Here is a 55,473-nt window from a genome sequence, read left to right as displayed (position 1 = left end):
CCAGCTTCCATGTGTCGTCCACGGCGTCGCAGGCCTGATGATAGCATTTGCCGGTATAGGCATCGATCCACGCCTGACCCGCCGCCCGGCCGCCCTCCACCATGTCGGATGCGCCGGCGAGGCCCATCATCAGCAGCACGGGCACGCCGCGCTTGGCCATGGAGAAATGGTCGGCGCGGTAGAAGAGGCCGCGTTCGGGCAGGCTTTCCTGCGTGATGACGCGGCCCTGTGCCGAGGCGAATTTGGCGAGGTCGTCCTCAAGGCTGTTCTGGCCCTTGCCAATCAGGATCACATCCTTGGCCTTGCCGGCGGTCTGGAGCACGTCGATGGTGAGGTTCGCGACCATCTTGTCGAGCGGATAGACCGGGTTCTGGGCATAATGTTCGGAACCCAGCAGGCCGCGTTCCTCTGCCGTCCAGGCGGCGAAGACGATCGAGCGGTCGGGGGCGGGGCCAGCCTTGAAGGCGCGGGCGATTTCGAACAGGCCGGCCATGCCGAGCGCGTCGTCATTGGCGCCGGCGCGGTAGATGCGGCCCTGCGCGTCGGGCTTGCCAGCGCCATAGGCGTCCCAATGGGCGCCATACATGACGGTTTCGTCCGGCCGCTTGGCGCCGGGAATGCGAGCGAGGACGTTGGCGCTCTGCACGACTTCCTGGGTTACCGGGAAGGCGGCGGAGAAGGTCGCGCCCTTGAGCTCGACCGGCTTGAATTTGGCGGAGCGGGCCTGCTTGCGCAGGGCGCCGAGGTCTTGTCCGGCGCCTGCGAAGAGGGCTTTGGCCGCGTCGCCTTCGACCCAGCCCTGCACTTGCAGGCTGGTCAGCTTGTCGGCGGGGCGGACGAGGTCGTAATTTTCGCCGCCGGGGCTGACGACGACGTTCCAGCCATAGCCGGCGCCCGGCGTGTCATGCACGATCAGCGCGCCGATCGCGCCGCGACGGGCGGCTTCCTCGAACTTGTAGGTCCAGCGGCCATAATAGGTCATGGTCTTGCCGCCGAACTTGCCGAACGGGTCTTCGCCCTTGGCCGCCTCGAAATCCGGGTCGTTGATGAGGAAGACAGCGACCTTGCCCTTCAGGTCCGCGCCCTTGAAATCGTCCCAGCCGCGTTCGGGGGCGGAGACGCCATAGCCGACGAAGACCATCGGTGCGTTGGCGACGGCGACCTTGTCCCTGGGCTGGAGGGTGGAGAGGTAGACTTGCCGGCCGAAGGTCCAGGGGGTGACGGTGCCGTTCTGGGCGACGGAGAGGGTTTCCGACTGGCCGAGGCGGGTGTGGAGCAAGGGAACTGTCTGCACCCACTGGCCGTCCGGGCCACCCGGCTCCAGCCCTAACTGCTCGAAGCGGGCGACGAGATAGCCGATGGTGCGCTCTTCACCGATGGTGCCGGGCGCGCGACCCTGAAACAGGTCGGAAGCGAGGGTGCGGACCGACTGTTCGAGGCGGGCCGGTTCGACGGTCTGGGCGTGAACGGGAAGGGCGGCAAGGCCAAGGGCCAGAGCGAGGGTGCGTGTGATCATGGACCCGCTCTAACCCCCCGGTGCGATGGGGGAAAGGCTGTTTAAAACTCGGTTTCGAGTTCGATCATTTCGTCGGGTTCGGCGCGGGCATCCTCTATCCATTCGCGCATCAGGGGCCAGCTGTTGATGGTTTCGCAATAGGCGGCGGACTTGCGCGATACCGCCACGGCATAGGTCAGGAAACGCTGCGCCACGGGGGCGAACATGGCGTCGGCCACGGTCGGTTCGTCGCCGAACAGCCAGGGGCCGCCATAGCTGTCGAGGCATTCGGCCCAGATGGTTTCGACCCGCTCAATATCCGGGCGGGCGCCGGGAAAGACCGGGAATTTGCTGTGCCGGACCTTGAGGTTCATCGGCAGGGCGGAGCGGAGGTTGGCGAAGCCGGAATGGATTTCGCCGGAGACGGACCGGCAATGGGCGCGTGCCTTCCGATCGGTGGGATACATGCCGACATTGGGGTAAAGTTCGTGCAGATATTCGGCGATCGCCAGCGTGTCCCAGACGCTTGCGCCCTCATGCGTCAGGCGCGGTACCAGCACGGAGGGGGAAAGAAGCAGCAATTCGGCGCGATTTTCCGGATCGTCCAGCGCAACCATCTGTTCCACCACCCGCAACCCCGCGAGTCGGCACAAAAGCCAGCCGCGCAGCGACCAGGAAGAGTAGTTTTTGCTGGAAAGAGTGAGCGTCGCGACGGCCATGAGAGACTCTCCTGCTTTTGTACAACCTCACATTTATGATGATGCAGTGCAACATTAAAAGCATGTATAGCGTTGCATCAAAATACTGATTCGATTTCGGGTTCACAGGATAAGGCTCAGCCACCATCATGCGCATGCTCTACAGCGGTTATCAGGCCTGGAACGACATGCTGGCGCCAGCGCGGTTCGGGGCGCAGGTCGCGCTGGGCATGCGCGACAAGATGGGGCCGATGGCCGATTGGGCGATGCCGCGCCGCATGTTCGCCCTGATGGACGTGTTCCAAGGCGCGAAGCTGACGCATAAGCGGCCGGCCTATGACATTCATACCGTCCAGAGCGGCAATGCCGAGGTGTCGGTGCGCGAGGAGATTGCGCTGGAACTGCCGTTCGGCGACCTGCTGCATTTCGTGAAGGATGAGGTGGAGGCAGAACAGCCGCGCGTATTGGTGGTGGCGCCGATGTCGGGGCATTTTTCCACCTTGTTGCGCAGCACGGTTCAGACGCTGTTGCAGGACCATGACGTCTATATCACCGACTGGAAGAATGCGCGCGACGTGCCGCTGGAGGCCGGGCGGTTCGGTTTCGACGATTATGTCGACTATATCATACAGTTCCTGCAGGAACTGGGCGAGGGCGCGCATCTGGTATCGGTGTGCCAGCCCTGCGTGCCGGCGATGGCGGCGGTGGCGCTGATGTCCGAGGACAAGGACCGGGCGACGCCCCGGTCGATGACGCTGATGGGCGGGCCGATCGACCCCAATGCGGCGCCGACCGCGGTGAACGATCTGGCCAATGAAAAGCCGATCGAATGGTTCGAGGAGAATCTGATCTCCGTCGTGCCGTTCCGCTATGCCGGACGCGGGCGGGAGGTTTATCCGGGCTTCCTGCAACTGTCGGCCTTCATGTCGATGAACATGGAGCGGCATTCTTCGCAGCATCGCGAACTCTATCAGTTGCTGGCCGACGGTAAGACGGTCGAGGCGGACAAGATCAAGACATTCTATGAGGAATATTTCGCGGTCCTCGACATGACCAAGGAATTTTACCTCGAAACCGTGGACATGGTGTTCCAGCGGACCTTGCTGGCCAAGGGCGAGATGACCGTGCGCGGGCGCAAGGTCAATCCGGGCGCGATCCGCAATACGGCGCTGCTGACGGTCGAGGGCGAGCGCGACGATGTGTGCGCGGTGGGCCAGACATCGGCCGCGCATGCGCTGTGCACCGGGCTGCGGCCGCATATGAAGCGCCACCATCTGCAACCGGGCGTCGGCCATTATGGCGTCTTTTCCGGGAGCAAATGGGAAAAGCAGGTCTATCCGCAGGTGCGGAACATGATCCTGGCGATGAACTGAGGGCGAGCCGCGCGATAGGAAAAGCGCGGCTTAACTTCGCATATTTCCCGCTAATTTCGACATTTTCGTGCGTGGTGGCGACAGGATGTTGCGCTTCGTCTTCGGGTGTGACGGGCGTTGACGATGGGAAAGAGTCGGGATGGCTTTTACCAGCGCGGCGGCGTGTAGGACAGATTTTGGTGGGGCAATGGCGCTTGCCAAAGGCTGAGTGGGTATGGCGGCCCGATGGATCCTGAAACAAGTTCAGGATGACGTCGGATATGATGAACCGGTTTCGCATAAACCGGATGGCGATGCCGGTGCGTCAGTCAGCCCTTCTTCTGCTTGTCGATCAGGACGGCCTGTTGCCAATTGCCGGGCGCCTTGTCGGTGCGGTGGATGCAGCCGGGCCAGCAGCAGGGGCGCTTCTTGCCCTCCAGCAATTCCTCACAGGTGCGGGCGATGCGGCGCTCGCGGGTCTTTGCCTGTTTGGCGTCATCGACCCAGCAGATGAATTCGTTGCGGCCGAGCGGGGTCAGGCCTTCCCAAAGCTGAAGGATATGCGGGTCCGACCCGAGTGCGGTTTGCAGGTCTTGCGCGGCTTCATGGACCGTGCCGTGGGCGAAAGCGTCTGACATAGGCTGGTTCCCGGTGGAGCGGCCCTAGTCTGGCTGCGGCGGTGGCGGATGTCCATGGCGGCGCGGTGGTCAGCGTTCCGGGCGGGTCCAGATCCAGCTACCGCCGATCAGCGCGGCGGCGACGGGGATGAGATACCAGGGCCAGGGCGAGAAGATCAGCGCCAGTATGACGCTGAAGGCGAAGGCGCCGATCGCGGCCTTCTTGCCCCGGCGACTGATCGCGCCATGTTCGCGCCAGCGGCGGATATGCGGGCCGAAATGCTTGTGATCCAATAGCTTCGCTTCAAGGCGGGGGCTGGAGCGGGCGAAGCAGAAGGCGGCGAGAATCATGAACGGAACGGTGGGCAGCAGCGGCAGGAAGGCGCCGATCGTGCCGAGGCCGATCGAGAGGAACCCTGCGATAAGATAGAGGTGCCGCCGCATGGGGTGTCCTGTGGGGGTGGGGGTAAATTGCTATTGCTTCGCAGGTGCAGGGTGGAATGGCAAGGTGGTTGTGGGGATGACGAAGAAGGGTGGGGATCGCGAAATGGCGGCTTTCAGGCCGTCATTGCGAGCGAAGCGAAGCAATCTACTGTGGCGCACCATGGATTGCTTCGCTTCGCTCGCAAAGACGAAAATGGGTGGACGGCGGACTGTCCACTTTCGAGCGGCGCGGCGTCACAAGCAGACACGGCTAAAACAAAACGCCCATCCGCTTCCGATCATAGTCCAGAAGCCACCCATCGAAGCTCGAATAGGCATCGCGCAGTCGTGCCGCGTCATCAGCCATTACGTCCATTCCCCGATCATCATAGGCATGGAGCATGATAGAATTATCAGGATCGATCAAAAAAGTCACGACGGACGCGCTTGGGTAGATCGGCATTTCATCGGCAATTGCGTGCCAAAGAATCGTGTCACGAGCAGCCTTGTTATTGCTTATTTCGTAGCTGCGAACTGTCCAGACATCCGCCTCATCGCCATGTGAGTCTGGATAAAGTGGGGTGTTCCACTCGCCGATTTGATCGGCGTTAAAGCCAGTAGACTTCAGCGCATCGAAGCCATTTTTTACTTCGGTAATGCCTATGGGGTTCGGCTCTCGTCCGTTCCAAGCGACCAGGCCAACGCAACTCTTGCAGAATAGCCTGTCGGCTATGGTTGAAGACCTATGAAGCGCTTGGATAAAGCGAGGAACTGACTGGCCGATGTTATCGAACTCTTCGCCGCCAAGCTCAAAGCGCAACCGCACATCATCCGGGCCGAAACGACGTGCCCAAAGTCTCGACCATAAAGTTTCTATGCCGGAAATTGCCATGAGGCTAGTTATCAGGATCGCCCCGGATGGCGCAATGTCCGCTTTCAGGTCCGTTAAACGCCGAGCCAGCTGGCAATTTCTGGTCGCGAGCCGCCGCTCTCTATCACGCCGCCGGCAGACGCAGCCTTACCAGCAATCCGCCCAGATCCTCGCTTTCCTCCAGCGCCACCGATCCGCCGTAGATTTCGGCGACGTCGCGGACGATGGCGAGGCCGAGGCCGGTGCCGGGTTTGCCGCTGTCGAGACGGACGCCGCGATCGAAGATGCGGACGCGGTCGGCCTCCGGTATGCCCATGCCGTCATCCTCGACCTGGATTTCCACCATGCCGCCGGTGCGGGCGACCACGGTCGCGAAGACGCTGCCGCCGCCATATTTGGCGGCATTTTCGATGAGGTTGCCGAGCATTTCGTCGAGATCCTGCCGCTCTACGCGGACGGCGGCGTCCTTGTCGCCGTCCATGTCGACGCGGGCTTCGGGGTAGAGGCGCTGCACGGCGCGCTCGACGGCGGTGAGGCTGGGCCAGACCTCCGCGCGGCTCTGCGCGGCGCCGCGACGGCCGACGGCGCGGGCGCGGGCGAGGTGATGGTCGACCTGCCGCCGCATCGTCGTCGCTTCGCGGATGACGGCGTCGCCAAGGTCGGGCGCCTGCGCGGTGGCGGCATTCATGATGACGGTGAGCGGGGTTTTCAACGCATGGGCGAGGTTGCCGGCATGGGTGCGGGCTTCCTCCGCCTGCCGCTCATTATGGGCGAGCAGGGCGTTGAGTTCCTCGACCATGGGGAGGACTTCTGCGGGCATGGGTTCGGTAACGCGGTTCTTCTGCCCGTCGCGCATGCGGATGATTTCAAGCCGTACCTTGCGCAACGGCCGCAGGCCGTAGAAGGTCTGGAGCGTCGCCAGGACGAAGAGGCCGAGCGCGAGCAGGGCGAAGCTCTTGAACAGGGTGGAGCGGAGCGTGCGGATCTGGCTGTCCAGCCCCTCGCGCGCCTGCGCCACCATGAACATCCAGCGCGTGTTCGATCCGGGCAGGATGACGGTGCGTTCCATGACGCGCAGATCCTCGCCGGGGAACTGCTTGCTGTTGTAGATGTGGAGGTGGCGGTCATTATGCTGGGCCGGCACCTTGAGCGCGCGGTCCCAGAGCGAGCGGGAGCGCCAGTCTTCATGGCCCTTCGCGCTGATCTGGTAATAGAGGCCGCTGCTGGGTTCGAGGAAGCGCTGGTCGGCCAGTTCGCGGTTGAACAGGACTTCGCCGTCCGGGCCGATTTCCGACGTCGCGATCATCGCGGTCAGCACATAGTTCATGCCGTCGTCGAAATTGCGGGTGATCGCGTCGGCCAGCACCCGGTCCAGCGCCACGCCGCCGCCGATCAGCAGCACGCTGATCCACAGCGCGGCGATGCCCATCATCCGACGGCTGATGGAGCCGGTGGAGCGGACGGGGGGAGGGGATATAGGATCGGTCATGCGGACGTCTACAATAGCCCCAAAAGCCGTTCGCCCTGAGCCTGTCGAAGGGCTCTTCTTCCTTTTGAAGAAAAGAAAAGGGCTTCGACAGGCTCAGCCCGAACGGTCGAGGGGTGAGTAGGATTCAGCGCCCCGGCTCGTCCAGGCTGTAGCCGAGGCCACGGATGGTGGTGATGACGTCGGCACCCAGTTTCTTGCGGATGCGGGTGACGAAGACTTCGATCGTGTTGGAATCGCGGTCGAAATCCTGATCGTAAATATGTTCGATCAGTTCGGTGCGGCTGACCACCTTGCCCTTGTGATGGAGCAGGTAGGAGAGCAGCTTATATTCCTGCGCGGTGAGCTTTACCGGGTCGCCCTTGAGCGTGACCTTGCCCGAGCGGGTGTCGAGGCGGACGTCGCCGGCGGTGAGTTCGCTCGACGCATTGCCCGATGCGCGGCGGATGAGCGCGCGCAGGCGGGCGATCAGTTCCTCGCTCTGGAAGGGCTTGGCGAGATAATCGTCGGCGCCCGCGTCCAGCCCGGCGACCTTGTCCGACCAGCTGTCGCGCGCGGTGAGGACCAGCACCGGGAAGGCGCGGCCTTCCTTGCGCCAGCGGTCGAGCACGGTCAGGCCGTCGATGGTGGGCAGGCCGAGGTCGAGCACGACCGCGTCATAGCTTTCGGTCGCGCCGAGGAAATGGCCGTCCTCACCATCGGTAGCGAGGTCCACGGCATAGCCGGCGCCTTCCAGCGTGTTCCTGAGCTGCTGGCCCAGATTCGGTTCATCCTCGACGATCAGCAGGCGCATGGGGCTTTTGTCCGTTTCTGTTATGCGTGAATCTTAAAGGGCGCGCGCCGGTCAGCGCGCCATGCCGATGATATCGCCTGTCCGGCCATCGGCATCAACCCATACGACCTTGCCGTCCTTCACATATTTGAGGCGATAGCGGTTGGACGAGGGGTTGAATTCGCTGCCGACATAGGAGGCACCATCGACCGCCGCATCGACGCGGCGTTTTATCATGGCGAAGGGCATGACCTGCCCCTCCAGCATCGCCCGGCGCGCGGCATCCTGCTCGTCGCGGCGGTTGCCGGCGTCGGCGGCGGGGATGGCCACCGCCAGAGCAAGGGCTGCCGTGATCGCAGCAGTAAGGCTGTTCCACTTCATATTCATGGGCATGGCATAGGTGAATGGCATTGAACAGGTGGTGAATGGCGCGAAGATGAACAGAAAAGGCGACGGCACACAAGCGCCGCCGCCTTTTGCGTCGATTACTTTTCCAGCGCGTATTGCACCGTCAGGGTGACCGACGCGCTGACCTGGCCGGGTTCGACCGGGGTGACGGGGGCCGAGTCCGCCTTGAACCGGGCGGTCATGGCCATCGGCATGGGCGGCTGGCCACCGCTGTTGCTTTCGGCGATCGAGACGAGGCGCGCGCTGCGATAGCCGGCCGCCTGGGCATAGAAGTCCGCCTGCGCCTTCGCGCTCTTGAGCGCGGTGCCGCGCGCCTGCTGGATCATCGGCGAGGGATCGTCGATCGAGAAGCTGGGGCCGTTGATATTGGTGGCGCCGGCCGCGACGAAGGCGTCGAGCGAGGCGCCGACCTTCTTGATGTCGCGCAGCTTCACGGTCAGCTGATTGGAGGCCTCATAGCCGATGAAGCGCGGCCCTTCCGGCTGGCCGTCGCGGTTGCTGTAATCATATTGGGCGTTGAGGTTGATGCCGCTGGTCTGGATGTCCTTCTTGGCGATGCCGGCTTTTGCGAGGGCGGCGATCAGCTTTTCGGTTTTGGCGGCATTATCCTGCATGGCGGCCTGCGCGGTCATGGCGCGGGACTGGACGCCGGTGCCCACGGTGGCGACATCGGGCGCGGCTTCGACGCTTTCGGTGACGTTGAGCGTCACGATCGGCGCCGTCTCTGCGATGGTGACGCTGGTCTGGGCAACAGCCGCGACCGGAAGGGCGGCGGCGCCGAGCGCCATCAGGGCGAGAGCGGATTTCATGGACGTTTCTCCTCTGTGAGTCCTTGCCCCCATATTTGGCCGGGGTGCGATGAATGGACGCTGTCCTGCGTTGAAAGCCGTCTGACAGCTTTCGGGTTCCGCTGTTCGCTACGCTCGCAATGACGAGGGAGGGGCGGATAAGGTGGTTCCACCGCCCAAGAAAATGCTCTAGCTGCACCGCCATGGCAGCTCCTATTCTCTCGTTCGAAAATCTTGGCCTCTCGCAGGGTTCGCACTGGCTTTTTCGTGGCCTCAATATCGCCGTGGGGGCGCGGGATCGGCTGGCGCTGATCGGCCGCAATGGCGTGGGCAAGACGACGCTGCTGAAGCTGATCGGCGGGCAGATCGAGCCGGACGAGGGCGTGCGGTCGGTGCAGCCGGGCGCACGGGTCATTACGCTGGAGCAGGACCCGGACGTCACGCCGTTCCAGACGCTGCATGATTTTGCGCTGGCGGGCGAGTTCGCGCCGCCCGCGCATGAGGTGGAGGCGATTGCCGACCAGCTGGGCATTGACCTGAGCCGGGAAGCGAAAACGGCGAGTGGGGGTGAGCGGCGCCGCGCCGCGATTGCGCGGGCGCTGGCGAGTGAACCGGACCTGCTGTTGCTGGACGAACCGACCAACCATCTGGACATCGCCGCGATCGACTGGATCGAGAACTGGATGGCGCGCTATAATGGCGCCTTCATCGTCATCAGCCATGACCGCGCCTTTCTGACGCGGCTGACGCGCCAGACCTTGTGGCTGGATCGGGGGCAGATGCGGCGCAACGAGATCGGCTTTGGCGGGTTCGAGCAGTGGATGGAAGCGGTCTACGCCGAAGAGGCGCGGGCGGCGGAGAAGCTGGACGCGAAGCTGAAGATCGAGGCGCACTGGCTGGAGCGCGGCGTCACGGCGCGGCGCAAGCGCAATCAGGGACGGCTGGCGAAACTGTGGGAGATGCGGGCGACGCGCGCGGCGATGCAGGGGCCGCAGGGCACGGCCAAGATCGCGGTGGCGAGCGACGACAGCAAAACCAAGAGCGTCATCAAGGTCGAGCATGTCACGAAGACTTTCGGCGACCGGACCATCATCAAGGATTTCAGCCTGCGGGTGCAGCGCGGTGACCGGATCGGCATCGTCGGCGGCAATGGTGCGGGCAAGTCCACGCTGCTGAAGCTGCTGACCGGCGAACTGGCGCCAGATAGTGGTAGCGTGACACTGGCCAAGACGCTGGACATGATCTTCATCGACCAGCAGCGCAGCCTGATGCAGGGCGACAAGAGTGTGCGCGACGTGCTGGCCGAAGGAGGCGACTGGATCGACGTGCGTGGGGTGCGCAAGCATATCCATGGCTATCTCAAGGATTTTCTGTTCGATCCGAGCCTTGCCGAGGCGAAGGTCGCGACATTGTCGGGCGGCGAGCGGTCGCGGCTTTTATTCGCGCGGGAATTTGCGCGCGAATCCAACCTGCTGGTGCTGGACGAACCGACCAACGATCTGGACCTCGAAACGCTCGACCTGTTGCAGGAAGTGATCGCGGATTATGACGGGACGGTGCTGATCGTCAGCCATGATCGCGACTTCCTCGATCGCACGGTCACGGTGACTTTGGGGCTGGACGGTACCGGAGTCGTCGATGTGATCGTGGGCGGCTATGCCGACTGGATCAACAAGCGCGACCCGCGCAAGGCGGCGAAGGTCGAGAAGAAGGACGCCGCGCCGCCACCGCCCCCCAAGCCGGTGTCGGCGAAGCTGAGCTACAAGGATCAGCGCGACCTGGACCTGCTGCCCAAGCGGATCGAGGAACTGGAAGCGGCGATTGCGCGGGATGAGGAGGCTTTGGCCGACCCGGCGCTCTATACGAAAGATCCCCAAAAATTTGCGGCGCTGACCGGAGCGATCGAGAAGGCGCGGACCGAGAAGGATGCGGCCGAGGAGCGCTGGCTGGAACTGGCGGAAAAGGCGGAAGGGTTGGCGGGGTAACGCCCCGTTTGCGTTTGGTTTGAGCGTATCGAGAACCGTTTCTCGACTTCGCTCGAAACGAACGGCAGAGTAGGTGTCAGACGCAGTGAAGGGGGATGTGATGGACACGCAAACCGGGCCGATCCCCCACCACGCCATCCACTATGTCAACCGGGTCGGCTGGCTGCGGGCGGCGGTGCTGGGGGCGAATGACGGGATCGTGTCGACCGCCAGCCTGATGGCCGGCATCGCGGCATCCGGAGCGTCTTCGCAGGCCATTTTGTTGACGGGCGTGGCGGCATTGGTCGCGGGGGCCATGTCGATGGCGGCGGGCGAATATGTGTCGGTGAGCGCGCAGTCCGATACCGAGCGCGCGGACCTGGCCAAGGAAGAAAAGGCGCTGCGCACCCAGCCCCATGCCGAATGGTTGGAATTGCGCGACATCTATGTCGAGCGTGGGCTGACACCGGAACTGGCGGGGGAGGTGGCCGAGCAGTTGATGGCGGCCGACGCGCTGGGCGCCCATGCGCGCGACGAACTGGGCATATCCGATCTGGCGACGGCGCGGCCGGTGCAGGCGGCGCTGGCGTCTGCCGCGAGTTTTGCTGCTGGGGCCGCGCCGCCGGTCGTGGCGGCGGCGATGGCGCCGGCTGGCGGCGCAATCGTGGCGATCGTTGGGGTGTGTCTGCTCTGCCTTGCGCTGCTGGGGCATGTCGGTGCAAAGCTGGGTGGGGCCAAGCCGTTGCGGTCGATCGTCCGGACATTGTTCTGGGGGGCGCTGGCAATGGGGGTGACGGCGGGTGCGGGGCATCTGTTCGGCGCGGCGATTTGATGCCAAGGTCCGCGCCGACCTGATTCCCAAGGAGACGCCCCATGACCGATATCCAGCAGATCCCGCTCAAGACCATCAAGGGGGCGGACGCCAGCCTGGCCGATTATGCGGGCAAGGTGGTGCTGGCGGTCAATGTCGCGTCCAAATGCGGCCTGACCCCGCAATATGAGGGGCTGGAAAAGCTCTATGCCGATTATAAAGACAAGGGGCTGGTGGTCGCTGGCTTCCCCGCCAATGACTTCGGGGCGCAGGAACCGGGCAGCAATGACGAGATTGCGACCTTCTGCACCACCAATTTCGGCGTGGAATTTCCGATGTTCGAAAAGATCGTCGTCACCGGGCCGGACAAGCATCCGCTCTATGCCGCGCTGACCAGCGCGCAGCCCGATGCGCAGGGCGATGGCGCGGCGTTCCGCGAGAAACTGACCGGCTATGGCATTACGCCCAATCCGGAGCCCGAGGTGTTGTGGAATTTCGAGAAGTTCGTGATTGCCAGGGATGGCAGCGTGGCGGCGCGCTTTGCGCCGACGACTGCGCCGGACGACCCGGCGCTGGTCGCGGCGATCGAGGCGGAACTGGCCCGATGAAAACAGGTAAAGTGATCGCGCGGAGTCTGATTGCAAGCGCGCTGCTGCTGGGTGGCGCGCCGATGGTGCATGCGGCGCTCAGCCCGGCCGAGCAGAAGATCGGCACGACCGTGGAAGCGGGCTATGAACCATCGGTCGCGCTGCTGGAGAAACTGGTCAACCAGAATAGCGGGTCGATGAATCTGGCCGGTGTGAAGGCGGTGGCCGACATGCTGCGGCCGGAATTCGAGGCGCTGGGCTTTACCGTGACGTGGAAGCCGATGGATGCGGCCAAGCGGGCCGGCCATCTGATCGCCGTGCACAAGGGCAAGGCGGGCAGCACGAAGATGCTGTTGATCGGGCATCTCGATACCGTGTTCGAGCCGGATTCGCCGTTCCAGACATTCGTCCGCGAGGGCGATTTTGCTCGCGGTCCGGGCGTCGCCGATGACAAGGGCGGGGTGGTGACGATGATCCTCGCGCTCAAGGCGATGCAGGCGGCCGGGACGCTGAAGGGCGCCAATATCGAAGTGGTGCTGACCGGGGATGAGGAGGATTCGGGCGATCCGGTCGAGATCGCGCGGGCCGATCTGGTCGCAGCGGGCAAGCGGGCCGATGTGGCGCTCGATTTCGAGGGGCTGAGCCAGGAAAATGGCAAGGATATGGGATCGATCGCCCGTCGCTCCTCGAACAACTGGACGCTGACCACGACGGCCAAGTCGGGCCATAGTTCGGGCATTTTCTCTGCCGAGGCGGGGGATGGTGCGGTGTATGAACTGGCGCGGATATTGGTGGCTTTCCGCAAGGAATTGCCGGAGCCGAACCTGACCTTCAACGCCGGGCTGATCGGCGGCGGGCAGAGCGCGGAGATCGACAAGGACGGCGTGCGCATCGCGGTGACGGGCAAGACCAACATCATCCCGCCGATCGCGGTGGCGAAGGGCGATTTCCGCACGCTGAGCGAGGATCAGACCAGGCGGGTGCGCGACAAGATGCAGGCGCTCGTGGATCGCGAGCATCTGAATGGGACTTCGGCGACGATTGCTTTCGATCAGGGCTATCCGTCGATGGCCCCGACCGAGGGGAACAAGGCGTTGCTGGGCAAGCTGAACGGCATCAATCGCGACCTTGGCCTGCCGGAGATGGCGGCGCTCGATCCGCTGAAGCGCGGAGCGGGCGACATCAGCTTCGTCGCGGCGGACACGGACGGGCTGGTCGGGCTGGGGCTGGCGTCCAGCGGCGACCATAGCCCGGCGGAAAAGGCGGACCTGTCGACCATGAAGCGGCAGGCCAAGCGCGCCGCGATATTGATGAGCCGGCTGGCGGGGGAGAAGGGGCGGAAGTAAAAGGATGTTGGTGCTCCTGCGAAAGCAGGAGCCCAGTGTTCCGGGCATGGGGCTTGCTGCCCTAGGCTCCTGCTTTCGCAGGAGCACGTTAAGGGTTAGACGAAACCATGCTTCCGCCCACGCCCTCGCTTGCCACCTCCATTGGTCCGGTGCTCGAAACATTGAGTATCGTCGGCACATTCGTTTTTGCCGCGTCCGGCGCGCTGGCGGCGGCGCGGTTGCGGCAGACATTGGTGACCTTCGCCTTCTTCGCGCTGGTGACGGGGGTAGGCGGCGGCACCGTGCGCGACCTGCTGATCGGGGCGCCGGTCTTCTGGGTAGTGGATGCGGTGCCGGCAATCGCTTGCATGGGCGCGGCTTTGGTGGTGTGGTTCACCCCGCGCCGCTGGTGGAGCGACCGGGCGCTGGACTGGCTTGATGCGATTGGCCTCGCCGCCTTCGCCGTTTTCGGCGCGGCCAAGGCGATGAGTTTCGGCGTGCCGCCCTTCGTCGCGGGGATGATGGGGGTGGTGACCGGCTGCGTCGGCGGCATCATGCGCGATCTGCTGGCGGGGGAGCCGTCGATCCTGTTGCGGCCGGAACTCTATGTGACGGCGGCGGCGTTTGCGTCGGGGCTGTTCGTGGCGTTGCGCTGGGTCGGGCTGGACGTGCCGGTCGCGGGGGTAGTGGCGGCGCTGCTAGGGTTTGGGCTGCGGGCCGTGGCAATCTGGCGCGGGTTGGGGTTGCCGGTTTATCGGGATGAGCAGGGTTAGCGGGCGTCCAATTGATCAATCAACAAGACTAATGGTGCGCGGTGATGCCGTGTATGCGCGGCAAATCCGTTGCCGGTAACTGACACCGTGCGACCAACATATTTTTTCAGTTGGGCGATCATATGCGCATCTCGTCCGGCGACATGCACGTCCGTAAAATGCTGGCTGGGATCGGCAAAATCGCCGCCATCGTCGATGCATATTGCCGAGGGAAGCTGAACGATGAACGCACGCTCGGTTTTGTTATAAGCGTCGTCTCGAAAGGTCGCATGGGTAAGTCTGCCTGTGACAGTTACTTTTGAGTCGACGGCCGAAACGTCAATGCATGGAGCAGCGATTTTGGACCCGAGCGGTTGTGAATGAACTGGGATAGCTGCACCCAGAAGCAACATAGTCGCCAGAATTTGCTGTTGATGCATGTCTGATCTCACCATGCGAGAGAGATGACCATATGGGCTGAGTATATATTCCTCCTCTGAAAAGAGAGCGAGTGGTGAGGGGGATTCGTGCAACGTCCCAGCGTTGCGCTATACCCCTCCGTCAGGGCTTCGCCCTGCCACCTTCCCTTCCAGGGGAGGATTTCGGTATCACCGCCACAGGCCCGCCAGCATCGCCAGCATGCCGCGTTCGTCCGCAGCGTTGCGCTGTTTCGGCGCGCCGTAGCCGCGGCATTCGAGGCAGTCGGCGCGCACGCCGGCGCCCATGACCAGCGCCTTGATGTCCGACACGGCCTGCGTTGCCCAGCCGCGTTGCATCCAGGCCTGACGGGCGAGCATGTCGCGCGGGGCGGTGGCGCTGTCCTGTTCGCGGTCGGCAAGGGACTGGACGAACTCGGCGAACTTGTCCGGTTCCTTCTCGATATAATAGGCTTTGGCCTTGGCCGGATCGAGTTTCGCGCGGCGGGCGGCTTCGGCGATGGCGTCTTCCAGGCCACCGAAGCGGTCGACCAGACCGATCTGGCGCGCGGTGCCGCCGTCCCAGACACGGCCCTGCGCGATGGCGTCGATGGCTTCGGGCGATTTCTTGCGCGACTGGGCGACGAGGCCGACGAAGCGGCGATAGATGTCCTCGACCCCCAATTGCATGATCTGGTCGAATTGCGGTGTGGTGCCGCCGGTGACGTCCGGCTGGCCCGACAGCGGCGTGGTGCGAACGCCGTCGGTGGTGATGCCCATCTTCGCCAGCGTCCCTTCAAAGCTGGGGATGATGCCGAACACGCCGATCGAGCCGGTGATGGTGTCCGGCTCGGCGAAGATGATATCGCCCGGCGTCGACACCCAATAGCCGCCGCTGGCCGCGACATTGGCCATGGAGACGACCACGGGCAGGCCGGCCGACTTGGCTTGCAGGATGGCGCCGCGAATCTTTTCCGAGGCCATGACCGAGCCGCCCGGCGAATCGACACGGACGACGAGGGCTTTCAGCTTCTTTTCGTCCAGCGCGGTCAGCAGCAGGTCGGAGATGGTATCGCCCGCCGCCGTGCCGGGACCGGCTTCGCCGTCGACGATATCGCCGGCCACGGTCAGCACGCCGATCTGGCCATCATTGGCGGGTTTACGCGCCTTTACATAGGCGGCGAGGTCGATGGTGGCGAAGCTGCCGGCCTTGTCGCTGGAGGCTTTGCCGGCGATCTGGGCGACACGTTCCCCGAAGGCGGATTCGTCGCCCAACTTGTCGACCAGACCAGCGGCGAGCGCGGCCTTGGCAATGTCGCCATTGGTGGCGCGGGCGGCGGCGGCGGGATCATTGGCATAGGCGGCGATCTTCGCCCTGGGCCGGGCCTTCGTCACGTCATCCTGCCAGCTTTGCCACAGGGCGCCGGCCAGTACCTGATTGGCCTGCTTGGCTTCGGGCGATTGTTCGGTGCGGGTGAAGGGTTCGACGAAGCTCTTGTAGGTGCCGACGCGATAGACATGGGTGTTGACGCCCAGCTTGTCGATCAAGCCCTTATAGTAAAGTTGCGAGCCGCCGCGGCCGAGGATGGCGACGCCGCCGACGGGATCGCTCCATATTTCGCTGGCATGGGCGGCGAGTTGATAGCCGTCGTCGCTGTAGAGGGTGGCATAGGTGAGTACCGGTTTCTTGGCGGCGCGCACGGCGTCCAGCGCCTTGCCCACGCGGCTCATCGCCACCTGTCCGCCGCCGACGAAGCCGTCGAGGTTGAGGACGACAGCTTTGACCTTGGCGTCACTCTTTGCCGCATCGAGTGCGGCGATGATGTCGGACAGGCGATATTCCTTCGCCTCCGGGCCGGAGCCGCTGAGCAGCGCCATGGCGCTGGTTTCGGCGGGCTGTTCGACGATGCTGCCGTCCAGATCGAGCAGCAGCGCGCCCGACGACACGGTCTTGGCCGGCTTGGGCGAGAAGGAGAGGGCGGCATAGAGCGCGCCGAAGAAAAGCAGCAGGAAGAGGAGGACGAGGCCGTCCTTGATCGCGACCAATATGCGCCAGGCGCCCTTCACAAATGCCAAGTTGCTGCTTCCTTCTTCTTGATGGCCTCTGGCTATCGCAAGCACGCCTTTGCCGCAATGTGGGGCGACATTGGCCCGCGACAAGCTTGCGCCCGCGATTTTGCCCGTTATGGGAAGCGCATCATTCGCCGTTATCGTGCAGGAGACGCGCCCTATGCCCACTCTCGTCCTTATCCGTCATGGCCAGTCGGCCTGGAATCTGGAAAACCGCTTCACCGGCTGGTGGGACGTCGATGTGACGGAAAAGGGTGTCGAGGAAGCGCGCGCCGCCGGTCGGTTGCTCAAGGAAAAGGGGCTGGATTTCGATCAATGCTATACCTCCGTCCAGAGCCGCGCGATCAAGACGCTGAATCTGGTGCTGGAGGAAATGGGTCGGCTGTGGCTGCCGGTCGAGAAGGACTGGCGCCTGAATGAACGCCATTATGGCGGCCTGACCGGCCTCAACAAGGCGGAGACGGCGGCCAAGCATGGCGACGCGCAGGTCAAGATCTGGCGCCGCAGCTTCGATATTCCGCCGCCGGTGCTGGAAGCGGGCAGCGAGTTCGACCTGTCGGCCGATCGCCGCTATGCCGGCATCTCGATCCCGTCGACCGAGTCCCTCAAGGACACGATCGCCCGCGTGCTGCCCTATTGGGAATCGACCATCGCGCCCGACCTGAAGGCCGGCAAGCGTGTCGTCATTTCCGCCCATGGCAATTCGCTGCGCGCGCTGGTGAAGCATCTGTCGAACATTCCCGACGATGAGATCACCGAACTGGAAATTCCGACCGGCCAGCCGATCGTTTATGAACTGGCCGACGATCTGAGTGCGATCGAGCGTTATTACCTCTCCGAACGTTGAAACGTCTGTTCGCTTTGAGCGTGTCGAGAAGCGGCTGGCGTAGGGCTACCCGTTTCTCAACTTCGCTCGAAACGAACGGATTTGAGGCGGAATCTACATTGCCCCCTGGCGGCCCGGCCGCTAAGGGGCTTGGCTTTCCGGGCGGGTGCACAGACCGCCCTGTTTGGGGAAGCATGATATGAGCGGGGCAGTCACAGTCGGCATCATCATGGGGTCGCGGTCCGATTGGGAGACCATGCGCCATGCAGCCGAGACGCTCGAAGCGCTGGGCGTCGCCCATGAATGCAAGGTGGTGTCCGCTCATCGCACCCCGCAACGGCTTTATGACTATGCTAGCGGCGCGGTGGATCGCGGCCTGAAGGTCATCATCGCAGGCGCTGGCGGGGCCGCGCATCTGCCGGGCATGACCGCGTCCATGACCCGCCTGCCGGTGTTGGGCGTGCCGGTCGAATCCAAGGCGTTGAAGGGCATGGATTCGCTGCTGTCGATCGTCCAGATGCCGGGCGGCATCCCCGTCGCCACGCTGGCCATCGGCAAGCCCGGCGCGATCAATGCCGGCCTGTTGGCGGCATCGATCCTGGCCACCAACGATCCTGAACTGGCGGAACGACTGGACGCCTGGCGCACGCGCCAGACTGACGCCGTCGCCGAAACCGTCGAAGACTGATAGACAAGAGAGATATGACGACCATCGCGCCCGGCTCGACCATCGGTATCCTTGGCGGCGGCCAGCTTGGCCGGATGATCGCCATGGCCGCGGCGCAACTGGGCTATCGCACCAGCATCTATGCACCTGAAGAGAGCGGTCCGGCGGCCGATGTGTCGCCGCTGTGGACGCGGGGCGCCTATGAGGATGCGCAGGCGCTGGCGGCCTTTGCCGAGGGCGTGGATGTCGTCACCTATGAGTTTGAGAATATCGACCCGGCGGCGGTCGAGGTGCTGGCGTCGCACGGGCTTGTCCGGCCCGGCGCACAGGCGCTGCGCGTGGCGCAGGATAGGCTGGCGGAAAAGCGCTTCGTCTGCGATCTGGGTGGGCTGACCGCGCCGTTCGCGCCGGTCGAGAGTCTGGACGATCTGGAGACGGCGATCGAGCAGGTGGGCAGCCGCGCGATCCTGAAGACCAACCGCATGGGCTATGACGGCAAGGGGCAGGCGCGCCTGTCGGAGCCGGGCGATGCGGTGGGCGCATGGAATGCGATCGGGCGGCAGAGTGCGATCCTGGAAGGGTTCGTGACCTTCGATCAGGAATTTTCCGTAATTCTGGTGCGCGGCCATGACGGCGAAGTCCGCTTCTGGGATTCGGCGGCCAATGTGCATGTCGACGGGATTTTGGCGACGTCGACGCTGCCCGCCGGCCCCGCGATCGAGGCGCAGGTGCCGCGGGCCCGCGCTATGGCCGCGAAGATCGCCGATGCGCTGGGCTATGTCGGCGTGCTGACCTGCGAATTCTTTGCCAGCGCCGAAGGGCCGGTGTTCAACGAAATGGCGCCGCGCGTCCATAATAGCGGGCACTGGACGATCGAGGGCGCGGTGACGAGCCAGTTCGAAAATCATGTCCGCGCCATTTGCGGCCTGCCGCTGGGCGATACCACGCTGGCCGCGAAGGGCGTGGAGATGCGCAACCTGATCGGCGACGATGCCCATGAATGGCAGGCGATCCTGAGCGATCCGGCGAACCATCTGCACCTATATGGCAAGCATGAGGCCCGGCCCGGCCGCAAGATGGGGCATGTGACGCGGCTGAGCCTGTGAGCAGCGAAATCGTCCTTGTCCTCGCCCGCGCCGATAATGGCGTGATCGGCAAGGATGGCGATTTACCTTGGCGGTTGCCGGCGGATCTGAAGCATTTCAAGGCGGTGACGCTGGGCCATCCCATGATCATGGGACGCAAGACGTTCGACAGCCTGCCGGGCCTGCTGCCCGATCGTCGCCATATCGTGCTGACCCGTGACCGGGAATGGTGCGCGAAGGGTGCTGAGGTTGCGCATGATGTGGACGGCGCGATCGCGTCGGCCGGAGCGCCGACCGTTATGGTGATTGGCGGGGCGGAGATTTATCGGCTGTTTCTGGACCGCGCGGACCGGATCGAACTGACTGAGGTACATCTGGATGCGGAGGGGGATGCCAGCATTGGCTATCCTGATCCGGCCGACTGGCAGGAAGCTGCGCGGGTAGATCATCCAGCACTGGATGGGCGGCCTGCCTACAGCTTCGTTACCTTCGCGCGGAAACGCTGAATTCTATCACTGGAGCGGTGCGCATGCCAATTGCCACGCTCGCCCCACCCCCCTATAGCCCGCGCCATGGAGCGGCTTTCTAGCAGCGCCCCGATCCCCGCGCATTTGCGTGGGAGCGTCATGGCGCTCGGCAATTTCGACGGATTTCACGCAGGCCATCAGGCGGTGGTCGGGCGCGCTATCGAGCGCGCGCGGGCGGAAGGGCGCCCTGCGATCGTGGCGACTTTCGACCCGCACCCGATGCGCCTGTTCCAGCCCGATGCGCCCAATTTCCGGCTGACCACGCTGGACCAGCGGGAGGCCTTGTTCGCCCGTGCCGGGGTGGACGCGATGCTGGTGTTCGACTTTACCGCCGCGCTGGCCGCGCTTGATCCGGCCGCCTATGTCGCCTTGCTGACAGATCAGCTGGGCGTCAGCGCGGTCGTGACGGGGGAAGATTTTACCTTCGGCCGGGCGCGCAGCGGGACGGTGGCCAGCTTTGGCGAACTGGGCCTGTCGTCCGAGGCAGTGGCGGCGGTGACGGACGGGGAGGGGGTGATTTCCTCCAGCCGCATCCGCGCCGCGTTGCAGGCTGGCGATTGCGCGACCGCGACGCGGCTTTTGACCCGGCCCTTTGCGATTAGGGGCATCGTTCAGCATGGCGACAAGCTGGGGCGGACGATCGGTTTTCCGACCGCCAATATCGACCTTGGCCCCTATTTGCGGCCGGCCTATGGCATTTATGCGGTGCGCGGGCTGTTGCCGGACGGGCGTGTGCTGGATGGCGCGGCCAATCTGGGCATCCGGCCGAGCTTCGATCCGCCCAAGGAATTGCTGGAGCCGCATTTCTTCGATTTTGCCGAAAGCCTGTACGAACTGGCTATCGAGGTGCAACTGATCCACTATCTGCGGCCAGAGGCGAAATATGAGGGGCTCGATCCGCTCATCGCGCAGATCGCGCAGGACTGCGCCGATGCGCGGCAAATCCTTGCGGGAACGTCCCGGCTCGCTTAAGGCACGGCGCTAATCTGCCCAACCTCCGTTCGGTTCGAGCAGCTTCGAGCGAAGTCGAGAAGTTTGACCGGGGCATGTGACCCGGTCAAACGTCGAGAACCGTTCTCGACAAGCTCGAACCGAACGGATCTAGCATAAGTGCACCCATGACCGACGCACCTGACTATAAGAGCACCGTTTTCCTGCCCGTCACCGACTTTCCGATGAAGGCCGGCCTTGCGCAGAAGGAACCGGCCATTGCGGCGAAGTGGGAGGCGATGGACCTCTATGGCAAGCTGCGCGAGAAGCGCGCCGGCCGCGAACGCTTCATCCTGCATGACGGCCCGCCCTACGCCAATGGCGACATCCATATGGGCCATGCGATGAACAAGGTGCTGAAGGACATCATCGTCCGCAGCCAGTCCTTGCTGGGTAAAGATGCCCCATATGTGCCCGGATGGGATTGCCACGGCCTGCCGATCGAATGGAAGATCGAAGAGGAATATCGCAAGAAGAAGCTGAACAAGGACGAGGTTCCCGCGCAGGAATTCCGCGCCCAGTGCCGCGCCTATGCCGACAAATGGGTGGGCGTGCAGAAGGATCAGTTCAAGCGTCTGGGCGTGATGGGCGACTGGTCCGACCCGTACCTCACCATGAAGTTCGACGCCGAGGCGACGATCGTGGGCGAGTTGCTGAAGTTCGCGGAAAGCGGCCAGCTCTATCGCGGCGCCAAGCCCGTCATGTGGTCCCCGGTGGAAAAGACCGCGCTGGCCGAGGCGGAAGTGGAGTATGAAGACGTCACCTCGACCCAGATCGACGTGGCGTTCGAGATCGTGGAAGCGCCGAACGCGCCGGAACTGGTCGGCGCGCATGCGGTGATCTGGACCACGACGCCCTGGACGATCCCGGTCAATCAGGCGATCGCTTATGGGGAAGAGATCGAGTACGGAATTTACAGCGTTACCATTTCCGTCGATGGCGGCTCCGGCGTGGATGTTTTTGAAAGCCCTGCGGTTAAGCAGTGGCAGGGCAAACTCGTTGTTATCGCCCGAAGCGATGCTCTCCGTTCGGAATTTGAAGAGCGATTTAGGAAATCATGGCCTGACGGCGCGTCATGCACGCTGATTGAACGTAGTGTCGTTAAAGGCACCGACCTCGCCGGTGCCATCACCCGCCACCCGATGCACGCGCTGGGCGATTTCTTCGCCAAGCCGCGTCGGCTGCTGCCGGCTGATCATGTCACCACCGACGCGGGCACCGGCCTCGTCCATATGGCGCCCGACCATGGTGAGGAAGATTTCCTCGCCTGCAAGAAGCTGGGGATCGATCCGGTCTTCGCGGTCAACGACGCCGGCTTCTATCGTGAAGATTGGGACTGGCTGGCCGGGCAGGGCAGCGTCATCAATACCAAGTTCAACGGTCCCGACGGTCCGATCTGCACCGATCTGCGCGCGGCCGGTGCGCTGCTTTCCGCCGCCGATTTCCGCCACAGCTATCCGCATAGCTGGCGGTCGAAGGCGCGGATCATCTATCGCTGCACCCCGCAGTGGTTCATCCCGATGGATAAACCACAGGAAGGCGCGGTGGTCGATGTCGAGGGCGGCGTGATGCCGACTCCGGTCATCAGCGGCAACGGCCCGACGCTGCGCGAAATCGCGCTCGACGCGATCGAGCAGACCCGCTGGGTGCCGGAGCGGTCGACCAACCGCATTCGTTCGATGGTGGAAGGCCGCCCCGACTGGGTCATCAGCCGCCAGCGCGCCTGGGGCGTGCCGATCGCCCTCTATGTCCATCGCAAGAGTGGGCAATATCTGGTTGATCCGGCGGTCAATGCCCGCATCATCGACGCGTTCAAGGGCGCCGGTGCGGACGCATGGTTCGGTGCGGATCATCAGGCGCTGCTCGGCCCGGATTATGACCTGAACGACTATGAGGTCGTAAACGACATTCTGGACGTCTGGTTCGACAGCGGATCGACCCACAGCTTCGTGGTCGAGGGCCGCTATGGCGAAGGCACCCGCGCCGACCTCTATATCGAGGGTTCGGATCAGCATCGCGGCTGGTTCCAGTCGTCGCTGCTGGAAAGCTGCGGCACGCGTGGCCAGGCGCCCTACAAGGCGGTGCTGACCCATGGCTTCGCGCTGGACGGCACGGGCAAGAAAATGTCCAAGAGCCTTGGCAATGTCGTCGATCCGCTCAAGATCATGAGCGAGAGCGGCGCGGATATCCTGCGCGTCTGGGTCGCCAGCACCGACTATTTCGATGACGTGCGCATCGGCAAGGAAGTGCTGGCCGGTTCGTCCGACGCCTATCGTAAATTGCGCAATACATTCCGCTACATGCTGGGCGCTCTTTCCGACTATGATGAAGAGACGGAAGCGGTGTCCTACGCCGAAATGCCGGAGCTGGAGCGCTATATGCTTCACCGTCTGGCCCAGCTCGACGCGGAACTGCGCGCCGTGGTGGACAAGGCGGCGAAGAGCGAGAACTGGCTGGAGTTCAGCCGCTATACCCGCGCGATCTTCGACTTCGCGAACAGCGACCTGTCGGCCTTCTTCTTCGATATCCGCAAGGATTGCCTGTATTGCGATGCGAAGAGCGATCCCAAGCGCCGCGCCTATCGCACGTTGCTCGACACCCTGTTTCATGCGCTGGTCCGCTATGTCGCGCCGATCATCCCCTTTACGGCGGAAGAGGTGTGGCAAAGCCGCTTCCCCGATGAGGCGGACAGCGTCCATTTCCTCGAATGGCCGGAAGTCGACCATCACTGGATCAACGCGCATCTGGACGACAAGTGGACCGAATTGCGCAGCCAGCGCGAGCAGGTGAACGAGGCGATCGAGCCGCTGCGCCGCGAGAAGATCGTACGGTCCAGCCTGGATGCCGACGTCACCATGGGTGAATTGCTGCCGGTGGGCGATGTCGATTTTGCCGAAGTGGCGATCGTCGCGCGCGTGACCATGGGCGAGGGCGATGGCATCGACGTCCGCCCAAGCGACTGGCACAAATGCGGCCGTTGCTGGCGCAAGCTGCCGGAGGTCGAGGAAGACGGCATGTTGTGCAATCGTTGTGACGAGGTGCTCAAGGCATGAGCGTGGTCAACCATCGCCCGCTGGGCCTGACCGTCGCGATCGTGACGCTCGCACTGGACCAGCTTGTCAAATATAGCGTCACCTATCCGTTGGCGCTGAAGAGCCGGTTGGAAGGTATTGATATCCTGCCTTTCTTCCGCCTGCGCTGGCTGGAGAATCGCGGCGTTTCCATGGGCTTCTTCCATGCCGACACGGATGTGATGCGCTGGGCGCTGGTCGGCATGACCATCCTGATCGCCGGTTTCGTCGGCGTGTGGATGTGGCGCGAAAAGGCGCGGCAGGATGTCGCCGCGCTGGGCCTCGTCCTGGGCGGGGCGATCGGCAATATCGTGGACCGGATGCGGCTGGGCTATGTCGTTGATTATGCGGACCTGCATTTCGGCGAATGGCGGCCCTTCCTCATTTTCAACCTGGCGGATGCCGCCATCACCATCGGCGTGCTGATCCTGCTTGCGCGGGCGTTGCTGCTGCGCGACAAGGGCGCAAAGACGGAGACTTTGAAGTAATGCGTAAACTGATCCTCGCCGCTGGTCTGGTGTCCACCCTGTCCGCCTGCGGCGGCGGCGGCGGGCTGTTCAATCGCCAGCGCCCCGACGAATTCGCCGTCTCGCGTCAGGCGCCGCTGGTGATCCCACCCGACTTCGCGCTGGTGCCGCCGGCACCGGGCACGCCGGCGGCCGCATCGGTCGATTCGAGCAAGGCCGCGATGGACGCGATGTTCGGTGGCCCCGCCGCGCGCAGCGCGAGCGAGAGCGCGACGCTGAACGCGGCTGGTCGTGGCAATGCCGCAGCCGGCATCCGGTCTTCGGCGGGCGATCCGGGCACAGAAGTCGTGGACAAGGGGGCGACCACCCGCGACATCATCGCCGCGCCGGAAGGCGACGGCCAGGACGCGCGGGCCGCGACCCCGCAATAATTAGGTAAAGCTGTCCTCCCATTTCGATTCGCGCTGAGTCTGGCGGCTGTCTTCGAAAGAAGAACGGGGCTTCGACAGGCTCAGCCCGAACGGGGGAGAGGCGGGAGAGGGGGTCAGTCCTCTTCCACGAACGCCTTCAGGCGGGCGAGCGTATCGTCCCATTGGGCGCTGGCCTGTTCCAGCCACAGCCGGGCCGCTTCGATCGCGTCACGGCGCAGGGCGTAATGAACTTCCCGCCCGCTTTTGCGGCGATGGACGAGGCCCGCGCCGTGCAGCACATCGAGATGCTTGGCGACGGCCTGCCGGCTGATTGCCAGCCCTTCGCCCAGTTGCACGATGGACAGGGCATGTCCGTTGCTGAGGCGGCCCACCATGCCGAGCCGGGTCGGATCGCCCAGAGCCGCGAACAATGCGGCCGGTTCAGCCTTCGACATAGCGTCTGATATTCTGCACCTGCTCCGCCCAGCCGCCGTCGTTGGAGCGCAGGACGTTGGAGCGGCGCGGTTCGGGGACAGTATCGAACCCGCTTTCGGTGACGGTCAGCCGGGTGCCGGTGGCAGTCGGTTCCAGCCGGAATTCCACCAGCGTCCATTCGGGCACGCCGTTGCGGATCGCCTCCTCATCGCCGCCGGTCGCGGGCCATTCAAAGACGAAGCGGGTCATCGGCTCGATCGCGACGGTGCGCGATTCCCAGGGGAAATGTTCATAGCCGGGATAGGTCATGTGGCCGGTCGAACGGGTGCCGACGACGAAGGGCTGGTCGAGGGCGACGAGGAACCAGGCACCGAATTTGCGATGATCGGTGAGCGCATCCCACACCTTCTCGACAGGGGCGGCGATATCGATGGTCTTGATGATGGAGTCGGTCATATAGGCAACCTCCTGATTGCCTATGATGCCCGGCTTAAGCGTAATATGCAACTATGTGGTTGCTATTTTCTCGCCTTGATCGGCTGGTAGCGGATGCGGGCTATGCCCTGTGCTTCGACCGGCAGATGCAGGCCCGCGCCATAGGCGTGAATCTGGCCGGTGGTCATGCGGTCGATGCGGCTCTGGATCAGCAGGTTGTCCAGCCGCTTTTCGGCGATGGCGTGTCTGATCTTGCCTTGCAGTTCCTGCACATCCTTGGTGAAATTCTGGGTGAGGGCGGTGGCGATCAACTGGGAGACGCCGGGGCTGTTGCCGAGCGCGAGCAGTATGTCGCCGGCGACCCCATCGGTGGCGCCGGTGACGGTCAGGTCGGTGAAATGGACTTGCGCGCTGTTGGGGGCGTTGACCGGACGGGCAGTGATCCAGATGCGGCCGTGGGTTTCATCCATCCTGCCGGAGGCGGGACGGGCGGCGAGGGTGAGGCCCACCGCGATCCGCCCTTCGCCCGTGCCATAGGCCTCCACTTTCTCGAACCGGGCGAGAACGGGGCCGATGGCGGGCAACTGGAAGGGTTGGGCGGCGCGTTTGGTGAGGGCACGCAGGATGACGGGTTCCAATAGGGCATAGTCGGCGGTGACGGGGATCGCCATGGCGAAACGGCCGTCCACTTTGGCAGGGGCGGGCGGTGGCAGCGGGGTCGGCTGGGGCGCATCCGGGCGCGGGCCGACATGGGTTTCCGTCAGCGCTTCCAGCCCCAGATCGAGCCGGAGACGGCCGTTGCGCAGGGCGTAGCCGTCATAGAGCAGTTTTTGCGGCGTGACGCGCATCCAGACGGCGGGATTGCGGGCATTGAGTTCCAGCGTGGCGAAGCCCTGACGCCAGAGTTGCTCCACCTTGGGCCGGACATGGACCTGCGCCAGTTCGCGGGGGAGTTCGCGTTCCAGCTTGCGGATGATCGGCTGCAACTTCTCATCCGCCTTGTCGGTGAAGCGGATACGCTGGCCCAGAAAGTCGATGCCGGGTGGGGTGGTCCAGTCATAGCTGAGGCGCACCGTGCCGGTCAGCGCCCATTGCGGCGTCAGCGTCAAGCGGATGCGGGCATGGGCCATGGCGGCGCCGGTCGCGGTTTCACCCTTCAGCCGGCCATGGACGTCACGGGCGCTGATCTCCGCACGGATCGGCATGTCGGCGATGATATCCTGCCCCTCGCCGCGCAGGCGGATCGGGCCGCGCGTGACGGTGCCGTGGATGGCGCAGTGGACCGGCGGTGTGACCCTGATCCGCTTGCCGAATAGTTTGACCTGCTGGGGTGGGATGCAGCGGGCTTCGGGTTCGTCGATCGACCAGAGTGTGTGAGGAACGGCATTTTCGACCGCGCGGCGGATGATCGCGGCGTCGCCGTCGATCGGGGCGGTGAGGATGGACGCTTTTTGCGGGACCGGGACGGGATCGTTGGCGCGGGGTGGCGGCTTGTCCTCCTGCCTGGGGTGGCAGGCGTTCAGCGTAAGGAGCAGAGCGGCGCTTGCAAGGAGACTTTGCCCGACATGCCGCATCCTGTCCTCTCCCCCCTTATGTCCCGGCACCGATCATCGCATGATCGGTACAGTCCGGCTAGGACGCAAGGGGCGAGATTTGGTTCCTGAACGTGCGCAGCCGCCCGTTCAGATAATGAGCGAAATTCATGAGGCTCATCGATTTAGGTATGACTTCCGGCTGCTGCTTTGTGGGTTCTGGCAACGAAAAGCGGCGGAAAAAATCAGCGACGATATCCTCCACATCTTCCGGGTCGATATTTGCATCATCCGTGAGGTCATCGTCAGGGTGAGGGAGGATGTCGCCTTCGCCATAATAGGGACCGAGGGCGTCCCAGACAAATTCTGCGACCGGCTCTGCAATAGCGTTCGCAACCATCAGATCTATAAGCGATGCAGGCGAAATGCCCTCTCGCTTAGCGACAAGCCGTTTCGCATGCCGCCAGCGGTACCAAAAACCCAAAAGTGCCAGTGCGCCGATGATTATCGGCAGCAGCAAAAGCGATTTGGTTAGCAGCGTCAGGCCCGCGCTTCCGTGCCGACGCTGTTGTGGCGCAGCGCCGTTAGCACTGTGTCGATGATGGCGTCGGCGTCGAGGCGGGCTTGCGCATATTGCACTTCGGGCTTGTCCTGATCCTGGAAGATGTCGGGCAGGCGCAGGGTACGCAGCTTGAGGCCATTGTCGATCAGGCCGAGATCGCTGGCGAGCGTCAGCACATGGGCGCCCAGGCCGCCGATCGCGCCTTCCTCAATCGTGACGGCGACCTCATGCGTGGTCAGCAGCTTGCGGATCAGCGCTTCATCCAGCGGCTTGGCGAAGCGCAGGTCGGCGACGGTGGTGCTAAGGCCCCTGGCCTCCAGCGCTTCGGCGGCCTTGAGCGCTTCTTCGAGGCGGGTGCCGAGCGAGAGGATTGCGACCTGACGCCCTTCGCGCACGATCCTGCCCTTGCCGATCGGCAGTGCTTCGGGGACGGTCGGCATGTCGACGCCTGTGCCATTGCCGCGCGGGTAGCGCACCGCGATCGGCCCGCTGTCATGCACGGCGCAGGTGTGGACCATATGGACCAGTTCGGCTTCGTCCGCCGCCGCCATCACCACCATGTTGGGCAGGGTGGCAAGGTAAGTGACGTCGAAGCTGCCGGCATGGGTGGAGCCGTCGGCGCCGACCAGACCGGCGCGGTCGATGGCGAAGCGGACGGGGAGATTCTGGATCGCGACGTCATGCACGACCTGATCGTAGGCGCGTTGCAGGAAGGTCGAGTAGATGGCGCAGAAGGGGCGCATCCCTTCCGCGGCAAGGCCGGCCGCGAAGGTGACGGCATGTTGTTCGGCGATGCCGACGTCGAACGTGCGGTCGGGGAAGGCCAGTTCGAACTTGTCGAGGCCGGTACCGGACGGCATGGCGGCGGTAATGGCGCAGACCTTGGGATCGCGCTGGGCTTCGGCGATCAGCGCCTGGGCGAAGACATTGGTGTAGCTGGGCGGGCCGGGAGGCGCCTTTGCCTGCGTGCCGGTGATGACGTCGAATTTCTGGACGCCATGATATTTGTCGGCGGCGGCTTCGGCGGGGCCATAGCCCTTGCCCTTCTGCGTGACGACATGGACGAGGCACGGCCCTTCAGCGGCATCGCGGACATTTTCGAGGACGGGGATCAGCTGGTCGAGATTATGGCCGTCGACCGGGCCGACATAATAGAAACCGAGTTCCTCGAACAAGGTGCCGCCCATGGCCATGCCGCGGGCGAATTCGTCCGTCTTGCGCGCGGCATTGTGGAGCGGGCGGGGCAGTTTGCGGGCAAGGCGCTTGGCGAGGTCGCGCAGGCCGAGAAATTCGCGGCTGGAGACTAGTCGGGCGAGATAGGCGGACAGGCCACCGACCGGCGGCGCGATCGACATGTCATTGTCGTTGAGGATGACGACGAGGCGGTTGCCGGCGGCGCGGGCGTTATTCATCGCCTCATAGGCCATGCCAGCCGACATGGCGCCATCACCGATGACGGCGATGCCCTTGCCGGGGCGGTCCTGCATCTTGTTGGCGACGGCGAAGCCCAGTGCCGCGCTGATCGAGGTGGAACTGTGCGCCGCGCCGAACGGGTCATATTCGCTTTCGGCGCGTTTGGTGAAGCCGGAGAGGCCGCCGCCCTGGCGCAGGGTGCGGATGCGGTCGCGCCGTCCGGTCAAGACCTTGTGCGGATAGCATTGATGGCCGACGTCCCAGACCAGCTTGTCGTTGGGGGTGTCGAACACATAATGGATCGCGGTGGTCAGTTCGACCACGCCCAGACCCGACCCCAGATGGCCGCCGGTAACGCCGACGGCGGAGATCACTTCCTGCCGCAGCTCATCCGCCAGCTGGCGCAACTGTTCCGGCTTGAGGGCGCGCAGGTCCGACGGCCAGACGACCTGGTCAAGAAGCGGAGTTTCGGGGCGATCATTCATGAAAGACATAGACTCCCGAGGCCGTAACGCCGTTCCGGATCAAAGCAAGGGCCGCTAGGCCGTTCCGCGCGCAAGCGCAACAGGCCATCAGGCCGCGCATTTTGCGCAGGTGCCCAGAATCTCGATGACCGGGCGTTCCGGGTTGAAGCCTTCATGCTGTGCGACGGCGCGGACCTGATTGGTCACCTTGTCGTCATCGACATGGGTGGCCTGCTTGCAGGTGCGGCACACCAGGAAGATGCAGTCATGATGGCAGCCCGGATGGGCGTTGGCGATATAGGCGTTGGCGCTTTCGACGCGCATGGCGATGTTGTTGGCCACGAACAGGTCGAGGATGCGATAGACGCTGTTGGGTGCGACCCGCTTGCCGCGCGCCTTCGACACGGTGTCGGCGATATCATAGGCCGATGCAGGACGTTCCTCCGCGGCGAGCGCATCGAAGATGGCGGCGCGCATCGGGGTCCATTGCTCATTCTGCGCCTCCAGCGTGGCGCGGGCGGCGTCGGCGAGCTTGGTGCCGGTCGGTTCGTGATGGTGATGGTGGTCGGCCATGGTCCCAATCTAGGCTTGCAGTGGTAAAGGAGCAAGGCCGCAGCTTAACGCTGCGCAAAGCTCCATGCGGCCCAGAGCCAGCCGGCGATCATCAGCGTGCCGCCGATCGGCGTGACGGCGCCCAGCCATCGGGGGCCACCCAGCGCCATGACGTAGAGGCTGATCGCGAAGATCGCGGCGCCGATGAGCAGCAGGATTGCACCGCCACGGGCCACGCCGGTGATAGCGATGGCTGCGACGGCATGGATCAACTGGTAGAGGCCGCCGGTGCGCAGCCATTCGGCCGCTTTCGGATCGGTCACGCCATGGGCGCCAAATGCGCCCGCGCCGATGGCCAGTGCCGCCGACAGGCAGGCCAGTATCGCGATCATGCCTCTTCTCCATCCCCTCTGCTGAGCAGACGCATGGCCTTGCCGGGGCGGAACATCAAGTCCTTCGCCGCGAGCAGATTGCCATGTTCGATCTGGAGCGCGAGGCGATCGGCGTCATTCTGGCGATATTGACGTTCCACTTCCTCGACTTCCTCGTCGGGAACGCCCAGCGCCTGCATCGCCTGAACACCCATGCAGATGGCCGATTCATAGACTTCGCGGACGGTGCCGGCGAGGTCCATATCCTGTAATTCCAGCAATTGCCGACGGTCGAAGACGCGGACCATGAGGGCGGCCTGCGGGAAGGCCTGCGCGATCGGCTGGAGCGCGCGCGAATCGAGCGCGGGATCGTCGATGCAGAAGGCGATCAGGCGGGCCTCTTCGGCGCCGGCGCGGTGGAGCAGGTCCATGCGGGTGCCGTCGCCATAATAGACTTTCATGTCGAAGCGGCTCGACACCTCGATCTGGGCGGGTTTCTTGTCGATCAGGGTGACGCCGAAGCCATGGCCCATCAGCATCTGCGCGACGGTCTGGCCGAAGCGGCCATAGCCCACGATGATGGCGGAGCCACGCGGTGCATCTTCCGGTCCCGGCAGATCTTCATGATCCTTTGGTTTCGCAAATTCGAAGCGGCGGGCGAAGAGCATCAGGAAAGGCGTGGTCGCCATGGAGAAGGTGACGATGGCGCTGAACAGGCTGGCGGCCTGCGGCGCGATGAGCAGGGCATTCTGTGCCTGGGCGAAGAGGACGAAGCCGAATTCGCCGCCTTGGCTGAGCAAAAGGCCAGCGCCGAGCGCCTGTTGCCAGGCCATGCCGAACAGCCGGGCAAGGCCTGCGATGATCGCCGCCTTGGTCGCGACGAGCATCGCGGCCATGGAGAGGACGAAGAAGGGGTTGGCGGCGACGGTGCGCAGGTCCAGCACCATGCCGACGGCGAGGAAGAAGAGGCCGAGGAGGATCGAACGGAAGGGTTCGACGTCCGCCTCGATCTCATGCCGGTAAGGCGAATCGGCGAGCATGACGCCCGCGACGAAGGCGCCGAGCGCGGTCGAGAGGTGCAGGGCGTGCATCAGCGCGGCGGCGGCAAGGACGGTGAAGAGGCCGACGGCAACGAACAGTTCGCGTTCGCCCATACGCCCGACCAGCGCCAACAGGGGGCGCAGGACGAAGCGACCGGCGAGAACGAGCCCGGCGATGGCGGCGACGGTATAAGCGGCCATCATCCATCCCGGCGGGCCGCCGGCATCGGCGGGGTTGCGCGACAGGGCGGCAACGATGGTGATGAGCGGGACGATCGACAGATCCTGGAACAGCAGGATCGAGAAGACTTTCTCACCAAAGGGCGAGTTGATGCGGCCGCTGGACTTGAGGCCGGGCAGCACCTGCGCAGTGGAGGAGAGGGCGAGCGGCAGGCCGAGCGCGATCGCCGCGCCCCAGGTGAAGCCGGTGGTGTAGAAGATGATGGCGGTCAGGATAGAGCCGCACAGCACGACCTGCGCCGTGCCCAGCGCGAAAATATCGCGTTTGAGGCGCCAGAGGCGGGCGGGATGCAGTTCGAGGCCGACGAGGAAGAGCAGCAGGACGATGCCGATTTCGGCGATGGCGAGCTTCGATTCCGCGCCACCGACAAGGCCGAGGCCCTGTGGCCCGACCAATGCGCCGGCGACGAGATAGCCCAGCACGGCGCCGAGGCCGAAGCGACGGAAGAGCATGACGAAGAGGACGGCGGCGCCGAGCAGGATGACGCCTTCGGAAAGAAGAACGTCGGTGGCGCTGATGGGGGCGCTTACGGCAGCATGACCCTCCATCAGGCGTCGGCCATCCGGGCAGCTTCGGCGATCGCCTCGAAGCCGAGGCGGATCGAGGCGTGGCGGGCGGGATAGCCACGCGCCGGGGCGAGGACGGCAAGGCCGGGCCAGAAGTCGAGATCGTCGCTGTCGCCCGAAAGATAGGCGGCGAGCTTGTCGCGGGCGTCGGCCAGTTCGTCGGCGGTGAGGCCGATGGCATGGCTGGCCATCAGCGCGGCGGAGGCTTGCCCCAGAGCGCAGGCCTTTACGTCGAGGCCCATGTCGGCAAGGCGGCCGTCGGTCATACGGACATCGGCCGTGACGCGCGATCCGCAGGTGGGGGAACGCTTTTCCACGGTCGCCTGCGGGTCGGACAGGCGCTGGTGATGCGGGATGCCGGCAGCGAGCCGCAATATATCTTTATTGTAGAGGGGGGCATTCATGCGCAACCATGTAGGGCAGGAATATCGCGGGGTGAAGGCGGCACATCGTTGCATATGAAATAAGGTCGTTCCGCACCCAAGGCATAGCATTCTTCCGTTCGCCCTGAGCCTGTTCAAGGGCGGGGCTTCGACAGGCTCAGCCCGAACGGGGATAATTTAAGGCGCTATGTCCTGGTGCCGAAATAGGCTGGCCTGATCCGGCCCGCCCGCCTATCGCCGGGGGCATGAAGATACTGGTCGATGCCGATGCCTGCCCGGTGAAAGAGGAAATCTACAAGGTCGCCTGGCGGCATGAAGTGCCCGTGACGATCGTGAGCAACAGTCCGATCCGAATCCCTGCGCATCCGCTGCTGGAGCGGGTGGTGGTGAGCGACGGGTTCGACGCGGCGGACGACTGGATCGCCGAACGGGCCGATGCCGGATCGATCTGCATCACCGCCGACATATTGCTGGCGGATCGCTGCCTGAAGGCCGGCGCGGTGGTGATCGCGCCCAACGGCAAGCCCTTTACACTGAGTTCGATCGGCGCGGCGGTGGCGACGCGGGCGATCATGGCGGACCTGCGCGCGGGTGCGGTGGGGGATGCGATCGGCGGGCCGCCACCCTTCAGCAAGGTGGATCGGTCGCGCTTTCTCCAGTCGCTCGATGAGGCGCTGGTGCGCCTGAAGCGGGTGCGGTGATGGCGGATTATGATGCGATCGTGCTGGGCGCTGGTGCTGCGGGCATGATGTGCGCAGCCACCGCCGGGCAGCGGGGCAAGCGCGTGCTGCTGGTCGACCATGCCGAGGCGGTGGGCAAGAAGATCCTGATTTCCGGCGGCGGGCGGTGCAATTTCACCAATATCCATACCGCCGCCGATCGTTATTTGTCGGCCAATCCGCATTTCGCCAAGTCGGCGCTGGGGCGTTACACGGCGCAGGACTTTATCGGGCTGGTCGATCGCTATGGCATCGTCTGGCATGAAAAGACGCTGGGGCAATTGTTCTGCGACGGGTCGGCGAAGCAGATCGTGGCGATGCTGTCGGAAGAATGCGCCAGGGGAGGCGTGGCGCTGGCGCTGGGGCAGGCGGTTGCCGATATCGACCATGGCGATGGTCTGTATCGGGTGACGGTGGGCGAGACGGTGCATCGTGCGCCAGCGCTGGTGCTGGCGACGGGCGGGCCGTCCATTCCCAAAATGGGCGCGACCGGCTTCGCCTATGATGTAGCACGGCATTTCGGCCTGACCATCGTGCAGCCGCGTCCGGCACTGGTGCCCTTTACCTTGGGACCGGAGGAGTCGCTGTTCCAGTCGCTGTCGGGCGTGTCGACCGACGTCGAGGTGCGGTGGAACAAGACGCGCTTTCGCGAGGCGGCGCTGTTTACCCACCGGGGGCTGTCCGGGCCGGCGATGTTGCAGATATCCTCCTACTGGCAGCATCGCACCGCCATCCAGGTGAACTTCCTGCCGGATCGCGCGGCCGACTGGCTGCTGGCGGAAAAGGCGGAGCGGCCGCGTAGCAGCCTGCGCCGGGTGCTGGCGCAGGCGTTGACCGAGCGGCTGGCCGATGCGCTGCTGGAACGGCTGGCGGTGCAGGGGGAAATGGGGGCGTTGACCGACAAGGCGCTGCGGCAGGTCGGGGCGCGGCTGAGCGACTGGGCCTTCATGCCGTCAGGGACGGAAGGCTATGCCAAGGCCGAGGTGACAGTGGGCGGGATCGCGACTGCCGGCCTGTCTTCGCGGACGATGGAGGCGAACAAGGTGCCGGGGTTGTATGCGATCGGCGAGGCGGTGGACGTTACCGGATGGCTGGGTGGCTATAATTTCCAGTGGGCATGGGCCAGTGGGGTTGCAGCGGGGCAGGCGGTTTGAAATTCAGCCCATGCGGGCCTGCAAAGCGTGCTTTTCTGCGCTCCGGTGCTCATGTACTTGAAGTACGCTGCGCTCCGGTGCTCAAAAATCACGCTTTTAGCTAATGCTGGCCGTTGGCTCGGCTCCACCTGAACTGAATTTCAAAACCGCCTGGCTTTTGTTGTTCACCGCCCCGTCATGGCCCGTGCGTTGGCGAGGAAGGTGCGGCCGATGCGGATTTCGCCGCCGTCGGCGAGCGCGGCGAACCATACGCCGCTGCCATCGTGGCGCAGGCGGGCGATATGGTCGCGGCGGACGATGTGGCTGCGGTGCAGGCGGACGAATTGCTGCGGGTCTAGCCGCTCCTCCAGGCTGCTGATCGTCTGGTGCAGCAGATAGCTGTGGGCGCCGACATGCAGGCGCATATAGTCGCGCTCCGCCTCGATCCGGTCGATCTGGTCGGTGGCGATGCGGATGAGTTCGGAGCGGTGCGGTACCCAGAACTCCTCCGCCCATTCCGGCGCCGGTTCGCTGGCGATGGCGGGGGTGTCGGTGGGGGACTGGTTGCGCAGCGCCACTTCGACCCGGTCGACCGCGCGGGTCAGCCGGTCATGGGCGACGGGCTTGAGCATATAGTCGACGGCGGCGAGATCGAACGCCTCGACCGCAAAGCCTTCGAACGCGGTGACGAAGATGACGGCGGGGCGGATGCCCATGCGGCCGACGGCGCGGGCGACGCCGATTCCATCGAGCAGGGGCATGGCGATATCGAGCAGGACGAGGTCGGGCTTCAGCCCCTCGATCAGGCGCAGTGCGGCCTCGCCATCGGTGGCGGTGCCGACCAATGCGATTCTTGGCTCGCGGGCGCAGAGCATCTGGAGCCGTTCGACGGCGAGCGGTTCGTCATCGACGATCATGGTGCGGATGGACATGGGACGTCAGCAACCCCGGCGGATGATGGGCAAGGTGAGGAGAACGGAGAAACCGTCCCCTTCGCGCGGACCATAAGCGATGCGGCCCTGTTCTCCAAAGCGGGCGGTCAGCCGGTCGCGGACATTGGCGAGGCCGATGCCGCTGCCGGCGTCGGTGTCGCTCGGCGGATTGTCGCCATCATCACTCACGGCGATATGCAACTGGTCGCCATCCTCGCGCGCGGTGATGGTGATGGTGACCGGACTGGAGGTGCGAGACACGCCATATTTGATCGCATTTTCGACCAGGGGTTGCAGGATGAGGCCGGGGACGCAGGCATTCATCAGCGCGGGCGGGATGTCGATGGCGGTGGTCAGCCGGTCGGGGAAGCGCACCGCCTCGATATCCAGATAGAGTTTCTGGAGATGCACTTCCTCTTCCAGCGGCACATCGTCCAGCGGGTCGCCGGTCAGGCAGGTGCGGTAGAAGTTGGAGAGCGACATGATCATCTGCTCCGCCTCGTCCGGTCGGTTGCGCATGACGAGCGTGGAGAGCGAGTTCAATGTGTTGAACAGGAAATGGGGATTCACCTGATAGCGCAGGGACCGCAGTTCTGCCTGCTGGGCGGCGCGTTCCAGCCGGGCGGCGCGGCGTTCGGTGCGGTGCGCTTCGCTGGCATAGGAGAGGGCGAGATAGAGGCCGGCCCAGGCGGCGAGGAAGAAGTAGCGCGTCATCGCATCTTCGACGATGGAGATCAGCACATAGCCTTCCTCGATCGCCTTCTTCTTCATGTCCGCGTCGGGAAACAGGCTGATCGGATCATAGACGTTGAAGATATAGTAATTGGCCGCCGCCATGGCGAGCGCGAAGGGCGCGGCGAGCGAGAAGGCGGCGACGAAGCGGACCGCCAGCGGCTTATAGTCGAACCTGCGCAGCGCCAGATAGAGTATCCAGGTGACGATGATGCCGATGACCGCCACCACCATACGGCGGGCGGCCATTTCCCATTGCGCGTCGAAACCGACGACCATGGCGCGCAAGGTCACGATGACGGTGTAGAAGAACCAGAAGCCCAGAATCGAATAGAGCGCGATCGACGGCGCGACGCCGCGATCGTCTTCGGGAAGATCAGTCATGTTGCCTGTCTACGCCGGGGCGCGGGGAAAGTCTGTAGGTCGCGGTGTTGCTGGTCGAACGGGTGGCGGCGTTGGTCGAACGAGGTGTGGGAACCGGTTGGGGGAACCGGGCTGGCGGGCCGTCCGTTGATCCCGTGAAACGACAGGAGAGTGTCATGACGGACAAGAGCGACCTGCGTCCGAACAGTCGCGAGGAAGCCGGCGACGATCGGGACAGCGACGCGCAGGACCATGTGCTGCATCCCGACGAGAAGCGCGACGAGAGCCTGAAGGATTCGATGGACGCGTCCGATCCGCCATCGACCGCCAAGCCCGGCGACAAGGGCGATCCGGTGCCTTCGTCCGGTTTCAGCGAAGGCGGTTCGATGCGGAGCGGGGACCGATAGCTCCCCCCGTAACGATATGCTATCCTGACGGCGGAAGAGCGAAAAGCGCCGCCCCATTGAGAGGAGTATGCCATCCATGCCGACATCCACCACCCCCGCCATCGAGCGCATCGCCCGCGTCCTTGCCGGTCGCCAGCTGAGCCTGAACGGGGGCGGCCAAAATCCGCATGCGGCCGGCGCGGTGGATGCCGCCTGGCCCGACCATGTCGATGATGCCTATGCGATCCTGCATACGCTGCGCGAGCCGGACGCCCAGATGGCGCAGGCCGGCGATGTCGGCGTGTGGCGCGCGATGATCGGCGCGGTGCTGGAGCGGCGGGCGGGCGTCTGACTATATTAGGGACGGCTGGCGCGCTGGCGTTGGCTGTCCCGAACGGTTAAGCATGGGCGACGAGCCGATGCTGAAGATCAAGATCCAGATATATTGCGGCGACCAGATCGCCATGGGGCCGGGCAAGGCCGACCTGCTGGATGCGATCGCGGCGGAAGGATCGATCTCGGCCGCCGGACGGAAGCTGGGCATGAGCTACCGCCGTTGCTGGCTGCTGGTGGATGTGATGAACCGCTGCTGGACTGAGCCGCTGGTCGCGACGTCGAGCGAAGGGGCGCGGCTGACCGGGAGCGGGGCCGACATCCTGGCGGCCTATCGGGCCTTGCAGGCCAGTGTTGACGCAAGTGGGGCGCAGGGTGCCGCAGCTCTGGAACGGCAGTTGCGCCGCGCGCCGCTGGCCGCGCAAGTCGTTCCGTCGCATAGCTAATCTTTCGGTAACGCTCGTCGGGCATGAGGGAGGCGGAGGGCGCTTTTCCATGTACCACATCAATTTCCGTCACGATATCAACCTGCTCGACATTGCCTGGCATGGCCAGTTCACCGGCGAGGGCGTGGCCGCCTATGCCCGTGAGGTGAAGGCGCGATTCGTGGCCGAGGGATTTGCGCCCGGCTATCTGCTGCGCATGGACATGAGCGGGAGCGCGGTGCAGCCGCAGGAGGCCGTCGCCGCCTTTCGCGAGCATCTGGGCGACGGGCTGTTCCCGCGGGCGTCGCGCATCGCCATCGTCACCCCCAGCATCATCGCCACGATGCAGGTGCGGCGGGAGATGACTCAGGATTATATGCGCATCTTCACGCAGGCTGGGGAGGCGCTGGCCTGGTTGCTGGAGTCGGCCGACGCGAATGTCTGAAACCGGGGGATCGGCGGGTCAATGAGACAGCGAGTCAGACAGGTCAATCGCAGGGATATATTTTATTTAGTTAGCTAACTAAATAAAATATCGGGCAGGATTCGCCTGTCTTTCAACGGCCTGTCGCAGTCATGGAAGTTTCATGTTGCGCCGCACAAAGAAATCTGGTCCGTTGTGAATAGCGGTGGAACAGGCGCTTAAGCCTTCAGTAACCATAGAGGGCGCATGTTCCATCCTACGACTTCAAGTCGGAGGGCATGAACATGGGTACGAGTGCAAGACCGGCGGATGGGGCCATCACCCTGGCGGAACTGCGTGAATTCGCCAGCTTCCCGTCTGCCACGCAACGCTATATTCGCCGATCGCTGGATATCGGGCTGCATCGCCGCGACGCGATGAAGCTATGGTCGCGTGACATGGTGGAGGAAGCGTCGATCCGCGCGCAGGCGCGCATCTACGGGCGACTGGACGAGATCAAGGCGCGCGTACCCGATGATAGCGGGCTGGAACAGGTGGAGCCGTTCATGGCGCCGCTGGTCACCGTGTCGGCCTTCGACCTGGGACAGGATCGCCTGAGCAGCTTTTCCGCCTATCGCTTCCTCTATGAGCGCCTGCTGGGTGCAGGGGCGCGGCCCTGGTTGCCCGGTGCTTTCTGCGCGGCTGCCAGCCTGCCGCATCTGCATCCCGAAAAGCGGCGCGCGCTGCTCCAGTCGATCAGCGAGGCGGCGGCGACGGCGGTAGGCTGGTCCAACCGCGAACCGACCTTCTACCCCGAATGGGTGGAAAAGGTGGATCTTTCCAAGGCGAACTGAGCCGGCTTTCGCCGCTCGTTCCCTTTAACGAAAAGGCCGCGTGGAGTGGGGGCTCCGCGCGGCCTTTTTCATGAGGCGTTTTCATGGGGCGGTGCCGGGCGGTTGCGCTATCGCTGGCGGATCGAGGGGAGAGGCGCATGATCGGGACGATGATGGTGGTGGCGGTGCTGGCCGGGGCGAGCGACATCGGCGTGGCCGATCCGCAGCGGCGGGTATTGCTGAACGCGCTGCGGCCCGCGATCGAGCGCGATCTGGCGCAGAAGGTCAAATTCGTGGTGCGGACGCTGCGGCGGCAGGATCGCTGGGCCTTTGCCCATGTCGTGCCGCAGACGCCGGCGGGCGGGGCGATCGATTTGCGCCGCACCCGCCATGCCGAACGGGTGGAGGCAGGGATATTCGACGGGCCGGACATCTATGCGCTGCTGGAACTGCGCGACGGGCGATGGACGGTGCGCGACTTCGCGGTGGGGCCGACCGATGTCAGCTATGCCGGTTGGCCCGATGATTTTGGCGCGCCGGCGGCGCTGTTCGGGCTGGAGCCGTGAAGGCGAGGCGAAACAGCCATTGGCATGTGACCGGATGGCCCGCCTTTCTATTGGCACCCATCGTTCTGCCCCTTACGGTGCTGGTGGTGATCGCGGTGCATTTGTTTGGTCTTAAAAATACCGTCGATCGTACGGTCGAAGAGGTCGAAGCCTATCTTTGCGATTTTTTGGCCGGTACCAACGGCGAATGGGATTGGGATGATTTTACCAGCATCGCCATAACCGACCCGGACCTTGAATATATCCGTGAACAAGCGAGCCTGTTAGCGCCACCGTTCGACCAGCAGGATGAAAACAGGTTGAAGGAATTGATCGCGGAAGCGCGCAGATTGGGCACATCGATATCGACTTGAGCCACATAAGGCGCATCCATGAGCAGCGCTCATGGGTGCGCCGGGCAACATGATCGGCATCTGAACGGGGAAAGGGGCCGGTCGGACATATGGGGCGGTCCGGCGTGGAATGAGGCGCGGGGCTCTTGGCAAAAGGGCGCGGCGGATGGACCATCATCGTCCAAGACCGATCATCATGGAGGCCAGTTCATGACCGTCGAAACCCGATTGCAGGCTCTGAAATCGCGCATTTCCGCGATATTGAATGACGATCTGCGCTATGCCGTGGCGGAACGCATCCGCGAGCTTGGCTATATCGACCTGCGCGATTTCTTTGCCGCGCGGCCGGTGGTGGCGCATGTCGCGGCGCTGGAACGGATGCTGCTCGTCCGCGCGTGACGATGGGCGGACGAGACGGGGGGGGGGCGCGGCCAGTGGAGGGCTGCCCTGACGGCGTCAGGCTGAAAATATGGAATGAGGTTCTGGCTGAAGCTGTCTGCCCCCTGCCATGTGGCGGGAAGGGTGGTTAGGGGACCGTCGGGTTTTTAAGCCCTCTCCCGTCTTCACGGGAGAGGGTTGGGTGAGGGTCTTTCTTCCTGCGGCCGGAAGTGCCTGTGTAGAACGAAAAAGACCCTCACCGACTGCGACTAGGCAGCAAGCTGCCAAGTCTCCGTTGCCTCTCCCGCGAAGGCGGGAGAGGGTAAAAGGAACATCCGCAAATGGTCGTTAGCCGACCCTCATCGTCATCCCAGCGGAAGCTGGGATCTCAGGCAGGGACATAGTGCGTCAACGGCTAGCGGGGGATGGCTGGCCTCCTTCTGCTGTCGCCTGAGACCCCAGCCTTCGCTGGGGTGACGCTCATGGGGCAGGCGAAAACGGGCGCCGTATTTTCGCTTCTGATCGCTAGCAGCGTGTCGGGTTTGTCCGCAGCGGCTGTGTGCCGGCCTGCCCCTCAGCCCGGCGTGCGGATGAGGGGTTGGGGGGCTTCGACGATGCTGCCGGCGGGTATGTCGCGGCGGAGCCACAGGTTGCCGCCGATGCGCGATCCCGCGCCGATCATTACCCGGCCGATGATACTGGCATTGGCGTGGATGACCACGTCGTCACCGATGATGGGGTGGCGGGGGACGTCGTGGCGGCCCTCCACGTCCGGGTCGCCGCCCAGCGTGACGCCCTGATAGAGGCGGACGCGGTCGCCGATGATCGCCGTTTCGCCGATGACGACGCCGGTGCCATGGTCGATGAAGAAGCTGCGGCCGATGGTGGCGCCGGGATGAATGTCTATGCCGGTGCGTTCATGCGCGATTTCCGCGATGACCCGCGCGACGATCGGCGCGCCGAGCCGATAGAGAAGATGGGCGATGCGATGGTGGATGACGGCGGTGAGGGACGGGTAGGCGAGCAGCACTTCATCGACGCTGCGCGCGGCGGGATCGGCGGCATAGCCGGCCTCCACATCGCTATCGAGCAGGCGGCGGATATCGGGCAGGCGCGCCGCGAACAGGCCGATCGCGCGTTCGACGTCCAGTGCGATCGCCTTCTGGTCGCTGTCGGGCGCGTCATAGCCCCGTTCCAGCCGGATCTGCGCCGCGAGTTGCGACAGGGTCGATTCGAGCGAGGCGGCGACATAATTATTTTCATTCTGCGCAGTGAGTTCGGGCGGGCCGAAGCGCAAGGGGAAGAGGGCGATCGCCAGTTCGTTGCTGATGCGCTTGAGCGACTGGCGCGAGGGGAAATGGACGCCCTGTTCCGCGTGGCGCGCATGGCCCGCGCGCCAGTCCAGCCGGGCACGATGCAGCGCATCGACCACCAGGTCGATCTGTTGCGGGAACTGGATGCCGTCGGCGGGCAGTGGAGATAGGGTCATGGGGCGTCTCTGTCGGTGATCGGTTGATCGCTATATCTATTGATTTGGTAGTGAAATGGAGCGCTTTTATCCTTCATGCCGCAAAGCTGGGGTTTCAGGCCGCCGGCTTTGGCGTGCGGTTCGAGTATGCGCGCATAAAAGCGGGGCGGGCATGGCGGAATTTGCGCCTTAGTTAGTTAAATCAAGGGCGGACGGAGATAACAGGCAGCATCCCCACCTGCCGGCCACCGACGCTTCATTCTGCCCCGAATTCAGCGAAAGATCCCCTATGCCTTCCACCCCATCACCTGCCGATCCGAAAGCTGCTGACCCGATAGTAGCCGGGCCGATAGTCGCCGGGCCGACTGGACTCGATCGCCGTGCTCTGCTGACCGGCGGCCTCGCGGGGGCGGCGCTGTCCGCCCTGCCGGCCACCGCGCTGGCGCAATCGGGGGCGCGGGCGCCCGATGCGCCGCGATCCGGCGGCGCGGTCGTCGCATCCCACCGGATCGAGGTGCCCATGCCCCATGGCGGCGTGACCGCGGGCCATCCGCTCGCCGCGATGGCCGGCACGCGCATGCTGATGCAGGGCGGGACCGCCGCCGATGCCGTAGTCGCGGCGATGGCGGTGATGAATGTGGTCGAGCCATGGGCGTCGAGCGCGGGCGGCAACGGCTTTGCCACCTGCCTCGACCGCAAGGCCGGGACGGTGCATTCGCTGGCCTTTACCGGCGGCGCGCCGCGCCTGCTGGACCCGGAGGCGGACCCCGCGGTGCTGGACCATGGCCCCAAGGCGCTGACGGTGCCGGGCGCCTTTGGCGGCTGGATCGCGCTGGCCCGGCGATTCGGGAAGCTGCCGCTGGCGACGCTGCTGGACCCGGCGATCGGCTATGCTCGCGACGGCCATCCGCTCGATCCGTCGATCGCGCTGTTCATCGGGCGGGCGCAGAAGACGCTGGCGCTTTATCCGACCAGCGCGGCGCTGTTCCTGCCCGACGGAAAGCCGCCTGCGCCCCGGTCTATCTTCCGCAATCCGGGGCTGGCGCGCACGTTGCAGGCGCTGGCCGACGCGGAGGGCGCGGCGCTGAAGGGCGGAGCGGATCGCGACCGGGCGTTGCAGGCGGCGCACGACTATTTCTACACCGGGCCGATCGCGCAGGAATTTGCGCGCTTTTCGACGGAGATGGGCGGCTGGCTGCGGCTGGACGATTTGACGGCCTATCAGCCGCGCTGGTCCGATCCGGTCACGACCAATTATCGCGGGCTGGATGTCTATGCCAGCCCGCTGACGTCGCGGACCGGGCTGGAATTGTGCGAGCAGCTGAATCTGGTCGAGGGGTTCGACCTGGCGGCGCTGCCGACCGACGGGCCGGCCTTCACCCATTTGCTGATCGAGGCGATCAAGGTCGCGAAGGCGGACGTCTATCGCTATGCCGCCGATCCCGCCTTTGCGCGCACGCCGGTGGAGGGGCTGTTGTCCAAGCGCTTTACGGCGGCGCGCCGCGCGCTGATCGATCCCGCCAGGGCCGGGCTGTATCGCGAAGGCGGCAATGCGGCGGCCTATGACCGGGCGATGCTGGAGCCGCCGCGCCTGCGGCTGGCTGCGCGCGGGGATGAGCAGACGCGCGGCGGCGACACCACCAGCCTGTCGGCGGTCGATGCCGAAGGGAATGCGATCGCCGTCACCACGACGGTGGGCGGCGGCTTCGGCACGTTCCTGGTGATGGGCGACACGGGCATATTGTTCAACAACGGCTTGCGGCTGGGGTCGACCGCGCCTTATGCCGGGCACCCGAACAAGGTCGCGCCGGGCAAGATCGCGCTGCTGGGCAATGGGCCCACCATCGTGCTGGACAAGGGGCGGTTGAAGCTGGTGTTCGGATCGCCCGGTGGCGAGACGATCGGCCAGACCCAGTTTCAGTTTCTGGTCAATGTGGTCGATCGCGGCATGCCCATTCAGGCGGCGATCGAGGCGCCGCGGTTCGCGCTGGATGCCGAGCCCAATTTCTACAAGCCGGGCGCCGCGATCACCGTGCAGGCGGAGGGGCGGTTCGCCGATCCGGTGCTGCAAGGGCTGACGGCGATGGGGCATCGGATCGAGAAGGTCGGCCCCTATGCGATCGGCAGCGTGCAGGGCATATTGGTGGATGCGTCGGGCGCGCGCATGGGCGGCGCCGACCCCCGCCGCATGGGCTATGCGATCGGTTACTGACGGGGGCAGGCGGCCGGGGGACAGGTGGCGGATCGCGGCGCCTGCCTCGTTTCCCTGATTGGCGGGATGACGGGCATCATCAGGGGGACGCTGCCGATGGTTGGGCGTTTGGCGGGGCATTTCAGGCTGGGCATGTGGCTGCTCGCGCCCTGTGTCGCGTTGCCCTGTGTCGTGTCGCCCCTGCCGGTCTGGGCAGCGCCGCCCCCGGCTGCGGCGAAGGCCCCCGACAAGAGCAGCAGCCTGTCCCAGCGGCATAATTTCAATATCGGGCCGCAGCCGCTGAACGGGGCGCTGCGCGAACTGGCGGCGCAGTCGGGCATCCGCATCTTCTTTCCCTATGACGAGGTGGCGTCGATCCGCAGCCGGCATGTCCGGGGGTGGATTTCCACCGCGGAGGCGCTGAACCGGCTGCTGGCCGGGACCGGCATCCGATATCGCGAAGCCAGCGCCGGTGTCGTCGCGCTGGCCACGCCGCAGAACCGGTCGGCGCGGCAAGGTCCGGCCGGATTGCAGATCGCCCAAGCGGGGGCGGGGGCGGGGGCGGCGGCGACCGGGGGCATGGCGCCCCAGGCCGAAGGGCAGGAGGAATCCTCCCCGATCATCGTCACCGGGACGCGCACCACGACCCGCACCGTGGCGCAAAGCATGGCGCCGATCGACGTCATCAGCCGGCAGGACATGGAGGCGAGCGGCCGGCAATCGGTGCGCGACCTGCTGGGTACGCTGATGCCCTCAATGACCGTGTCGAACAATGGTGCGGGGGCGAGCTATGCTGTGCGGACGGTCGCGCTGCGCGGGCTGGGCGCCGATCAGATGCTGGTGCTGGTCAATGGCAAGCGCCGTCATTACAGCGCGATCCTGTTCAATGCCGGGACGGTGCAGAGCGGCCAGTCGCCGCCCGACCTGGACCTGATCCCCGCCAATGCGATCCAGCGGATCGAAGTGCTGCGCGACGGCGCGTCCGCCCAATATGGATCGGACGCGATCGCCGGTGTCGTCAACATCATCCTGAAGACCGACATGGCCGGCGGGGCCGCGCTGACCATGGGCACGACCGCCGACAATGGCGGAACGCAGGGCCGTATCCAGATCGACAAGGGATTCAGGCTGGGGCGCGACGGCGGCTATATCCATATGGCGGCGGAGGGCGTGCTACAGGACAGCACGGTGCTGCAAAGCAGCCCGATCGCCGGGACATTCTATCCCAGTGGCGATGCCCGCAACGCCAGCCCCGACCGCTATCGCGGCAAGGTGGGGCAACCGCAGGTCATGGGCGGCAATGCCGGTTATGATGCCATGGTGCCGGTGGGCGACACGATCGAACTCTACAGTTTCGGCACCTATGCCAAGCGCCATGCCGCCGGCTGGATGACCTATCGCCTGCCCAGCGCCAGCAACAATGACATCAGCCAATATCCCGAAGGCTACACGCCGCGCATCCATGTTCATGACGAGGATGTCCAGGCCGTGATCGGGATGCGGGGCGAGATGGGCGGCGGCGTGCGTTATGACCTGAGCAGCAGCGTTGCGCGCGACGATGCCGGTTATCGCACGACCACATCCTATAATCCGACCCTGGGGGCGCAGAGCCCCCATGATTTCCATCTCGGCAGCCTGCGGTCGGACGAATGGGTAACGAATATCGACCTGAGCAAGGCGATCGACCTGGGGCTGGTCGAGCCGCTGGCGATGGCGGTGGGCGCCGAATATAAGAAGAACAGCTTCGCCATATCGCCCGGCGACTATGGTTCCTATCATGGGCTGGGGTCGCAGGGGACGGCCGGTTTCTCACCCGCGCAGGCGGGGCGCTGGCACCGGGACAATTGGAGCGCCTATGTCAATGTCGAGCAGAAGATAGCCGCAGGGCTGGAGATCGGCCTGGCCGGGCGGCACGAGGATTATTCGGATTTCGGCACGACCAATACCGGCAAGGCGTCCATCCGCTTCGAACCGGTCAAGGGTTTTGCCCTGCGCGGGACCGCGAGCAGCGGCTTTCGCGCACCCACATTGCAACAGCAATATTATGCCGGTTCGGGCACCAATATGGTGACGCTGGACGGCGTGCGGCAACTGGCGCCGGTGCTGACGGTGCCGGTCAATGATCCGGCGGCGCTGGCGCTGGGATCGGTGGCGTTGCGGCCGGAAAGGTCGCGGAACCTGTCGGCCGGTCTGGTGCTGACAGCCTTTCGCAATTTCAGCCTGACGATCGACGCCTATCAGATCAGCATCAGGGACCGCATCCTGCTGAGCGAAATCCTGCAGGGCGACGCGGTGATCGCGGTGTTGCGCGCAGCGGGCTATGCCAGCGCCTACGGCATCCGCTTCTTTTCCAATGCGGCGGATACGCGGACGCGCGGGCTGGACATCGTCAGCACCTATCGCGCCGACCTGGGCCATATGGGGGCGGCGACCTTCAGCCTGTCGGCGAACATCAACAGGACGCGGTTCACCCATATCGATACGGACCCGACGGGCGGCAGCTTCATCGGCCGGTCGCGGCAGGGCGACCTGAGCGAGGGGACGCCGCGCAACAAGGTGATCGCCAACATGTTGTGGATGCTGGGCGGCTTCACCATGAACCTGCGCGCGACCCGTTATGGCAAGCTGGTCGAGCGCACGGCCGCGCCGGTCTATCATGACGCAGGCTATGCGAGTTGCACCGCGGGCAGCGAGGGATGTGCCTATGGCTATGTCGACGAAGTCCTGCATCCCAAGATGATCGTCGACCTGGAGGCGGGGTACAGGCTGGCCAGCGGGGTCAGGCTGTCGGTCGGCGCGAACAATCTGTTCAACATCTATCCCGCCAGGCTGCGGCCGGTGAACCGGACCAGCGGCAGCCTGTACCAGAGCTATTCACCCTATGGGTCGAGCGGCGGCTTTTATTATGGCCGGCTGAATCTGGAGTTTTGAAGCGGGCTGAAGGCGCCGAATACAGGAGGAGTGGCTCGTGCGAAATGCCGGCCGGCGTCCTTGATGGTCGGGTCGCCGGCCGGATGGCTGGATGATCTACTTGTGGCTGGCTTTGGCAGGCGCCAGCGGGTCGATGGTCTGAATGCTGCCGTCCGGATTGTAATGGAGTTCGGTCACCTTGACGTTGCGCAGCCGGGTCTGGCCCGAAAGCTGCGTGTCGGCATAGAAGAGCCACCAGCGGCCATTCCATTCGACGATCGAATGATGGGTCGTCCAGCCTTCCACCGGTTCCAGGATGCGGCCCTTGTAGGTGAAGGGGCCATAGGGCGAATCCCCGATCGCATAAGCGAGATAATGGGTGTCGCCGGTCGAATAGCTGAAATAATATTTGCCCATATATTTGTGCATCCATGATGCTTCGAAGAAGCGGCGATCATGGTCGCCGCCCAGCAGCGGCTTGCCCTTGTCATCAAGGATCTGCACTGCTTTGGGCGTTTCGGTAAATTCCAGCATGTCGCCGGTCAGCTTCGCGACGCGCGGGGCCAGCGCCGGCTTGTCGTCCTGCTGCAAATCGGTCTTCGATCCGTTGGGATCATATGTCCCGTCGATATTGCGCTGAAGCTGGCCGCCCCAGATGCCGCCGAAATAGACATAGCTCTGTCCGTCATCATCGGTGAAGACGGCGGGATCGATCGAATAGCTGCCCTTGATCGGTTGAGGCTGGGCCTTGAACGGACCCATGGGGTTCTTCGACGTGGCGACGCCGATGCGGAAGGCGCCTTCCTTGTCCTTGGCGGGGAAATAGAGATAATAGGTGCCATTCTTGTAGGCGGCATCGGGCGCCCACATCTGCTTGTCGGCCCAGGGCACGTCCTTCACGTCCAGCGCCACCGGCCCGACCGTCACTGGCCCGCCAATCCTGTCCATCGACAGGACATGATAGTCGCGCATTTCGAAATGGCTGCCCAGATCATCCTCCGGCGTCGGGCCGTCGATATCATGGCTGGGATAGACATAGACCTTGCCGTTCCACACATGGGCGGACGGATCAGCGGTATACATGTCCGTGACGAGCGGCTGCGACAGATAGTCGGACGCGGGGCGGGCGGTCTTGGTCGCGGACGGGGCCTGCATGCTGTTGCCGGATGGCTGCTGGCAACCGCTGACGAGCAGGAAGGCCAGCGTCAGGCCGATGGGTCCAAAAGAGCGTGTGGGCATGTCGATCCTCTCATTTGTCGGAGAATAGATAGCGCTAACATTTTTGCGATGCAATCGGTGCCTGCATGTGGCGGCGGTGGATTTCTCTGCCCGCATCGCAACAAAGCGGCTGGACAGGCGCCGACTTTCTGCCATCCCCAAGAGCATCAGTGGTAATCGGGGGCAGCGATGGCGATCAACCTGAAAGTCAATGGACAGATGCGGGCAGTGGAGGCCGATCCGGCCAAGCCGTTGCTCTGGGCCTTGCGCGAGGATCTGGACATGGTCGGCACCAAGTTCGGCTGTGGCGCGGGGTTGTGCGGCGCCTGCACCGTCCATATCGACGGCAGCCCGGCGCGCGCGTGCCAGACGCCGATCGGCGAGGCGCAGGGCATGGCGATCACCACCATCGAGGCGGTGGCGCAGAGCGAGACGGGCAAGCGCATTTCCGACGCCTGGGTCAAGCTGGACGTGCCGCAATGCGGCTATTGCCAGGCGGGGCAGATCATGAGCGCGACCGCGCTGCTGGCGACTACGCCCGATCCCACGGACGAGGATATTGACGGCGCGATGATGGGCAATCTGTGCCGTTGCTCCACCTATGTCCGCATCCGCGCCGCGATCAAAGATGCGGCCAAGGCGGGAGCGAAGGCATGAACGCGCCGATCCTGTCGCGCCGCCGCTTCCTGAGCGCGTCGCTGGTCGCGGGCGGCGGGCTGCTGTTCGACCTCAATATCCCGCTGGCGGGCGCGGCCGACGGCGCGCCGCAGATATTGACCGCCTTCGTGCGCATCCTGCCCGATAATCGCGTCATCATCGGCGCGAAAAATGCCGAGATCGGGCAGGGAGCAAAAACCATGCTGCCGGTGCTGATCGCGGAGGAACTGGACGTCGACTGGGCGCAGGTGACGATCGAGCAAACCCATGCCGATCAGAAGATATTCGGCGGGCAGAGCGCGGGCGGCAGCCGCACCACGCCGCGCGAATGGGTGCCGACGCGGACGGCCGGGGCGGCGGCGCGGGCGATGCTGGTGGCAGCGGCGGCGCAGATATGGGGCGTATCGCCCGCGACGCTGAAGACCGGCAGCGGCAAGGTAAGCGATCCGGCTTCGGGCAGGCGCATGACCTATGCCGCGCTGGCCGCGGCCGCCGCGCAGCAACCGGCGCCAGATCCGGCGACGCTGGTGCTGAAAGACCCGAAGGATTTTCGCATCATCGGCCAGTCGATCGGCGGGGTGGATACGCCGGCGATCGTGGCGGGCAAGCCTTTGTTCGGGATCGATTTCAAGCTGCCCGGCATGCTTTATGCGGTGCTGGAAACCTGCCCGGCCTTTGGCGGAACGCTCAAATCGGCCAATCTGGATGCGGTGAAGGCACTGCCCGGTGTGGCCCATGTGCTGACGATCAAGGGCGACGGGACGCCGGAATCGCTGTTCGACGGCGTCGCCATCCTGTCGACAAGCTGGTGGAGCGCCAATCAGGCGCGCGAGGCGCTGAAGGTCGAATGGGACATGAGTGCGGTCAGCGGTTTTTCGACCGAGGGCTATGCGGCGCAGGCGACCGAACGGCTGAAGGGCAAGGCGGACGGAGACATCGTCCGTGCTGGTGACGTGGACGCGGCCTTTGCTGCTGCGGCGAAGACGGTCAGCGCGCGCTATGATTATCCGTTCCTGGCGCATGCGACGCTGGAGCCGCAGAACTGCACCGCCTTGTTCAAGGATGGGGGTATCGAAATCTGGGCGCCGACGCAGAATCCGGAAAGCGGGCGCGGGCTGGTGGCCAAGGCGCTGAACCTGCCACCGGAGAAAATCCGCATCAACTTCACCCGCATCGGCGGCGGGTTCGGCCGGCGGCTGATGAACGATTATATGGTGCAGGCGGCGGCGATCGCGGTGCAATTGCCGGGTGTGCCGGTCAAGCTGCTCTATAGCCGGCAGCAGGATATGCAGCGGGATTTCTATCGGCCGGCGGGCTGGCATGGGTTTCGGGCGGCGCTGGACAAGGGCGGGAAGCTGACCGCCTTCCACGATCATTTCGTGACCTTTGGTAAGGATGGCAAGCCGGTGCGATCGGCCGAGATGCCGGCGAGCGAAATTCCCGCCGGCCTGATCGATACGGTTTTGCTGGAACAGAGTTTCCTCAGCACCAACATGCCGACCGGCTGGCTGCGCGCGCCCGGCTCCAATGCGCTGGGCTTCGTGACGCAGGCTTTTCTGGACGAAGTGGCGCAGGCGGCGGGCAAGGACCTGCCAACGCTGATGCTGGAATTGCTGGGCGAACCGCGCGAATTGCCGCGCGGTCCCAACGCGCCGCCCTTCGTCACCGGCCGCGCCAAGGGGGTGATCGAGAAGGTGGTGGCGATGAGCGGCTGGGCCGATCGTGCCAAGCTGCCCAAGGGGCGGGGCAAGGGCTTTGCCTTCTACTACAGCCATATGGGCTATTTCGCCGAGGTGCTGGAGGTGGCGCTGGTCGACGGCATGCCGAAGGTGGCGACCGTGTGGGTCGCGGGCGATGTCGGCAGCCAGATCATCAACCCGATGAACGCGCTGCATCAGGCGCAGGGATCGGTGATCGAGGGGCTGGGGCAGGCGCTGGCCGGGCAGAAGATCACGCAGGTGGCCGGCGCGGTGGAGCAGGCCAATTTCGACACCCATCCGTTGCAGCGCATCCCCGATACGCCGCAGATCATCGTCGAGTTCGTGAAGACCGACTATCCGCCGACCGGCATGGGCGAACCGGCGCTGCCGCCGGTGATCCCGGCGTTGGTCAACGCGCTGCATGCGGTGACCGGCAAGCGCATCCGCACCCTGCCGATCGTGCCGGAGATGTTCGCCTGATCCCCTTTTCCTGAGCTTTTCGGCCCTGCCTGAAAAAATCTTGATGATCGTCAAGATTTTTATGGCGGATTGGCATGGCGTCCTTCGTCATGCGGATCAGAGGGGCGAAAAGCCCCGTCCAGGCTTCGGCTGCGTCCAGGGCAAAAGACCGGGCGCCAAAGGGGGACATCAGGGTGAAGCGGCTTCCGGTGCAATTCGGTCTGTTGGCGTTGCTCTCTGCGTCGGTCGTGCTGGCCCAAGGAGGTAGCGGGGCTGATAGCGGGCCTGACGGCGCGACGATGAAGGAGACGGAGGCGGGTATCCCCGTCACCGATCCGCTGGTGCAGGAAAAATGCGGCAGCTGCCATGCGCCGGACGCCAAGGGCAACCTGTCCCGCATTAGCTGGGTGCGCACCACGCCGGAGGGCTGGGCGCAGGCGATCAAGCGGATGGTGCGGCTGAATGGCCTTAGCATCACGCCCGAGGACTCGCGCGCGGTCATCAAGTCGCTTTCGGCCTCGCACGGGTTGGCACCGGAGGAGGCGCGGCCGGTCATGTATCTGCCCGAAAAGCGGATCATCGACGAGGCATTGCCCAACGAGACGATGCGCGGTGCCTGCGCCAGTTGTCATGCCTATGCCCAGCCCCTGTCCTGGCGCCGGTCGAAACTGGAATGGAAGACGTTGCAGGATTTGCACGTCGCGCTCTATTCGCAGGCGGACGCCCAATATCGCCGGCCGGCCGAGGATAGCGAGCAGCCCGCCGGGCGCGATCCCAAGGACAAGATGACGCGCGGCGAATATGCGCTGACCTACCTGCCCAAGGTGGCGGGGCTGCATACGCCCGAATGGGCGGCATGGAGTTCGCGGCTGCGCGCGCCGCGGCTGGCTGGCGACTGGCTGGTGGTGGCGTCGGTGCCGGGACAGGGCCGTTTCATCGGTACGATGACGGTGGCGCCGGGCGCAGCGGCGGATGAGTTCAAGACCAGTGCTTCGCTGACGTCGCTGGGCAATGGCGCGACCGTCAGCCGTAGCGGCACGGGGCTGGTCTATTCGGGCTATAGCTGGCGGGGGTCGTCCAAGGGTGGCGCAGCGCCAGGGAAGCCCGATGATCTGGGCAGCGCGGCGCGGGAGGCGATGTGGTTCGCACCCGACCAGCAGAGCGCGGAAGGGCGCTGGTTCTGGGGCGAATATCAGGAATTTGGCTATGATGTGAAGCTGGTCCGCGCGACCGTCGCGCCGGCCATCCTGGCGGTGACGCCGGGGGCGATGAAGGCCGGGGCGAAGGGCGTGGCCGTGACCATCTGGGGCCATAATCTGCCGACGTCTCTGGCGGCAGGCGACGTCGATCTGGGCGCGGGCGTCACCGTCAGCAAGATCGTGTCGGCAGCGCCGGGCAAGGCGGTGCTGAGCGTCGATGTCGCGGCCGGTGCGGCGGCCGGGCAGCGCGATGTCGGGATCGGCGGCGCGGTTCTGGAAAAGGCATTCCCGGTTTACAGCAAGGTCGATTATCTGAAGGTCACGCCGGAAACGAGCCTGGCCCGGCTGGGCGGCACGAAATTCCCCAAGGGCTATCAGCAGTATGAGGCGATCGGTTACGATAACGGTCTGGACGGCAAGCCGAACACGAGCGACGACGTCGCCATCGGCCCGGTCGACGCGACATGGTCGATGCAGGAGTTCATGTCGGTCTATTATGATGACGACATGAAATATGTGGGTGCTTTAAGCCCCACCGCCTTCTTCACGCCGGGGCTGGAAGGCCCCAATCCCGAACGCCGGTTCAGCCGCAACAATTATGGTGAGGTTTGGGTCGTCGCCACAGCGAAGGCGGAGAAGGACAAGTTCGGCAAGCCATTGAGCGCGCGGTCCTATCTGGTCGTGACCGTGCCCATGTACCAGCGCTTCGACCAGCCGGAGGTGTCGCGATGACCGTGATGCACATGCCTGCCTATCGCCGGGCCGAATATCATGGCTTTTCGGCCGGGGGCAGCGACTTCGTCTATCTGGTGAGTGCGGGCGCGATCTTCGAGATCGACGCGCAGGTGCAGGATGTGCTGGACCGGATCGACGGGCAGGAACTGGGGCATGCCGCGCTGGTGCGGGAACTGGCGGGCGAGGGCGGCGACCTGAGCGAGGCGGAGGCGCTGGTGCGGGAGTTGCGCGCGGCGCAACTCATCCATCTGGGCGCCGCGCCGCTATCCGTGCCCGAAGCGCCGCCGGCGGATTTCCCGTTGCAGGCGTTGGTGCTGAACGTCACCAACCAGTGCAATCTGGCCTGTACCTATTGCTATGAATTCGGCGCGGACAAGATCGCGACGCCGGCGGGCAAACCCAAATATATGACGCTGGAGACCGCGAAGGCGTCGGTCGATCTGCTGATTGCAGAGGCGGCGCATCGCCCTTCGGTGCATATCACTTTCTTCGGTGGCGAAACCTTGATGAATTTCAAGCTTTTGCGCGATGTGGTGGATTATGCCAATGGTGCGACGGCGGCCGCGGGCAAGGGCATCACCTACAGCCTGACCACCAATGCGACGCTGTTGACGCCGGAGATCGTCACCTTCCTGTCGGACAACCGGGTCGGCGTGACCGTGTCGATGGATGGCCCGCCCGAATTGCAGGACAAGCATCGCGTCTACAAAAATGGCAAGGGCAGCTATGCGGTGATCGAGCCGCGGCTGCGCACATTGATCGCCCATCATCGCACCCGCGCCGTGACCGCGCGCGTCACCCTGACCGAGGGCGTCACCGATGTCGTGCGCATCTTCCGCCATCTGAAGGACGATCTGGGCTTTCACGAGGTCGGCTTTGCGCCGGTGACCACGGGCGAGACGCGGGCCTATTCGATCGATGCCGACGGCATGGACAGCGTGCTGGCGCAGTTCAACCTGCTGGCGCGCGAATGGCTGGAGTTTGCGCTGCGCGGGGAAATGCATGGTTTCACCAATGTCAGCGAGACGATCAGTGAGCTGATTTCGGGCGTCAACAAATCCCATCCCTGCGGCGCGGGCATGGGGCTGATGGGGGTCAGTCCGTCGGGCGACCTGTCGCCGTGCCACCGTTTCACCGACGCCGACACGCATGTGATGGGCCATGTGTCGAGCGGCATCGACCGGGCCAAGCAGGGCGATTTCCTGAGCCGGGGGCATGTCGGCGCCAAATATGATTGCCAGAGTTGCTGGGCGCGGCCGCTCTGCGCCGGGGGCTGCCACCATGAGGCGTTCGTCCGCTATGGCGACACCGGCCATGCCAATCTCCATTATTGCGACTGGATACGGCAATGGACTGACACCTGCCTGCATATCTATGGCGAGCTGGCGGTGAAGAACCCCGGCTTTCTGGAGCATTTCGCTGAACGAAAGGGGCTGTCATGAAGCATCTTCGTGCCATCAACAAAAAGGCGCGGCGGATCGACGACGCCGTGACCCAGATGGAGGCGGCGATCGAGGCCGCCGCTGCGTCGGGCGCCACGCCGCCCGACATGGAGGAGGATGTCGTCGCCCTGCAACAGGCGCCGCGTCCGCATGTGCCGATGGGCTGTACCCTGTCCTTCTCGCCCGGTTGGGAAGTGGATGCAGGCGGCGGCACGGCGGGGCTGTGCCAGCCGGTCGAACGCGACATCTATGACTGCTACGTCACCTGCTTCTGGCCGGTGCAGGTGCCCGATCACGTCAATTATTCGCCGGACTGGGCCAGCAACTGCGCCACCGCGACGAAGGACTGGCGCAATCTCGACCTGGTGTTCCCATGAGGCGCGCGATGCAGAAACTCCGTTATGTCCTGGCGGCGGGTCTGGCCGCGCTGGCGACCATCCCCACCCATGCCGCGACCCTGTTCATGGGCGCCTATCCCGACGTATTGCTGGTCTTTGACGAAGGCAAGGGCGCGGTCACGCAGAAGATCAAGCTTGATACCGGCCTGCCGACCGCCATGACCTTGTCCGACGATGGCAAGCGCATCTATGTGTCGACCATCACCACCAGCGGGATCGAGGTGATCGACGCGGCGAGCCGCAAGGTCATCAGCAAGTTCAGCCTGAATGACGGGCTGAACAAGGTGCGTTTCTGGGGCGGAGTGCCGGACCCGGCAGGCCGCTATTTCTATACGATCGTCACCAGGATCGACAAGGAAATGGACCGGTACAAGGTCAGCAAGCCGCTTTATGGCGTCGTTGACCTGAAGCTCGGCAAGCTGGTGCGTACCGCCGAGATCGAGAAGGACGATGAGAAGGCGATCGGCGGATATCGCGTCGCCTTCAAGGTGTCGAGCGACGGCAAATATCTCTATGCCTTTGGCGAGAAGGTGATCGTCATCGACACCGCGACGCTGAAGGCCACCGACCGCATCGACCTGGCCCGGCCCGAAGGCACGGGGCTGGAGAATGTCGGCTTCGGCGGATCGCTGGAGACGCTGCGCACGCCGGGCCAATATGTGTCGCTGTTCAACGCGGCCGACCCCTAT

At 64.4% G+C, this 55,473-nt stretch carries 56 protein-coding genes (2 of these 56 running past the window's edge); 32 read left to right on the top strand and 24 right to left on the bottom strand.

Annotated elements, in window-relative coordinates:
* Positions 1 to 1,516: the 5' portion of a M28 family metallopeptidase gene (locus tag ACNHGR_RS08460; protein ID WP_475285379.1), read on the bottom strand. 134 nt of this gene lie to the left of the window's left edge; the window shows 1,516 of its 1,650 coding nt (coding positions 1–1,516); it begins with the start codon at positions 1,514 to 1,516; the stop codon falls past the left edge of the window.
* A gap of 41 nt (positions 1,517 to 1,557) precedes the next feature.
* Positions 1,558 to 2,214, bottom strand: coding sequence for a glutathione S-transferase (locus tag ACNHGR_RS08455; protein WP_475285377.1), 657 nt, complete (start codon positions 2,212 to 2,214; stop codon positions 1,558 to 1,560).
* Positions 2,215 to 2,342: 128 nt separating this feature from the next.
* Between ACNHGR_RS08455 and ACNHGR_RS08450 the strand changes: the two genes are divergently transcribed.
* On the top strand, positions 2,343 to 3,566 hold the full coding sequence (locus tag ACNHGR_RS08450; protein ID WP_475285376.1) for a polyhydroxyalkanoate depolymerase: 1,224 nt from the start codon (positions 2,343 to 2,345) through the stop codon (positions 3,564 to 3,566).
* Between the two features lie 308 nt (positions 3,567 to 3,874).
* Here ACNHGR_RS08450 and ACNHGR_RS08445 read toward each other — a convergent pair whose 3' ends face one another.
* From ACNHGR_RS08445 to ACNHGR_RS08415, 7 genes are all read right to left on the bottom strand, one after another.
* On the bottom strand, positions 3,875 to 4,183 hold the full coding sequence (locus ACNHGR_RS08445) for a YdeI/OmpD-associated family protein (protein ID WP_475285374.1): 309 nt from the start codon (positions 4,181 to 4,183) through the stop codon (positions 3,875 to 3,877).
* Positions 4,184 to 4,252: 69 nt separating this feature from the next.
* On the bottom strand, positions 4,253 to 4,606 hold the full coding sequence (locus tag ACNHGR_RS08440; RefSeq protein WP_475285372.1) for a YbaN family protein: 354 nt from the start codon (positions 4,604 to 4,606) through the stop codon (positions 4,253 to 4,255).
* Between the two features lie 250 nt (positions 4,607 to 4,856).
* Positions 4,857 to 5,477, bottom strand: coding sequence for a DUF3885 domain-containing protein (locus ACNHGR_RS08435; protein ID WP_475285371.1), 621 nt, complete (start codon positions 5,475 to 5,477; stop codon positions 4,857 to 4,859).
* 103 nt (positions 5,478 to 5,580) lie between these two features.
* Positions 5,581 to 6,888 (bottom strand): sensor histidine kinase, encoded by a 1,308-nt coding sequence (locus tag ACNHGR_RS08430; RefSeq protein WP_475288365.1) that lies wholly within the window; start codon positions 6,886 to 6,888, stop codon positions 5,581 to 5,583.
* 181 nt (positions 6,889 to 7,069) lie between these two features.
* Positions 7,070 to 7,735, bottom strand: coding sequence for a response regulator transcription factor (locus tag ACNHGR_RS08425; protein ID WP_066601032.1), 666 nt, complete (start codon positions 7,733 to 7,735; stop codon positions 7,070 to 7,072).
* A gap of 51 nt (positions 7,736 to 7,786) precedes the next feature.
* Positions 7,787 to 8,125 carry a hypothetical protein gene (locus ACNHGR_RS08420; protein WP_184271876.1) on the bottom strand — a complete coding sequence of 113 codons (339 nt, stop codon included), beginning with the start codon at positions 8,123 to 8,125 and terminating at the stop codon, positions 7,787 to 7,789.
* A gap of 74 nt (positions 8,126 to 8,199) precedes the next feature.
* A complete protein-coding gene (locus tag ACNHGR_RS08415; RefSeq protein WP_184266001.1) occupies positions 8,200 to 8,931 on the bottom strand; it encodes an SIMPL domain-containing protein in 732 nt (243 codons plus the stop codon).
* A gap of 182 nt (positions 8,932 to 9,113) precedes the next feature.
* Here ACNHGR_RS08415 and ACNHGR_RS08410 point away from each other — a divergent pair, with 182 nt between their 5' ends.
* The 5 genes from ACNHGR_RS08410 to ACNHGR_RS08390 all read left to right on the top strand — a co-directional run bounded on the left by ACNHGR_RS08410 (position 9,114) and on the right by ACNHGR_RS08390 (position 14,370).
* Complete coding sequence (locus tag ACNHGR_RS08410; RefSeq protein ID WP_475285368.1) at positions 9,114 to 10,895, top strand: ABC-F family ATP-binding cassette domain-containing protein; 1,782 nt, start codon at positions 9,114 to 9,116, stop codon at positions 10,893 to 10,895.
* 100 nt (positions 10,896 to 10,995) lie between these two features.
* Positions 10,996 to 11,706, top strand: coding sequence for a VIT1/CCC1 transporter family protein (locus tag ACNHGR_RS08405; protein WP_475285366.1), 711 nt, complete (start codon positions 10,996 to 10,998; stop codon positions 11,704 to 11,706).
* Between the two features lie 41 nt (positions 11,707 to 11,747).
* Positions 11,748 to 12,293 carry a glutathione peroxidase gene (locus ACNHGR_RS08400; protein WP_475285364.1) on the top strand — a complete coding sequence of 182 codons (546 nt, stop codon included), beginning with the start codon at positions 11,748 to 11,750 and terminating at the stop codon, positions 12,291 to 12,293.
* Between the two features lie 62 nt (positions 12,294 to 12,355).
* Entirely contained in the window at positions 12,356 to 13,618 is a 1,263-nt protein-coding gene (locus ACNHGR_RS08395; protein ID WP_475288364.1) for a M20/M25/M40 family metallo-hydrolase, read from the top strand.
* Positions 13,619 to 13,725: 107 nt separating this feature from the next.
* The gene (locus ACNHGR_RS08390; RefSeq protein WP_475285362.1) at positions 13,726 to 14,370 is read left to right on the top strand and encodes a trimeric intracellular cation channel family protein; all 645 of its coding nucleotides are present in this window, start codon (positions 13,726 to 13,728) and stop codon (positions 14,368 to 14,370) included.
* Here the strand turns inward: ACNHGR_RS08390 and ACNHGR_RS08385 are convergent.
* Positions 14,367 to 14,789, bottom strand: coding sequence for a DUF4431 domain-containing protein (locus tag ACNHGR_RS08385; RefSeq protein WP_475285360.1), 423 nt, complete (start codon positions 14,787 to 14,789; stop codon positions 14,367 to 14,369). The two genes, ACNHGR_RS08390 and ACNHGR_RS08385, sit on opposite strands and share 4 nt — an antisense overlap.
* Before the next feature lie 168 nt (positions 14,790 to 14,957).
* On the bottom strand, positions 14,958 to 16,841 hold the full coding sequence (gene sppA / locus ACNHGR_RS08380; RefSeq protein WP_475285358.1) for a signal peptide peptidase SppA: 1,884 nt from the start codon (positions 16,839 to 16,841) through the stop codon (positions 14,958 to 14,960).
* Positions 16,842 to 16,995: 154 nt separating this feature from the next.
* Here sppA and gpmA point away from each other — a divergent pair, with 154 nt between their 5' ends.
* The 8 genes from gpmA to ACNHGR_RS08340 all read left to right on the top strand — a co-directional run bounded on the left by gpmA (position 16,996) and on the right by ACNHGR_RS08340 (position 24,899).
* Positions 16,996 to 17,682: a 2,3-diphosphoglycerate-dependent phosphoglycerate mutase gene (gene gpmA / locus ACNHGR_RS08375; protein WP_475285356.1), complete on the top strand. Its 687-nt coding sequence runs from the start codon at positions 16,996 to 16,998 to the stop codon at positions 17,680 to 17,682.
* Positions 17,683 to 17,860: 178 nt separating this feature from the next.
* The gene (purE, locus tag ACNHGR_RS08370) at positions 17,861 to 18,349 is read left to right on the top strand and encodes a 5-(carboxyamino)imidazole ribonucleotide mutase (protein ID WP_184265976.1); all 489 of its coding nucleotides are present in this window, start codon (positions 17,861 to 17,863) and stop codon (positions 18,347 to 18,349) included.
* A 14-nt stretch (positions 18,350 to 18,363) separates the two neighbouring features.
* Complete coding sequence (locus ACNHGR_RS08365) at positions 18,364 to 19,434, top strand: 5-(carboxyamino)imidazole ribonucleotide synthase (RefSeq protein ID WP_475285354.1); 1,071 nt, start codon at positions 18,364 to 18,366, stop codon at positions 19,432 to 19,434.
* Positions 19,431 to 19,919 carry a dihydrofolate reductase gene (locus ACNHGR_RS08360; protein ID WP_475285352.1) on the top strand — a complete coding sequence of 163 codons (489 nt, stop codon included), beginning with the start codon at positions 19,431 to 19,433 and terminating at the stop codon, positions 19,917 to 19,919. Before ACNHGR_RS08365 ends, ACNHGR_RS08360 begins: the two co-directional genes overlap by 4 nt.
* A gap of 66 nt (positions 19,920 to 19,985) precedes the next feature.
* On the top strand, positions 19,986 to 20,912 hold the full coding sequence (locus ACNHGR_RS08355; RefSeq protein WP_475285350.1) for a bifunctional riboflavin kinase/FAD synthetase: 927 nt from the start codon (positions 19,986 to 19,988) through the stop codon (positions 20,910 to 20,912).
* A gap of 146 nt (positions 20,913 to 21,058) precedes the next feature.
* Positions 21,059 to 23,983: an isoleucine--tRNA ligase gene (gene ileS / locus ACNHGR_RS08350; RefSeq protein WP_475285348.1), complete on the top strand. Its 2,925-nt coding sequence runs from the start codon at positions 21,059 to 21,061 to the stop codon at positions 23,981 to 23,983.
* A complete protein-coding gene (gene lspA, locus ACNHGR_RS08345) occupies positions 23,980 to 24,489 on the top strand; it encodes a signal peptidase II (RefSeq protein ID WP_184265965.1) in 510 nt (169 codons plus the stop codon). The genes ileS and lspA overlap by 4 nt, the downstream gene beginning before the upstream one ends.
* Entirely contained in the window at positions 24,489 to 24,899 is a 411-nt protein-coding gene (locus ACNHGR_RS08340) for a DUF3035 domain-containing protein (RefSeq protein ID WP_475285345.1), read from the top strand. The genes lspA and ACNHGR_RS08340 overlap by 1 nt, the downstream gene beginning before the upstream one ends.
* A 113-nt stretch (positions 24,900 to 25,012) precedes the next feature.
* Here ACNHGR_RS08340 and ACNHGR_RS08335 read toward each other — a convergent pair whose 3' ends face one another.
* The 9 genes from ACNHGR_RS08335 to ACNHGR_RS08295 all read right to left on the bottom strand — a co-directional run bounded on the left by ACNHGR_RS08335 (position 25,013) and on the right by ACNHGR_RS08295 (position 32,893).
* Positions 25,013 to 25,333, bottom strand: a complete 321-nt coding sequence (locus ACNHGR_RS08335; protein ID WP_184265960.1) for a metalloregulator ArsR/SmtB family transcription factor — start codon at positions 25,331 to 25,333, stop codon at positions 25,013 to 25,015.
* Complete coding sequence (locus ACNHGR_RS08330) at positions 25,320 to 25,769, bottom strand: SRPBCC family protein (protein ID WP_475285343.1); 450 nt, start codon at positions 25,767 to 25,769, stop codon at positions 25,320 to 25,322. The genes ACNHGR_RS08335 and ACNHGR_RS08330 overlap by 14 nt, the downstream gene beginning before the upstream one ends.
* Positions 25,770 to 25,831: 62 nt before the next feature.
* Entirely contained in the window at positions 25,832 to 27,322 is a 1,491-nt protein-coding gene (locus tag ACNHGR_RS08325; RefSeq protein ID WP_475285341.1) for a DUF4403 family protein, read from the bottom strand.
* A gap of 58 nt (positions 27,323 to 27,380) precedes the next feature.
* Positions 27,381 to 27,800, bottom strand: coding sequence for a hypothetical protein (locus tag ACNHGR_RS08320; RefSeq protein WP_475285339.1), 420 nt, complete (start codon positions 27,798 to 27,800; stop codon positions 27,381 to 27,383).
* Positions 27,801 to 27,820: 20 nt separating this feature from the next.
* Positions 27,821 to 29,740: a 1-deoxy-D-xylulose-5-phosphate synthase gene (gene dxs / locus ACNHGR_RS08315; RefSeq protein ID WP_475285337.1), complete on the bottom strand. Its 1,920-nt coding sequence runs from the start codon at positions 29,738 to 29,740 to the stop codon at positions 27,821 to 27,823.
* A gap of 87 nt (positions 29,741 to 29,827) precedes the next feature.
* Positions 29,828 to 30,292: a transcriptional repressor gene (locus ACNHGR_RS08310; protein ID WP_184265947.1), complete on the bottom strand. Its 465-nt coding sequence runs from the start codon at positions 30,290 to 30,292 to the stop codon at positions 29,828 to 29,830.
* A gap of 44 nt (positions 30,293 to 30,336) precedes the next feature.
* A complete protein-coding gene (locus tag ACNHGR_RS08305) occupies positions 30,337 to 30,663 on the bottom strand; it encodes a DUF423 domain-containing protein (RefSeq protein ID WP_475285335.1) in 327 nt (108 codons plus the stop codon).
* Entirely contained in the window at positions 30,660 to 32,471 is a 1,812-nt protein-coding gene (locus ACNHGR_RS08300; RefSeq protein ID WP_475285333.1) for a cation:proton antiporter domain-containing protein, read from the bottom strand. Before ACNHGR_RS08300 ends, ACNHGR_RS08305 begins: the two co-directional genes overlap by 4 nt.
* Positions 32,471 to 32,893, bottom strand: coding sequence for an iron-sulfur cluster assembly scaffold protein (locus ACNHGR_RS08295; protein ID WP_475285331.1), 423 nt, complete (start codon positions 32,891 to 32,893; stop codon positions 32,471 to 32,473). Before ACNHGR_RS08295 ends, ACNHGR_RS08300 begins: the two co-directional genes overlap by 1 nt.
* 224 nt (positions 32,894 to 33,117) lie before the next feature.
* Here ACNHGR_RS08295 and ACNHGR_RS08290 point away from each other — a divergent pair, with 224 nt between their 5' ends.
* A complete protein-coding gene (locus ACNHGR_RS08290; RefSeq protein ID WP_184265935.1) occupies positions 33,118 to 33,573 on the top strand; it encodes a YaiI/YqxD family protein in 456 nt (151 codons plus the stop codon).
* On the top strand, positions 33,573 to 34,745 hold the full coding sequence (locus tag ACNHGR_RS08285; RefSeq protein ID WP_475285329.1) for a BaiN/RdsA family NAD(P)/FAD-dependent oxidoreductase: 1,173 nt from the start codon (positions 33,573 to 33,575) through the stop codon (positions 34,743 to 34,745). The genes ACNHGR_RS08290 and ACNHGR_RS08285 overlap by 1 nt, the downstream gene beginning before the upstream one ends.
* A 164-nt stretch (positions 34,746 to 34,909) precedes the next feature.
* On the opposite strand, the gene ACNHGR_RS08280 is transcribed toward ACNHGR_RS08285, so the two are convergent.
* Entirely contained in the window at positions 34,910 to 35,656 is a 747-nt protein-coding gene (locus ACNHGR_RS08280; RefSeq protein WP_475285327.1) for a LytR/AlgR family response regulator transcription factor, read from the bottom strand.
* Between the two features lie 6 nt (positions 35,657 to 35,662).
* Positions 35,663 to 36,772, bottom strand: coding sequence for a sensor histidine kinase (locus ACNHGR_RS08275; RefSeq protein WP_475285325.1), 1,110 nt, complete (start codon positions 36,770 to 36,772; stop codon positions 35,663 to 35,665).
* 155 nt (positions 36,773 to 36,927) lie between these two features.
* Here ACNHGR_RS08275 and ACNHGR_RS08270 point away from each other — a divergent pair, with 155 nt between their 5' ends.
* The 8 genes from ACNHGR_RS08270 (at position 36,928) to ACNHGR_RS08235 (ending at position 40,428) form a co-directional block, all read left to right on the top strand.
* Positions 36,928 to 37,158, top strand: coding sequence for a hypothetical protein (locus ACNHGR_RS08270; protein WP_475285323.1), 231 nt, complete (start codon positions 36,928 to 36,930; stop codon positions 37,156 to 37,158).
* Positions 37,159 to 37,234: 76 nt separating this feature from the next.
* Entirely contained in the window at positions 37,235 to 37,489 is a 255-nt protein-coding gene (locus tag ACNHGR_RS08265) for a hypothetical protein (protein ID WP_184265921.1), read from the top strand.
* 52 nt (positions 37,490 to 37,541) lie between these two features.
* Entirely contained in the window at positions 37,542 to 37,916 is a 375-nt protein-coding gene (locus ACNHGR_RS08260; protein ID WP_475285321.1) for a winged helix-turn-helix domain-containing protein, read from the top strand.
* Positions 37,917 to 37,965: 49 nt separating this feature from the next.
* A complete protein-coding gene (locus tag ACNHGR_RS08255) occupies positions 37,966 to 38,340 on the top strand; it encodes an STAS/SEC14 domain-containing protein (RefSeq protein WP_475285319.1) in 375 nt (124 codons plus the stop codon).
* A 263-nt stretch (positions 38,341 to 38,603) separates the two neighbouring features.
* The gene (locus ACNHGR_RS08250) at positions 38,604 to 39,152 is read left to right on the top strand and encodes a hypothetical protein (protein WP_184265912.1); all 549 of its coding nucleotides are present in this window, start codon (positions 38,604 to 38,606) and stop codon (positions 39,150 to 39,152) included.
* A gap of 137 nt (positions 39,153 to 39,289) precedes the next feature.
* Positions 39,290 to 39,697: a hypothetical protein gene (locus tag ACNHGR_RS08245; protein ID WP_475285317.1), complete on the top strand. Its 408-nt coding sequence runs from the start codon at positions 39,290 to 39,292 to the stop codon at positions 39,695 to 39,697.
* 26 nt (positions 39,698 to 39,723) lie between these two features.
* Positions 39,724 to 40,050 (top strand): hypothetical protein, encoded by a 327-nt coding sequence (locus tag ACNHGR_RS08240; protein WP_475285315.1) that lies wholly within the window; start codon positions 39,724 to 39,726, stop codon positions 40,048 to 40,050.
* 189 nt (positions 40,051 to 40,239) lie between these two features.
* Positions 40,240 to 40,428, top strand: a complete 189-nt coding sequence (locus ACNHGR_RS08235) for a hypothetical protein (RefSeq protein ID WP_184265906.1) — start codon at positions 40,240 to 40,242, stop codon at positions 40,426 to 40,428.
* A gap of 553 nt (positions 40,429 to 40,981) precedes the next feature.
* On the opposite strand, the gene epsC is transcribed toward ACNHGR_RS08235, so the two are convergent.
* A complete protein-coding gene (epsC, locus tag ACNHGR_RS08230; RefSeq protein ID WP_475285313.1) occupies positions 40,982 to 41,896 on the bottom strand; it encodes a serine O-acetyltransferase EpsC in 915 nt (304 codons plus the stop codon).
* A gap of 268 nt (positions 41,897 to 42,164) precedes the next feature.
* Between epsC and ACNHGR_RS08225 the strand changes: the two genes are divergently transcribed.
* Entirely contained in the window at positions 42,165 to 44,087 is a 1,923-nt protein-coding gene (locus tag ACNHGR_RS08225; RefSeq protein WP_475285311.1) for a gamma-glutamyltransferase family protein, read from the top strand.
* A gap of 96 nt (positions 44,088 to 44,183) precedes the next feature.
* Positions 44,184 to 46,997, top strand: coding sequence for a TonB-dependent receptor domain-containing protein (locus ACNHGR_RS08220; protein WP_475285310.1), 2,814 nt, complete (start codon positions 44,184 to 44,186; stop codon positions 46,995 to 46,997).
* Between the two features lie 96 nt (positions 46,998 to 47,093).
* On the opposite strand, the gene ACNHGR_RS08215 is transcribed toward ACNHGR_RS08220, so the two are convergent.
* Entirely contained in the window at positions 47,094 to 48,131 is a 1,038-nt protein-coding gene (locus ACNHGR_RS08215) for a glycoside hydrolase family 43 protein (RefSeq protein ID WP_475288363.1), read from the bottom strand.
* A 252-nt stretch (positions 48,132 to 48,383) separates the two neighbouring features.
* Here ACNHGR_RS08215 and ACNHGR_RS08210 point away from each other — a divergent pair, with 252 nt between their 5' ends.
* The 6 genes from ACNHGR_RS08210 to ACNHGR_RS08185 all read left to right on the top strand — a co-directional run.
* Complete coding sequence (locus ACNHGR_RS08210; protein WP_475285308.1) at positions 48,384 to 48,851, top strand: (2Fe-2S)-binding protein; 468 nt, start codon at positions 48,384 to 48,386, stop codon at positions 48,849 to 48,851.
* Positions 48,848 to 51,031, top strand: coding sequence for a xanthine dehydrogenase family protein molybdopterin-binding subunit (locus tag ACNHGR_RS08205; protein ID WP_475285306.1), 2,184 nt, complete (start codon positions 48,848 to 48,850; stop codon positions 51,029 to 51,031). Before ACNHGR_RS08210 ends, ACNHGR_RS08205 begins: the two co-directional genes overlap by 4 nt.
* A gap of 173 nt (positions 51,032 to 51,204) precedes the next feature.
* Positions 51,205 to 52,941 (top strand): quinohemoprotein amine dehydrogenase subunit alpha, encoded by a 1,737-nt coding sequence (gene peaA, locus ACNHGR_RS08200; RefSeq protein ID WP_475285304.1) that lies wholly within the window; start codon positions 51,205 to 51,207, stop codon positions 52,939 to 52,941.
* Complete coding sequence (gene peaB, locus ACNHGR_RS08195) at positions 52,938 to 54,386, top strand: quinohemoprotein amine dehydrogenase maturation protein (RefSeq protein ID WP_475285302.1); 1,449 nt, start codon at positions 52,938 to 52,940, stop codon at positions 54,384 to 54,386. Before peaA ends, peaB begins: the two co-directional genes overlap by 4 nt.
* Positions 54,383 to 54,763, top strand: a complete 381-nt coding sequence (gene qhpC, locus ACNHGR_RS08190; RefSeq protein ID WP_475285300.1) for a quinohemoprotein amine dehydrogenase subunit gamma — start codon at positions 54,383 to 54,385, stop codon at positions 54,761 to 54,763. The genes peaB and qhpC overlap by 4 nt, the downstream gene beginning before the upstream one ends.
* 8 nt (positions 54,764 to 54,771) lie before the next feature.
* Positions 54,772 to 55,473, top strand: partial view of a YncE family protein gene (locus ACNHGR_RS08185; protein ID WP_475285298.1) — the 5' portion only. It continues 390 nt past the right edge of the window; only the first 702 of its 1,092 coding nucleotides appear in the window; its start codon is at positions 54,772 to 54,774; its stop codon lies off the right edge, out of view.

The organism is Sphingobium sp. RS1, assembly GCF_056156825.1.
The sequence above is the reverse complement of the archived record's forward strand: the minus strand, read 5'-3'. Positions and strand labels throughout refer to the sequence as shown.

Excerpts from the sequence above, each read along its gene's own strand:
- ACNHGR_RS08455 (WP_475285377.1), bottom strand. The coding sequence starts at position 2,214 with ATGGCCGTCGCGACGCTCACTCTTTCCAGCAAAAACTACTCTTCCTGG.
- ACNHGR_RS08450 (WP_475285376.1), top strand. The coding sequence starts at position 2,343 with ATGCGCATGCTCTACAGCGGTTATCAGGCCTGGAACGACATGCTGGCG.
- ACNHGR_RS08445 (WP_475285374.1), bottom strand. The coding sequence starts at position 4,183 with ATGTCAGACGCTTTCGCCCACGGCACGGTCCATGAAGCCGCGCAAGAC.
- ACNHGR_RS08440 (WP_475285372.1), bottom strand. The coding sequence starts at position 4,606 with ATGCGGCGGCACCTCTATCTTATCGCAGGGTTCCTCTCGATCGGCCTC.
- ACNHGR_RS08435 (WP_475285371.1), bottom strand. The coding sequence starts at position 5,477 with ATGGCAATTTCCGGCATAGAAACTTTATGGTCGAGACTTTGGGCACGT.
- ACNHGR_RS08430 (WP_475288365.1), bottom strand. The coding sequence starts at position 6,888 with ATGATGGGCATCGCCGCGCTGTGGATCAGCGTGCTGCTGATCGGCGGC.
- ACNHGR_RS08425 (WP_066601032.1), bottom strand. The coding sequence starts at position 7,735 with ATGCGCCTGCTGATCGTCGAGGATGAACCGAATCTGGGCCAGCAGCTC.
- ACNHGR_RS08420 (WP_184271876.1), bottom strand. The coding sequence starts at position 8,125 with ATGCCATTCACCTATGCCATGCCCATGAATATGAAGTGGAACAGCCTT.
- ACNHGR_RS08415 (WP_184266001.1), bottom strand. The coding sequence starts at position 8,931 with ATGAAATCCGCTCTCGCCCTGATGGCGCTCGGCGCCGCCGCCCTTCCG.
- ACNHGR_RS08410 (WP_475285368.1), top strand. The coding sequence starts at position 9,114 with ATGGCAGCTCCTATTCTCTCGTTCGAAAATCTTGGCCTCTCGCAGGGT.
- ACNHGR_RS08405 (WP_475285366.1), top strand. The coding sequence starts at position 10,996 with ATGGACACGCAAACCGGGCCGATCCCCCACCACGCCATCCACTATGTC.
- ACNHGR_RS08400 (WP_475285364.1), top strand. The coding sequence starts at position 11,748 with ATGACCGATATCCAGCAGATCCCGCTCAAGACCATCAAGGGGGCGGAC.
- ACNHGR_RS08395 (WP_475288364.1), top strand. The coding sequence starts at position 12,356 with ATGGTGCATGCGGCGCTCAGCCCGGCCGAGCAGAAGATCGGCACGACC.
- ACNHGR_RS08390 (WP_475285362.1), top strand. The coding sequence starts at position 13,726 with ATGCTTCCGCCCACGCCCTCGCTTGCCACCTCCATTGGTCCGGTGCTC.
- ACNHGR_RS08385 (WP_475285360.1), bottom strand. The coding sequence starts at position 14,789 with ATGCATCAACAGCAAATTCTGGCGACTATGTTGCTTCTGGGTGCAGCT.
- gpmA (WP_475285356.1), top strand. The coding sequence starts at position 16,996 with ATGCCCACTCTCGTCCTTATCCGTCATGGCCAGTCGGCCTGGAATCTG.
- purE (WP_184265976.1), top strand. The coding sequence starts at position 17,861 with ATGAGCGGGGCAGTCACAGTCGGCATCATCATGGGGTCGCGGTCCGAT.
- ACNHGR_RS08365 (WP_475285354.1), top strand. The coding sequence starts at position 18,364 with ATGACGACCATCGCGCCCGGCTCGACCATCGGTATCCTTGGCGGCGGC.
- ACNHGR_RS08355 (WP_475285350.1), top strand. The coding sequence starts at position 19,986 with ATGGAGCGGCTTTCTAGCAGCGCCCCGATCCCCGCGCATTTGCGTGGG.
- ileS (WP_475285348.1), top strand. The coding sequence starts at position 21,059 with ATGACCGACGCACCTGACTATAAGAGCACCGTTTTCCTGCCCGTCACC.
- lspA (WP_184265965.1), top strand. The coding sequence starts at position 23,980 with ATGAGCGTGGTCAACCATCGCCCGCTGGGCCTGACCGTCGCGATCGTG.
- ACNHGR_RS08340 (WP_475285345.1), top strand. The coding sequence starts at position 24,489 with ATGCGTAAACTGATCCTCGCCGCTGGTCTGGTGTCCACCCTGTCCGCC.
- ACNHGR_RS08335 (WP_184265960.1), bottom strand. The coding sequence starts at position 25,333 with ATGTCGAAGGCTGAACCGGCCGCATTGTTCGCGGCTCTGGGCGATCCG.
- ACNHGR_RS08330 (WP_475285343.1), bottom strand. The coding sequence starts at position 25,769 with ATGACCGACTCCATCATCAAGACCATCGATATCGCCGCCCCTGTCGAG.
- ACNHGR_RS08325 (WP_475285341.1), bottom strand. The coding sequence starts at position 27,322 with ATGCGGCATGTCGGGCAAAGTCTCCTTGCAAGCGCCGCTCTGCTCCTT.
- dxs (WP_475285337.1), bottom strand. The coding sequence starts at position 29,740 with ATGAATGATCGCCCCGAAACTCCGCTTCTTGACCAGGTCGTCTGGCCG.
- ACNHGR_RS08310 (WP_184265947.1), bottom strand. The coding sequence starts at position 30,292 with ATGGCCGACCACCATCACCATCACGAACCGACCGGCACCAAGCTCGCC.
- ACNHGR_RS08305 (WP_475285335.1), bottom strand. The coding sequence starts at position 30,663 with ATGATCGCGATACTGGCCTGCCTGTCGGCGGCACTGGCCATCGGCGCG.
- ACNHGR_RS08300 (WP_475285333.1), bottom strand. The coding sequence starts at position 32,471 with ATGGAGGGTCATGCTGCCGTAAGCGCCCCCATCAGCGCCACCGACGTT.
- ACNHGR_RS08295 (WP_475285331.1), bottom strand. The coding sequence starts at position 32,893 with ATGAATGCCCCCCTCTACAATAAAGATATATTGCGGCTCGCTGCCGGC.
- ACNHGR_RS08290 (WP_184265935.1), top strand. The coding sequence starts at position 33,118 with ATGAAGATACTGGTCGATGCCGATGCCTGCCCGGTGAAAGAGGAAATC.
- ACNHGR_RS08285 (WP_475285329.1), top strand. The coding sequence starts at position 33,573 with ATGGCGGATTATGATGCGATCGTGCTGGGCGCTGGTGCTGCGGGCATG.
- ACNHGR_RS08280 (WP_475285327.1), bottom strand. The coding sequence starts at position 35,656 with ATGTCCATCCGCACCATGATCGTCGATGACGAACCGCTCGCCGTCGAA.
- ACNHGR_RS08275 (WP_475285325.1), bottom strand. The coding sequence starts at position 36,772 with ATGACTGATCTTCCCGAAGACGATCGCGGCGTCGCGCCGTCGATCGCG.
- ACNHGR_RS08270 (WP_475285323.1), top strand. The coding sequence starts at position 36,928 with ATGACGGACAAGAGCGACCTGCGTCCGAACAGTCGCGAGGAAGCCGGC.
- ACNHGR_RS08265 (WP_184265921.1), top strand. The coding sequence starts at position 37,235 with ATGCCGACATCCACCACCCCCGCCATCGAGCGCATCGCCCGCGTCCTT.
- ACNHGR_RS08260 (WP_475285321.1), top strand. The coding sequence starts at position 37,542 with ATGGGCGACGAGCCGATGCTGAAGATCAAGATCCAGATATATTGCGGC.
- ACNHGR_RS08255 (WP_475285319.1), top strand. The coding sequence starts at position 37,966 with ATGTACCACATCAATTTCCGTCACGATATCAACCTGCTCGACATTGCC.
- ACNHGR_RS08250 (WP_184265912.1), top strand. The coding sequence starts at position 38,604 with ATGGGTACGAGTGCAAGACCGGCGGATGGGGCCATCACCCTGGCGGAA.
- ACNHGR_RS08245 (WP_475285317.1), top strand. The coding sequence starts at position 39,290 with ATGATCGGGACGATGATGGTGGTGGCGGTGCTGGCCGGGGCGAGCGAC.
- ACNHGR_RS08235 (WP_184265906.1), top strand. The coding sequence starts at position 40,240 with ATGACCGTCGAAACCCGATTGCAGGCTCTGAAATCGCGCATTTCCGCG.
- epsC (WP_475285313.1), bottom strand. The coding sequence starts at position 41,896 with ATGACCCTATCTCCACTGCCCGCCGACGGCATCCAGTTCCCGCAACAG.
- ACNHGR_RS08225 (WP_475285311.1), top strand. The coding sequence starts at position 42,165 with ATGCCTTCCACCCCATCACCTGCCGATCCGAAAGCTGCTGACCCGATA.
- ACNHGR_RS08220 (WP_475285310.1), top strand. The coding sequence starts at position 44,184 with ATGGTTGGGCGTTTGGCGGGGCATTTCAGGCTGGGCATGTGGCTGCTC.
- ACNHGR_RS08215 (WP_475288363.1), bottom strand. The coding sequence starts at position 48,131 with ATGCAGGCCCCGTCCGCGACCAAGACCGCCCGCCCCGCGTCCGACTAT.
- ACNHGR_RS08210 (WP_475285308.1), top strand. The coding sequence starts at position 48,384 with ATGGCGATCAACCTGAAAGTCAATGGACAGATGCGGGCAGTGGAGGCC.
- ACNHGR_RS08205 (WP_475285306.1), top strand. The coding sequence starts at position 48,848 with ATGAACGCGCCGATCCTGTCGCGCCGCCGCTTCCTGAGCGCGTCGCTG.
- peaB (WP_475285302.1), top strand. The coding sequence starts at position 52,938 with ATGACCGTGATGCACATGCCTGCCTATCGCCGGGCCGAATATCATGGC.
- qhpC (WP_475285300.1), top strand. The coding sequence starts at position 54,383 with ATGAAGCATCTTCGTGCCATCAACAAAAAGGCGCGGCGGATCGACGAC.